Raw genomic sequence first — 57,671 nt, forward strand, 5'->3', positions numbered from 1 at the left:
GCTCGAGCGGCTCAGTCGAGATGATGAGAGTGCTGGGAGATGCGCTGGCATCACGTGCTCTCCACCTCCACCGCTCATCACACGGAGTGTGATGGCTACTTTGCCTATTTGCGAAATCTTGATAGCTGGGAAGCTGGATCAGGTTGAAGGTGATGTCGCCATCGCCTACGACGATGCTTCTCACCATCAGTTCGGCGACCCGGCGCTTTTCTTCGAGGGTCATCTCAGGCCACCTCGAATGGAGGTTGAGGGCTTCCGCCGCGATCTGTTCACTTGATAGGCTGTCAATTGTGAGAACGTCGATTTCGCCCTGCACCCGTTCGAGCTCCGCGTCGAGCTGGCGGCGCCGCTCGACTATCGGATCGTTGAAGGCTTTGAAGTCCTCCCCGCCGATATTGCCGTCGAGATAGAGCCGGAGCATCCTATGTTTGTCCTCCTCCAGCTTGGTAGTCTCGCTGCGCCGCTGCTCGAGCAGCGCCTGCTTTTCGGAAAGGGCGGCTCCTGCCTTGTTGAGGTATGCCTGGACGTTCTCGTCCTTCACCAGGTAGCCCTTCAGCTCCTCCATGAAGATCTCATCAAGATCCTGGCAGCCGATCTTGTTCCGGCACTTCTGGCAGATGTATTTGGCCGTCTTCATGGGCACATACATCTTGCCCCCGCAGTGGCATGTGACGAAGCCGCTGTAAATGTGGGCGGGCGTCTTTCCCGGGCGGCGGTCGCGCTTCACGTAGCGTCCGTCCAGGTGGGCGTTGCACCGCTCCCATAGCTCGGCGGGAACGATGGCCTCAACTCCGTTGAAAATGTGCTCGCTCTCGGGCTTGATGACCATGCGCTTGCCGACGCTGGCGCTGTAGTTCTGGCGGTGGAGGCCCTTGGCCGTCGGGTCGCGAACCATGTAGCGCACGGTCGTATCCGACCACATCTTGCCGCTCCTCGTGCGATAGCCCCGCTCGTTGAGCATCCGGGCAACGGTCTTGAGCCGTTTGACCTCATCGAAAAGCTCATAGACCAGGAGACGGATCGGAGCCTCGTCCCGCTGGACGACCAGCTTCTTGTCCTTCCAGGTATAGCCATACGGCGCGCTGCCGCTGAGGGGCTTGCCCTGCTTGGCGCGGACGAGGACGGAACTCCTGATGCGGTCGGTGATCTCTTCGCGTTCCCACTGAGCCATGCAGCCAACGAGATTGAAAAACAGGCGGCCTGCAGGCGTGCTGGTGTCGATCTGTTCGCCAAGCGACACGAGGTCGGCGTGGTGCGTCTGGAAGAAATCGCTGAATTCCATGAGCTCCCTGGCGTTGCGCGTCAGTCGGGCGAGCTTGGTGAAGACGAGCGCCTGGATGTGGCCTCTCTTGATGTCCGCCATCATGCGTTTGGTTTCGGGATGATCGGCCACGCTCTTCCCGCTGACTCCCGCGAGGTCGTAAACCTCCAAGATCTTCCAGCCTCGCGAGATCGCGTATCCCTCGGCCCGGCTCCGATGATTCTGCGGGCTGTCCCCGTTAGCCTGCTCTTCCGTAGAGACGCGGATCCAGATTCCGACGCGCTTGGTAGACTGATCGCAAATGGGCAAAGTCTTTTGCATACATAGCCTTTATCGTCAAACGAACACCATTTCAAGAAACGAGTGATCATTTCTTCTTCCGCTTCTTGGTCGCTCTGCGCCGGAGGTTTTCAGCCATCGTCGCCGCCAGTTGTTTTTCGACGTCCGTCACCTCGGCATCAGTGGTAGGTATGGTGTTGGTTCTCACCTTCCAGCCCTTGACCATCTTGGCCTTCTCGGGCGCAGGATGGCTGGTGGCGGTCGCGCCAATCGCCTCTGGTATGGAATCCAGGAAGGCCGCGAAATCGTCCTTCATAAGGCAGAGAACAAGCTTTTGCTGATCCGGCGGGAGCTGCGACGCTATCGCGCCGCTGAGGCGTTGGTGCTTGTCGACATCGACAGCCAGAACCAGCACCTGTGTCACGCCCGCCCGCAGGCATTTCGTGATGTTCCGCATCTCATATTCGAGGGTGTTGGTGACGGAAACCTCGCAGGCGATAGTGATCCCGTCTCTTTCGAGATACAGATCTACTTTATCGAGGGAGTCGGGGAGCTGCCGCTCGATGGTGGCCCGGAAACCCCGTGTCTCTGCCAATCTCTTGCACTCGGCTTGCGCGGCCTTGTGAGTCTCCCCCCCACGCCCGAGTTCCTCCAGATCGTCCTTAAGGGATGTCGACTCATACCGGGGCGCGGCTGCCTCGGTCACCAGGACAGGTGTCTGCGGGACGTTCTCAGCCTCCTTCGGCAGGTCTCCGGATACCGCTGCCTGCGAGGCTGGGGGTGCAGCTTCCACAGCAGGCATGGGAGCTTCCTCCTTCTTGGCCTCAGCCCTTTTCGGGGAAGGTGCTGAGACTTGTTCGGACAGTCGCTTCCGTTCAGCAGCCTCGATCTCGGCTCGGGCGGTTGCATATCGACAGTTGGAGCGGGCGATGACTTCATCGCGTCGGACTTCGTCAGGCAACTCTTCTGGCGGAGGTGGGACACGCAGGTTGAAGTCCTGGTCGCTTCTCTCAACCCGGGCAATTGCGTCGCCAATGCTTAATGCTTGGAGGGCCTCGGATTCAAAATGTGCGAAGCCTTTGGCGAGTTCGCGTGAGTCCGAGTCTCCCACGCCAAATACGACACGGGTTCCGGCATTCGCCAGCACGGCGCTCCCTACGGTGTCATTGCGGCCAAGCTGCTCCAACCCCTGATGCGCCAAGACGAGGGACAGCCTGTATTTGCGCCCGCCCGAAAGGATCTCAGCCATAGAAGGGGTGATGAAGTTTTGGAACTCATCGACATAGAGGGTGAACAATCGCCGCTGGCTCTCCGGCATTCTTTGACGCCCCATGGCCGTCTGCTGGATCTTCGACACGAGCAAAGAGCCGAGCAGGTAGCTGTTGTCCGCGCCCATGAGGCCCTGGGGGAGCTTAGCGAGCAGGATCTTCCCGGAGTCCATGATCTCCTGCATATCCAGCTTGGCCTGCCTTTGGGCGACCATGTAGCGGATGGGCTTGGGAGAGAGGAAGGTCTGGAGGCGGGTAAGAACCGGCCCAATCGACTTGCTCCCGCCGAGGAGCGGGAACCCCTTCCGCCAGTAGTAAACGACATCCGCATCGCTTACCCCTTCGAGAACTTTGCCGCGGAAGTCGGGCTCCAGCAGAAAGCGCTGCACGTCTCCCAGCGTCCCGCCTTCGGGATGCTCCAGGAAAGCGAGGATGGCGTTGCGCAGCACCACGGCCATCTGGTCTCCCCAGCTCGTGGAGAGGCGCTGAAAGATGCTCACCAGGTCAGATGCCAGCAAGGCCTTCTCATAGTCCGCCTTGGCACTGAGGATATTGAAGCCGACGCTGTGCGCCTCATCGCCAGCATCGATCAGGACGACGTCATCCATGCGGCTTTCTGGCACCATGCACAGCAATTTCTCGACGAGGTCGCCATGGGGATCGAGGAGGGCAAAGCCCTGTCCGCTCTCGATGTCCTGGCGGATCAGGTTCGTCAGGAAGGTCGTCTTCCCCGTGCCGGTGCCGCCGATCACGTGCATGTGCCTGACCCTCTGCTCGGGCGTGAGAAACACCTCGCTGCGAGCGCCGGCATGATCGTTCCATCCGAGGAACAGCCCGCTGCCCGCAGCGCCTGCAAAGGCCCTGGTGCGCCCGGTATCCTGCCGCAATTTCCGGCAGGCGATGCTGTCGGTGGGGAGGGTGACAAGGGTCAGTAACTCCTCCTGGGAAAGCAGCATTCCCCAGCGATGAGACTGCCTGAAAAGGATGTCCTCTTCCTGCGCTTCTTCGGGGTAATCCTTCAGCGCCAAAGGAACAAGGTGGTTGCCTCCGGGACGCGCGAGAATGTTCAGCGACACTGTCATGCCGGCCAGCAGTGCCCATGCTCGCTCTGAGGTTTCGGCGCATGCCACGAGGCGGATGACCACCGCATAGAGTGGGGTGCGCGTCTTATTCGCGGCCTCGCGCGGAAGTTCTGGGCGATTCCGGAAGACTGAAGATCCATCTGCCTGGGTCGAGACGTCCGCCATGCCTTCCTCCCACGGAGCTGATACAGGCTCAAAAATCACCTGGAACAACGCCATCTCGCCTTGTTCGCAGACAGACATCGCGGCGAGGAGGCCAGGAAGCAGGTCAACCTTACCGGTTTCAATCGACAGCAGGCAGTCGCGTGCGAGGCCGATCTCGGCCACGGCATACATCCGCCCGGATTGATCCCATGTCTTCCGAAGGTGGGCATCTCCATCGCGCGTGACGCAATCTGGGAAGAGAGCGGTGGAACAGGCCTTGAGATGGCTGGCATCGTCGACACCGCAGACCCATTGAAAGCCGATCTCGCGGTCATCGGCGAGGATCTCAAAGGAGATTGGCTCCCGGCATGTCCGTGACATGCGCAAAAAAGACTCCATCTGGTCTCGCCGGTAACGGAGGGATTTGGGAAACGTGAGCGCTATCTCGTGGCAGGAGTCGCGGCTCCAGCCAATGACTTCGCTCTCGGAATCCGTGTCCTCAGGCTCAGCCTGCACATCAGGCGCTGAGTTCAGCCACTGTCCCGCCTTCTTCAGCAGACGTTCCGCAAAGGAGGAACGGCGAGCATCATCTGCGTTTCCGTCGCCGCGCAGCTGATAGCCCTTGAAGGCCTGGAACGGCGGCTCAATGGCAACCGGCTCTGGATGCACAAACCAGCCTCGTCCCCGCAGCTCCCACTGCAAATACTGCGCCGAGAGCTGTTCATGAATCGACATTATGAGCCAGTTCGGGAAGGCACCTGCACCAGCCTTGCTAAGAGGGGATGGATGTCGGGCCTGGCCTCCATGAATTCCACTTTCTCGATTCCCTCAGCCGCCGTCACTTCCTTGATCTTCGCCTGAATTACCTTCTCAATTGTATCGGCATACATGATGCGCGTGTCGGTTCGGAAAAAAGTCTCTTTCCGAAAGATCTCATAGACGCCTCCGAAGACGGGAACGGTGAGGAGCCAGGCGTCAAAATCTTGAAACCCGAGGGTCAACGTATTGCGAAGCAGCAGGAAAAAGCCCAGGACGGTCATGCCAATGATGGCACCTCCCCAGAGCATTCCGAAGAGAGCCACATAGCCCATGGTGAGCGCTGCGGTCAGGATCACAACGATCAGCAACTGGAGGAGCGGGAATGGGGCCGGTATCTCGCAGAACCGATAGGAGAAGAACCACGAGGTTCCGAAGGGCGCTGAGCATAGATCGAAGGTCAGCCGCTCCCGGCGCATGCGAAGGTAATCCCTTCTGGCTGACAGAGGGCCGCCTTCGCGGTAATCTAACCGTGAGAAGTCCAAGCCTGGAACTTTTCTGGCCTCCAACTCGTCCTCAATGCTCTTGTAAAAGGCATCGGTGGACGTTTCAAACCCATCAATCAGTGCATAAGTCGGTGGCTTGAGTGGCTCAGGCTTCCGCTTTTTCCAAAGACCAAACATAGTGGGAGTGTGGTTATGGTTTTCGCTTACCGGGAGGAGATTGGTTTCTGCTGGAGCGGGCTGCGGGTCGCGGCTGTTCCAATTTGAGGTGCTGTTCGGCCCTGGCCCACGCCTGCGAGGGCAATATCCCCAAGGCAAGAGTCAGCTTCGCTATCGTGTCCGTCGTGGGCTTGCGGTCGCCCCGCTCGATGAAGGTGATTGCCTGACGGTTGAGCCCGGAAATTTTAGCCACCTCGCCCAGAGAGAGGGAGGCTTCCTCACGGGCCTCTCTCAGCACGACGCAGAGCGCCGCGCATAGTTTAGCGCTCACTGTGAGGATTTCAGACACGCTACGATTGTAGAAAAGCGCGTTGACTGAACCACGCTACACTTGTAGCGTGGAAGCGGACTCAAACTCAACTTTACTCACTTATGAACTTCGTCCGACGCATCGGCCCTGATCCGCACGCCAACGGCCAGAGCACTCCGGCCTTGGAGAACTGCCCAGACATCTGGGAACTGGATGATGGCGACTTCGCCATCATCGGCATCGACATGACTGACGACGCCAAGTCTCTTCTCCCCGCCACCGCAGGCTGTGGCCCAGATGAGCGAATTGTCCGTGTCCCTCGCCGCATTTTGGTGGACGCTAAGGCTGACATTCCTGCCAAGGCCTGAACAACTGGCCGCCACAGCTTTTAAAGCTGTGCCATCTCAGTCACTGGAGTAAGCCATCTCGTGGCGAGCGTTTTCACGGCGGTCTTCGGTGCCGCATTCACACGATGAACCGCTGAAAATCGAATCACGGCAGTGGCTTCAGCATCACGCGACCGGAGTTCTTTGGAGCCGTCCCAGTGCTCGACTCTGGAATCAGGAAGTATCCCAAGCCTGCTATTCCAGCGGGCCGCTTCACGATCACTCCTTGGAAAATGGCCGTGCGATTTTGCGCTGTCGTAACTCCAGGCAGAGTGAAATCGCCAGCGAATGCGCCGGTGGTTAGATTGAGGGTTGAGACATTGACCTTGTTTACCGTGGCAGGCACCACCGCCTTGTTCACCAGCGCGGTTCCTGGATTGTATAAGCGGAGGTCAAGCATGAGGTCTACCTCCGGCGCACGATCAAGAATCAATTCTGCATTGTTAGAGGAGCCGTTCGCTAGTTCCAGCACCACATGCCCCGCAGAAACTGGTCTGTAGGCAGAGCCTTCCACGGTCAAATCCAGCGGCCCAAACCCCTCTTTGTAAACCAAGTCTTTTGACGGTGGGCTGACTGGCGGGACGGGCTTAAACCAGCTGGCAGCACCCGTCAGGGTGTTCGCAGCTGGAGTCAGCCCTGCCGTGATGTTCAGCACACCCGAGAGGGAGCCCTTTCCGCCAAACAATGATTGATACAATAAAACTTGCCCCTGCGGGCCAACGAAGGCCGACGTAGTGAAGTTGCTTCCGTCGGCAGTCCGACCGCTAACCGCCACCGCTCCAGTGGTTTCATTCGCGGCAAGAATGGAACCGTAGCCGCACCCCTGCGGCAGTGTAGGATCGGAGTCCGGCTGCTCCAGGACAAAATTATGCAGTGTCTTGTAGGCAGTGGCCTTCGTCGTCTTGCTCCATCCATTGCGCCAGCCCGTTACTCCCGCCAAAACCGGTGACTCGGAAGAAGTCCGCAGTTCCCCGCCTAGTGTGTTAGATTCGCCATTTAGCTCCACCCTCAGGCTTAGCGACGGGCCGCCTTTGGGCGGCAGCACCAGATTCAGTTGTGGATGCAAGGCATTCTCCGGGTCAATGTCCAGCATACCTTTCAGCGTCACACTGGCAGTGCCCGTGATAATCTTGCCGCTGAAGGCTCCAAGCGGCGTGGTGGTAAGTTCCAGGCGACTGCCTCGCTGGCCGTTGATCGCGGTATTCCCGGAGATCAAGCCCTGATAGCTTCCAACGACCTCCTGCGGCAATTCGGTCACCCTGATATCAAAGGCTAGCGTCTCCGCCGCCTTGCCTGCGGCGTTGCTCGCGTTCAGCGTTATACCGAACTTGCCATCCTTTGTAGGTCGTCCACTGAGTTTGCCTGTGCCCCCGTTGAGCGTCAACCCTGGTGGCAGATTCTTCGCCGCGTATGTGACCGGAAGATTTACGGTTGGAATGTCCAGACTGTAGTACCCGCCCACGATTGCTGGCGGCACCACAGGTGGCAATGTTAGGGATGGCTGCTGCACGCCTGCTTGGGTGATAGAGTGGTTCTGTCCGCCGATCTGTATAGCTGTGGAACGCGGTGATTTGCCAGCATTCGGTAGCACCGTGACGAGCACGGTGCCCCCGCCATAGCCCGAGGTCGGGCTCGCGCTTATCCACGTGGTCGACTTACCAACTGACCATGCACCGCTAGCGGTTACCGTCACCGGGTATACCCAGCCTGCGGAATTGAGTGCGCGCGTTGAAGGATCGATGGAACAAGTAGAAGGAGTCAGCGTTACCGTCACCGGCAGGGAGGTGCCGTTAAAGGCATCCTTGACACTATAGCTAAAGCTTGCCTGGCCGCTGAACGTTGGGGCTGCGGCAAAGGTCAACAGGTTGCCAGCCTTGGTCAGCTTGCCTGCGGTCACGGGGGAAAGGACGCCGGTGACAGCCAGGCTCAATTGGTCACCATCCGGATCTATATCATTGTCCATCAGAGGCAGCGATACCGTGCAGCCTGGCACCACGGCCAGCGCATCGACCGTGGCGACTGGGGCGCGGTTTAGCGTGGTGAAAGCCAGGTTGGTGCCGCTGGCCGCTCCCAGAGCGCCAGTGGCCCGGACACGGAAATTGTATTTCGTGTGCGGCTGCAGACCGGTCAGGATAACGCTGACAGCCGCATCATCATTGCCTGCAAGGGTGGCGGGGCTGGCTGCTGCGCTAAGGCCATAGCTGGTGGTCATGCCATAATCAAAGAACACCTCCCTCTGGCTGTTCTTCGCATTTACGAACCCGTGCAAAGTAGCGGCATCATGGCTGACGCCCGAGGGCGCCGCCGTCTTCACCGTCGGCGGGGTCATCATCACGGCCTCACCAGTCAGATTGAGTTGAAACTCCGATTCATCGCTATCATTCGTGCGGATCTTGAGAAACGCCGTCTTTGTGCCGACAGTCGTCGGCGTAAACCCAAGCACAAGAGTCGCGCTGCCTCCGGACCAGATGGGGAAACCAGGTTGAGTCCTGATGTAAAAGGAGCTGTCCGAAGATCCTTCAATGTATAAGTTCTCCCCATAGAGCACATCGGCACCGCTATTTTTCAGCGTGAAAGTGGCCGAGACTGACCCCTTGGTAAACACTGTGCCAAAATTCCAAGTATCGCCTGAAATCACTTCTGTCTGAGTGGTGGATTTCAGCTCAATTTCCGGCTCGCCAACTCCTACCGAATAAATGCCTAAATTGTGCGAAAGTTTGCCGCCCAGATCGGTAAAGGCCCCACCAACATAGAGATCCGAACCGTTGCTGCCAACGGTCAACGCATCAACTGATCCATGGGTGGTGTCTGGCAATAACTCCACCCACTGGTCTCCGTCCAACCTAGCCAGCGCGGCTCTACTGTAGAGGTAGTTTCCCTCAACGTATTGATCTTGACCGTCAAAGTCTGCTCCTCCTGCATAGAGGTGACCATTGACCACGGCCAAAGACACTTTGCTAAACGGACTGTAATTTCCGATAGACAGTCCAAACCTCCAAGGCGGGGAGTGAAGCGATGTGCCGTCCCATTCTAAAATCCCCGAACGATTGACACAGATAAGCAGCTTACCACCGAAGGTGGACAAACCGGAGCATGCACCGGAAGGAGGATCTGGGACGTCAAGGTTCACCCATTGAGAGCCTGTGTATTTTAGCACTCCAAAAGCCCCATTTCCCTGAAGACCGGAGACCGAGGCATGAAGCGCTCCGCCATACATGCATAGAGCGTTAACTTCAGCGCCGGCGAAAGTGCCCTTCAATCCGATGTCCACCCATGCGCTGCCGTTCCAACGAGCCACTTTGTTACGCTCAAAGTTGGCAAATGCCCCCCCTACATAAAGGTCGGAACCGCTAACAAGCATGGTGTTAACGGTCTCAAAGAGGCCGTCACTCATGGCTGACCACGCTGTGCCATTCCACCGCGCAATGTTCCAGCAGAGCACGCCTCCTGCACGAATGAAGTTTCCACCTGCATAGAGATTGTTTCCCACCATCGCCAAAGCCCTGACAGTCGAAGGGGCAGTCAGGCCCAGTGGACTTCCTCTCATACCAGTGCCCAGCGCTGACCATGTTCGCGTAGCTTTGCTCCAGCAGGCAATTCGATTCGCCACGACGCCACCCGCTACCGTGAAGTCCCCACCGACATAGATTTTGTTCCCCGCATCCAGCACAGCTCGCACCCTTCCACCGACGCCACCACCGGAGCCAGCACTGACGACAGGAGACCACTGCGTTCCATTCCAGCGAGCGATCCGAACCGCCGGAACGCCTCCAGCTTGCATGAACTCGCCAGCCGCATAGATCTGTCCACCACTAGCCAGGAGCGAATGCACGGTGCCTTGAACACCCGCTCCTGGCTCTGCCCAGGAAGTGCCATTAAATTTTGCTAGCGACACCAAATGCACTGGTGCGGGTTCCGTGTAATCCGGTCGGTTCGTAGCATCTCCACCAGTATATACATCATTACCTGATACCAGAATGCAGCGAATGCCAGGCCGGCGTGTTGTGCCCACATCGCTGAAGGCGGTTCCGTTCCACCGCTTTAACCCACCAGTGGCGTGGCCAATCAGCAATTCCGTGCCCTGAACAGCCAGGGCGCTCACCTCTTGCAGGTACAAAGTAATTGTCACCTCCGTCCATGCATTCCCAGTCCACTTTGCCAAGCTGACCTGTTCGGTGCCATTTGGGAGGTAGAAACTGCCTCCGAGATAAACGCCTGACGGCGTCGAAGCAAATGAGTTCACCCGGCTCGGCAGAATCCCTGAAGGAAGCCCAGTGCCCACCGCAGACCACTCAGAACCGTTCCACACAGCGGCACCGTTTGTGCCAGCCAGATTAGCAATCCTGGAGAACTCCCCACCGACATATAATTTTCCGTCCGCCACGAACAGGGATTTCACCCTGCCAGCCGGGATGTCTGCAACTACGCTCTTCCAACTTGTCCCATCCCATCGCGCCAGATTCAGAGTTCTCGGAACCTCGCCAGCGCTTAGGAACCTTCCGCCGACCCACAATTCGCCGTTGTAGATCGCGAGACAATACACGGATTGCCAGAAGATGTCGTCCTTGTTCAGATTGAAGCCAAGCTGAACGCCTTCACCTAACGACGTGACCTGGCCCGTGGTCTTGTCAATCCGCGCTACGTGGTTGGCCAGCACCTCACCAACTGCGGTAAAGTCTCCGCCGATGTAGATCGCGTTCACATCCTCCACCATCGCCCGTATGGTTCCGTTTGCCCCCGGAAGGACAAAGTTGGCTGACCAGTCTGCCGCGCTTGCCTGATGAGCTAGATTTCCTGAAAGAAGGAAGAGAGCCAGGAAACAAAACAGCCTCTCGAGCCTATGTCTGTTCGTCATACGAAGATGTCAAAGTTTCCGGGGTTTGAAAAAAAAACAGTTTGTCACTACACGACGAAGAATATTAAAACTGAGACGGTGAGTGACGAGTCTAAATTCAACAGGATTGTCATCTCCCACAACCTACAACTTTTGCCTGAAGCTGAAAAAGCTGTCGTCTGCCGCGAAACCCTTCTCAAACATTCTTGAGGATAGCCGCATTCTATGGATAAAGGCTGACATCCAGGCCTAGGCGTGACCATTGGCCCTGATCGCTGAGAGTGTGATATGATGGGTACAACATGCTCAGCGTCATATCATGGATAGGGAATCACTTTTTTGATCTGCTATCGGCGGTAGGTATTGTCTCGGGGCTGGTTTTCACGGCTGTAAGCTATCGCGAAGACACTAAATCAAGGCGGCTCTCGAATCTGGTCACCTTGACAAAGCAGCATCGTGAAATCTGGGAGGAAACCCAAACAAACCAGAAGCTGGACAGAGTTCGAGACCCGCTGGCAGACCTCTATACAAAGCCTGTCACTTCTGAGGAGAGCCAGTTCGTCATGCTCCTTATGTTTCATCTCCACTGCTGGTATCGAGCGATACAGGAGGGAGAAGTCAAAGTTCTGGAAGGACTGGAAATGGACATTCGGAGCTTCCTGGGAAAGCCGATCCCAAAATTTGTTTGGGAACAACGAAAGGCCTACTTTGACCCAGACTTCCGCACATTTGTGGATCGAGTGATCTCCTCGTAAAGATACAGTTACGAATCAGCCTTGGCAGAGGTATGCCATCAAAAAATGGCCAGTGAGCGCGCCGTACAAGCAGGCGAGAAAGAGGGGCGCTGATTGAGTTCCTGGGGCCGGCATAGTGTCTCAAAAGGTATGCATGATTTCATGCGGAAGACGAATCAGAACCCTCAATTCTAACCACTATGAAAAGGCTCTTTACCCTCCTGGCTATCCTGGCCAGCTTCGCGGTCTCCGCTCCTGTCTCGTTGCAGGCGCGTGATCACCACCATTCCTTCCGGCACGGTCACAGTTCCGGCCATGTTTACCGCCACGGCGGGCATCATGGTTCACATCATAGACCGAGTTATCGCAGTGTGAGCCGACATGGGCATCACCGTTACTATGCCCCTGTTCGTCGCCACAGCCATCACCGCCACCACGGGCATCATCACAACAACCGCGGTTACATCAATCTCCCTGGATTGCTTTACAATTTCGTTCGTTAATGAAATGGCTGGAGAAGATGCGTGAGGGCAAGGCTGACAAGACTCAATGCCCGCCCTCACTCTTCTCCATCACTTCGATAAACCTGGCTCCGTCTTCGGGAGACATGATGTCACCAATTTCTTGATGATGGCGATGTATTTCGTCTTTGGTGCGGGTTGGGGTAGAAGACAAGAGGCTACCACTGCTGTGAAAGTCGAGTTCAAGTTTTTTGATGCGCTCAACTTGCTCGGCGTTGAGATGATAGATAGTCCTCCACTCTTCGACTGTCTTGGAAATGGCCCGAGCGTGTTGACGGATGGACGAGAAGTGTAAGATGATAGCCGGGACTGCCAGGAGCAGGATAGGCACTCCAATTACCATGCACTTGTCCCGGAAGGACAGTTTGGCAGGGGCAGCAACGGCTCTCCTCTTGCGAGTCAGCTTACTCATCAAGCACTCGGATTGAGGTTTGTCTTGCCGCCGAGGAGCCGCAGCGCATTCATGATGACAAGGAGCGTGGCTCCAGTGTCCGCAAGGATGGCGAGCCACAGGCTGGTATGTCCGGTGAAGGCGAGGACGAGGAAGATGGTCTTCACAACGAGGGCGAAGCCGACATTAAACTGAATGATTTTCAGTGTGCGTCGGCCTAACGAGATGGCCTCAGCGACCCTCGTGAGATCATCCTTCATCAGAGCCATGTCGGCGGTCTCAATGGCAGTGTCACTACCGATAGCTCCCATCGCGATGCCAACGCTGGCGAGAGCGAGCGCGGGCGCGTCATTCACGCCGTCGCCGATCATGCCGACGTAATGATGCTCGGCCATGAGACGTTTGATGTGCTCGATCTTTTGCTCTGGCATGAGGTCGCCGTAGGCTTCATCGATTCCCGCTTGTCTGGCGATGGCGTCGGCGGTGCGTTGATTGTCGCCGCTCAACATGACGACTTTTTCAATGCCGGCATCGTGAAGGAGAGTGAGCGCATTGGATACCTCGGGTCTCATGGTGTCGCCGATGCTCAGAATGCCGAGAATCTTGCCTGCGCAGTTTCCATGCGAGGTATGTCCGAGAATTGCCAGGGACTGGCCTTTGCCCTCAATCTCGGAAAGCTTTGCTTCGATCTCTGGCCTGCACAGCCCCAGTTCGTGTGCCATCTTATGATTGCCAATGAAGTGCGGATGACCATCAATCACCGCAGTTGCGCCGCGGCCGGTGACGGACTGATACTGCGAAGACTCACTCCAGGAAATCTTCTTGGCTTGGGCGGCAGCCACGACGGCCTTGGCGAGCGGATGTTCAGAATGTGCGTCGATGGCGGCAGCCAGGCGCATGATTTCTTCCTCACTGATGTCGCCGACTGGAATGACGCCGGTCACCTGGGGTTTGCCTTGGGTGATGGTGCCGGTCTTGTCTACAGCAAGGGCACGAAGTTTGCCAACAGCCTCCAAATGCACGCCGCCTTTGATGAGCACGCCTCGCCGTGCCAGAGCTGTGAGGCCTGAGACTATTGAGACGGGAGTTGCGATGACGAGCGCGCAAGGACAGGCAATGACAAGCAGGACGAGAGCACGATAGGCCCATTCCGGCCACGCTCCTCCCATGAGCAGAGGTGGCACCAGGGCGACCAAGAGCGCGACAACAAAGACGGCGGGAGTGTAGATGGCTGCAAACTTATCCACGAACCGTTGCGTAGGTGCCTTTTGCTCTTCTGCTTCCTCGACCAGCTTTATGATGCGGGCGAGAGTGGAGTCGCTTGCCCGCTTCGTCACTCGAACGGTCAGCGAACCTTCGCCATTGATGGTGCCGGCGAACACTGTGTCACCAGACTTTTTTTCCACCGGGACTGACTCACCAGTGATCGGGGCTTGGTTGACGGCAGACTCACCCGTGACGACCACGCCATCCAGCGGGACACTGCTGCCACTGCGCACAATGATCTCTGCGTCCACAGCGACTTCGGCAACTGGCACCTCTTTGGAGGCACCATCGGCCCCGCGTAGCAAGGCCGTTTGTGGCGCGAGCTTCAGCAATGCGGCTATAGCACGTCTCGCCCTGCCCACGCTCCAGGATTCCAACAACTCCGACAGTGCAAAGAGAAAGACTACGGCAGCAGCTTCATTGCCTTCGCCAACAATCCATGCTCCGGTAACGGCCACAGTCATGAGCACGTTCATGTCGAGCCTCTTTGACTTGGCCGCGCTCCAGGCAGCTGGAAACACCAATAGCCCGCCCGCGAGAGTCGAGAGAGCAAAACAGACATTCCTGGAGATCTCATTGCCAAGAAGCATTCCAAGTCCCAGCAACACTCCGGATGCGACAACCAAGGCGTTGCGTGGAAATGGAGTATTATCATGGCCGTGCTCGCAGGAGCCGGACTCCTTGTTGTGATCGTGTTCTTTATCGTTCATGCTATTTGTTGTGTTTGTTGTTGGTAGTAATTGAAGTCTCTGGGGGGCAGGATCTCTCCCGATGTTAATGCGGGCGCTACTTGCGACGGAGAGTGCTCCGATTTTCCCTGCACAGCATAAGTTGAGCGGTGGTCGATGACTTTCCCTGATCTGAGGTTGAGAAGAGGAGGGAGCAAGCCCATGGCCTCGAGATAGACTCAGCCTTGCCAAGGGCGCCGCGCCTTATAAGAGCCGCCAGAGGCAAGGCCAGCGAAACGGGCGTCACTACCACAAGAGCGCTTGAGCAGGCGATAACGAGCATCACTATAGCTTGGTAGGCCGAACGCGACCACTCAACCTCTGTTAGCAGCGGCGGTAAAACTGCTGCCACAATCGCAATGAAAACCGTGACGGGTGTGTAGATGCTAGCGAAGTGGCGTCCAAAAGTTGATGCGAGGCTTTGTTATCACTATTCTGTCCGACAAGCCGGATAACCCGAGCCAGCGCCGAGTCAGAAGCCGAGTTCGTGACCTTCACTAACATCAAGCCATTGCCATTGATCGAACCCGCAAAGACGGCATCACCAATCTGCTTCCTAATTGGAATGGGGTCACCGGTAATCGGTGCCAGATTGACCTCTGAAGATCCTTTCACCACCACGCCGTCCATCGAGATGCACGTGCCGGAGCAGATCCTGATCTCGTTGCCGATGGCAACTTCGGTGACTGTAGTCTCCTTGAACTGATTTACACACGTGCGGAGAAACTCCGTGTCTGGTGCCAGCTTCGCAAGAGAGACTATCGCACGTCTAATTCCATCTGTGCTGAATGACTCCAAAGAAGTCGATAGTGAAAAAGCTGAGCCAATCATGGCGGCCCAATGTCCTTCGCCAATGATCCACGCGCCGGGCACGGTCACTGTCACGAGCACATTCATATCGAAATTCTGTGATGCAGCTGCTCTCCACGCAGTTGGCAGAATTAGCAATGCAGTCACTAAAGTTGACTGAATGAGCCACAGACACCTTAGAGACTCATTTCCGGGCAGCATCCCGAGCCCCAGCATTATAGCAGAAACAATCACTAGCCCGTTTTGCTGAGATGAAATGTTGGCATGTCTGTCCTCGCACTTCGGGGGCATCTGAGAATGCGAGGACAGTTTCATGGGACTAGTGCTTGGATGGGCGCCAGGCGTAGATTCCGAGGGCAATTGCCAACAGGGACGCCGTAATCACTGAGAAGGTGTTGAGCGTCGGCGTGGTTGTGATTCCCAGAACAGTTAACTGAGTGCCTGACACAAGCAGGTAGGCGTGAGTCACGGCGTGGAATGCTTCTCCACCGCAAAGAAACTTCGCGATTTCTTTCTTCCAGTTTGTGATAGGCGTTGGCAATGGGGGTTTGGGTTGTCTTCGCTTGGCCTGGTGCCTTTAGGGGATCACTGCTCGAGAGAGTTCTGACTGGCGTTAGCCGGATGTCCCAGCCATTCGCTTCTGGATGTCAGGCGAACTGTAGGCTTCGCCAGCGAGCTTATCGTTTACGAATGCCCGCACGCCCCAGCCATGGTAACGCATGCCGGTTGCTTCAACTACCTTGGCGCGAGCACGCCTTCCAGTTCCGGTGGACACGGAATGTCTTGGGGCGAAACTGAAGATAAGAGGCTTGGTTTTTACATTAGCCTTCTTGCCCTGGACTAACTCAACAATCTCAGTGCCGCCGCCATGTTTGGTCACTTGCTCGGAATCCAGATTGTCGCCATAGAAGGCCCACTCAAGACGCACGGCGGTGGGATTGTCGATACGAGAGGCGGTGGCGGCAATTTCAAGCCACCGCTTCTGCACCTCCTGTGGATTTCTTGGGCCTTTGGGGTCGTCATGCTCACTTTTGTCACTGACTTGTAATCTGATCACATCATTGGCGAGGACAGATCCTACGGTGATGAGCAGCAGGCCAATGATGTGGGTGAAAGCCTGGCGTATTCTAATTGTCCGGTGCAGGTATGTGGTTGTGATTTTCATGGCGTTTTGAATTTTGGGGTGACTACTGAAGAGCGCGCCATCCCTGGGTCGCCATGTAGGCGGCGAGCACCAGCAGGACAGCGCAAGAGACGAGAGAAATGATCAGGCGGATCAATGATGGGTTCTTGAGGTGCGGAGAGGCCTTGGTCACAGCCCATGCTGTTGCGACGCCGAAGCCGGTCATGGCCAGCGCAAGGCCTGCGCCCAAACCGGTAATGACGGTTGAGCCAAGCCCGAGGCTTCCAGCTTGGGACGATCCTAGCAAGACCCCGACAGTCAGAGGACACGGGGTTATTCCACTCATGATCCCGACCAGCGCCATCTGCATGAGCGAGCGCATAGTTCGAGCTTCATCACTCCATGACGGGGAGTCGCCGTCAGACTCGGCAGCCACCTGATTGTCAACCGGGCGAAGCGTTTGAATGAGGAGCCAGATAGCGACACCGGTTGTAAGGATCGCTGACAAGAACTGACACCATGGAAGCAGTCTGGCTGGCGGCCAATGACTGGCTGCATGCGATCCAATGGTGACAAAGATCCACAACATGAGCAGGTGTGAGAGCGCGGCGCACACGCCCAGCACTGCCACACCAGCTTTCCAGTCCCGCATGTGGCTGGCTTCAGTGCTCAATGCAGTTCGCGCATGTAAAGGTTCCAAACCATGAGCGATACCCAGCACAAATGATGGCACCAAGAACAGCAGCCGGTTCAAATCCGTGAAATGGTCGGTGATGAAGCGCATGGTGTTAGTGAAAAGCAGCCGTTCCCTTGGAAGCGCTGTAAAACAGCATTATGAGGAAGATCAAAATCAGCAGCATGACCACGACTGCCTTCCACGCTTGAAAAGGCGAACGCTGTAAAACAGCTGCGAATCCAGCTGCCCATGCTCCGAATGCCAGCAGCTGGCTGACGACGCGGCAAAGGATAAAGGCCAGTGTGTCACGAGCCCCTTCGTCAGGACGGTGGGTATTGAGGCTGCCAACGAAAAAGCCAGCAACGAAGAACACGACTGAACCCGCTGCCAGGACAACGGAGAAGGCAGCCATGCCGGATCTATTCTTGGGCTCTGGTGGGGGCATAAATTATCAGAGCGAAGTCCGTTCTGCGATTGGCTCTTGCGAGATCAGGACGACCTGAGTGACGTAGTCCGCGCCGACGAGCGGATTATGAACGCGAACCTGGACACGCATCCCAGCTTTCAGATGGTCTGGGAGTGACTCGGACTCTCCATGCCAGAATCGGGCGCGAGTCGCATAGGTGAGGCGACGAACGGGCCCGCCTTCTGGAGCAAAGCTTATCGTCCGGGTTTGATGATCCACAGACTTAACCACTCCTGTGATGACGACACCTCGCGGAGGTCTTGCCTGTGCTACGCTGGCGCAGCAGAATAGCAGGAAGGAAGCAAATATGGCGGTGTAGAGCTTGTTACGACTGTTCATGAATGTTCAAAGGTTAAGCGTTCGGAACATGTGCCATGGTCAAGGGGCTGTGACGCTTTCTGCGCGGCTTGATCGCTCGTTCTCACGTTCCGAGCTCATCAGCGTGTGAATGGCGATATCCAGGGCGATCACGAGGGTGTAGCAGACAATCTTTTTTGAGCGCCGTGAGGTCAGAATCGCGAGGGAGGCAAAGCAGATGAAGGCATACATCCACCAACGTGAGACCGGCCAAACGAAGGATGCCGTGCAAAGCAGAATGGCCAGTGCGAGCGCAATGCGATGCGCCGTAGTAAAGCCGATGAAGCGCCGTGCGATCAGGAAGGCCGACCAGGCCAACCCATAGGCTTCGAAGAGCACAATGATTCGTGAGCTTGAAGACTCCATGAAGCCGAACAACATCAGGCTCATCAACAAGATGAACTCGAGGGGCAGAAGCCATGGCCAGAGACGAATGACATCGCGGCGCGGCCATCTGTTGTGCTCGGCAAATTTCACGGATGCAGCGGAAGTGGAAATGTCCACGAAGCGGGAGAATCCGGCCAGCAGCGCCGCCCACCTTGAGGGCGGCGCTGTGGCAGGGCACTCGGGGATAACTATTTTTTCTCCTCACCGTGTGCGCAGATGCAGGCGTATTCCTTGTTCTTGCAGGTGGGGCAATCGTTGAGGTTCAGGTTGAACTTCTCGGTGACAGATTTCTCTCCGGCCTTGGCTTTGATCTGCACCACGGTGGGGAGGTCGCTGCCTTCGGGAACGGCCTTGTCAGAGATCAGCTTGTCACCATCCTTGGTGAAGCTCAGCTTTGTGGGAGCGGAGCGGTCGCCGAGGGTGACGTTGATGACTTGCTCGCCTGGGGCGACGACTTTCATCTCGTCGTTGATGAAGCGAATCTCGACCTTCTTGTCCTTGTTTACGAAGAACTCGACGTGTGGTTCAACCTCGGTGATGAGCTTGCCGCCGGTGGGGCCGGCTTTGCCTGCGTGCTCCTCGTGATCGTGCTTGTCTTTATCCGCCGCGTTGACCGTGAAGGCTAGGGCGAGGGCAAACAGGGTGATGATAAGTTTGGATTTCATGGGCTTGTGGTTGTGGGTTTTGCTTGGGTTTGGTTTGGTTTTGCCTTGGCGGCGGAGGCATGCGCCTCAGCCGATTCGGAAAGGTTTGGGTTCAATGGGAAGCGGGTGCATCGTTCTCGATGGCGCTAGCGGCAGCCTTGCGGCCAAAAGTGTAAAACACGGTGGGTGTGACACCGAGGCCCAGCAGCGTGCTGGTAACGAGACCTCCAACAATGACGACGGCCACGGGATGGAGGATCTCTTTCCCCGGCTGATCGGCGGCGAGCACGAGCGGGATCAAGCCGATGCCTGCTGCAAGCGCCGTCATGAGCACCGGCACGAGACGTTCTTTCGTGCCGCGGATGACCATCTTGCGCGTGAAGCCCTCGCCCTCGTGCTGCATGAGGTGCAGGTAATGGCTAATAAGCATGATGCTGTTTCGCGCCGCGACACCAGCAACTGCAATGAAGCCGACGAGCGTGGCGATGCTGATATTGTTCAGCTTGAAGTAAGTGAAGACCAGGCCGCCGACGAGGGCGAGCGGGATGTCGCAGAGCACTTGGATGGCGAAGAATGGCGTGCGGAAGTAGCCGTAGAGAAGAAAGGCGATCACGGCGAGCACCACGAGGGTGAAGATAGCGATGCGCTGTGTAGCTTCCTTCTGCGCCTGGAATTCACCCTCGAAGGTGACGAAGTAACCCTCCGGCAACTTGACCTTTTCGGTGACTTCATTCCGCAATTTCACTACCAGGTTCGACACGTCCTGCACCGAGGGCTTGATGGCGAGCGCAAAACGACGTTGAGAGTTTTCGCGGAAGATGACGTTTGGCCCCTTGGCTTCGCGCACATCGGCGACGAGGGAAAGCGGGATGCGCTGTCCCTCACCAGCCTCCATGGGCAGCTCGGCGATTTTGTCCGGCGAATCCCGCCACTCAATCGGCAAACGTGTGACGAGATTCACACGCCGCTGTCCATCACGGAGTTCAGCCACATCCTTGCCGCCGATGAGGGCGGAAAGCTGGTCGTTCAACTTGCCTGGGGCGATGCCATAGGCTTTGGCACGGTCACGGTCGGCCTCGATGCGGAGCTGTGGGATGCTGGAGGTCTGGTCGAGTTTGCAGTCTTCAAAGCCTGGGATGCCCTTGGCGATGGTTTGAATCTCGATGCCGATCTGGCGGAGTTTCTCCAGGTCTGGGCCGAAGACCTTAATGGCGACTGGCGCAGAAACTCCGCTCATCATGTGGCCGATGCGGTCGGCAAGCGGCCCGCCGACAACGGCAAAGACACCGGGAACCGATTTGAGCTTCTTGGTGATGTCTGCGATGATCTCTTTGCGGCCACGGCCTCCGCTGGAATGTCCTTCGCCCTCACCACCTTCTTTGCGGAAATCCACGTCGAACTCAGCAGTGGAGACAGGGACGACGTGATCGCCACGCTCGGCACGGCCAAGGCGGCGGCCGACTTTTGACACGCCTTCAACAGAGAGAATCTGCTGCTCCAGCACATCGGAGATTTTGTTCATCTCCTCCAGCGAGGTGCCGGGAGCCGCCGTGGCAGCCACGAGGGCCGTTTCCTCCTGGAACTTGGGCAGGAAATCTTTGTTCATTTTCGGGTAGAGCGAAAATGCGGCGATGACGATCATCAGCACGATACCCAGCATGATAAGCGGCTGGCTGAGCCCGAAGCGCAACAGTGTGTGCTCCAAGAGCCATTTCATGCCACGCGTAAGGAATCCGTCTTTATGCTCGTGTCCGTGCTTTGGATTCAACAGAAGCGAGCACAGCACAGGGATGGCAGTGAGCGACACGACGAAGGACGCAATCATCGAAATGATGGTGGCGACAGCGATGGGCGCGAAGAGTTTGCCCTCCACACCGGTCAGGCCCAGCAGAGGCAGGAACACCAGAATGATGAGCGCCGTGGCGTAGAGGATGGAGTTTCGCACCTCTCCGGAAGCCCGTGCAATGACTTGCAGCTTCGGATGAGGATGAGGTAGGGCGGCGTTCTCCCGCAGCCGTCGAAAGACGTTCTCCACATCGACAATCGCGTCATCGACGACCATGCCGATGGCGACGGCGAGGCCGCCGAGCGTCATACTATTCACACTGATGCCAAGCCAAAGGAAAACCAGCATGGTGATCCCGAAGGAGAGCGGCATCGCCATCAAGGTGATGAAGGTGGTGCGGAAGTTCAGCAGGAACAGGAACAACACGATGGTGACCATGATGGCCCCGTCGCGAATAGCCTCGGTGAGATTTCCGATAGCGTTGTCGATGAAGTCTTTTTGCTGGAAAAGCAGCGTGGTTTCGACCCCTGGTGGAAAGGTGGCATTGAGTTCTTGCAGAGCTTCCTTGACCTTGTCGGTCAGCGCGCGGGTATCAAAGCCGGGAGACTTGGTGATGGACATGATGACGCCATAAGTGGGGGATTTTTCTGGTGTTTGGCTCACCGTGGCATCACCACGCATCGGCTCTACTCCCCAGACCACATTGGCGACATCGCCGATGGCGATAGGGCGGTCATTAACCTTCTTGATGACGGTGCGGGCAATGTCGTTCAGCTCGACAGTCATGGCGAGATTGCGCACCATGATCTCCGTAGGGCCAGTGTTGATGAAGCCGCCCGTGGTGGTATTGGCGGACTCCGAGGCGGCCAGCTCTAACTCGTCAAAGCTAACACCGTTGGCCTGCATCTTGAAGGGATCAGGTTGGATCTCGATGCGCTTCACGCCACCGCCCATGTTGAGAATTTCCGCAATTCCCGGAACACTTTTTAGCCGGCGCATGATCGTCCAATCAGCAAGCGAACGCACTTCCCGGGGAGGGAGGTATCCTGGCTCGCCTTCTTTGATGGTGGACCGCACACCAACGAGCAGAATCTCGCCCATGAGAGAAGCCACAGGCGTCATGAACGGCTGCACGCCATCAGGAAGTTGCCCACGCGCGGCCTGCAGCCGCTCCTGAACAAACATACGGGCACGGTAAATATCCATGTCCCAGCCGAATTCGGCATAGACAAGAGAAAGGGCCACGTCTGAGTTGGAACGCAGGCGTGTGAGCCCCGCCACGCCCATCAGGGCGGTTTCGATGGGTTGGGTCACGCGTGTCTCCACCTCCTCGGGTGCCAGGCCTGCAGCTTCGGTCAGGATGATGACGGTAGGCTTGGTGAGGTCTGGCAGCACCTCCACAGGCAGTTCGGTGGCCGTCTTCAAGCCCATCACCATCAGGATGAGTGAGGCGCCGATAATGAGCGCGCGGCTGGCCAGCGCCCAATGAATCATTTTGTTCAACATGATTAGTGTGCCTCCTTTTTGACGGGGGTGGCTGCTGGGGTGTCCTTGTCGTCATCAGGCCGACCTTTTTTGGTGAAGATTGAAAGCAGCAGCAGTACAAAGAGAGCGCCTGTGGCATACATCCACATAGGGCTCGCTCCGCCAGATTCCTCATGCCCGTGATTGTCTCCTCCGCCCTTCTTGGCGGCCATTTCGGCTTTCTTCTCGGGCGTTAGTTCACCACCGTCAGCGGCATGCTCGTGGCCGTGGGCTGCGTCCAACGCTTCCTTGAGAGAGACGCTGCTGGCTCCGGCGAAGGAGAGGGAATAAGCGCCGCGAGTGACTACTTCATCCGCAGGCAGAAGCCCGCTGGTGATTTCAACAAAACGGTCATTGATCTCACCCACGGTGACGGACGTCTTCACAAAGGCATTCGCGAGGTCAAAGTCCTTCACGTAAACGAATCGGTTCGACACCTCACCTTGCAAGGCAGCTCGCGGCACGCTGACAATGTTGCTACGTTTGCTCATCACGATGCTAAATTCCGCCCTCATGTCTGCCCGCAAAAGGCCACCGGGATTCGTCAGACGGAAGATGGCATCAATAGTGCCGCTTTCTTTGTCCGCGCTGGTTCCGAAGCGCAGCAACTCGCCATCAAACTTTTCAGTTGGCAATGCGGCCACTTTAATGTGAGCCACCGTTCCCGGCTTCATGCGTCCGGCCTGATGCTCCGGAACACGAGCGACTGCATAGACTTCGCTCAGATCCGTGATCTCAATCATGGCTTTCTCGGGGTCGATTGGATCACCGAGTCGTGAGTCCACACGCGTGACCAGGCCTGCCAGCGGAGTTTTGAGCGCGATCACAGGGGGCGGGTCACCTGGCTGACGGCTCTCAATTTTTGCCACTTCGTCACCGAGTTTTACAGTATCTCCAGGTGACACTTTGAGTTCAATGATACGGCCTGGAATGCGGCTGCTGACTGCGGCAATCTTGCTGGGAATCGCCTCGATGCGGCCAAGCGAAAAGATGGTGGCCTCGAAGTCGGTTTCCTCGACTTCGACAGTTTCGATGCGGAGGTTCTTCACTCCCGTCTCGTCGAGCACGACGGTGTTGGCGGCTCGTTTGGCATCACCTTCGGCGTAGATGGAGCCGGTGTGAGCAAGGAGCAGAAAGAGGGGGACAAGGGATCGTTTCATATTCAATCGGGGGAATCAGTTAGGGGCGCGGGGACGAGCGGATGGCAGGTTTTGCCGGCGCAGTAGCAGCAGGCGGGATGGCAGGCGCGTGCTTGCCGGTGGCGGTCTCGTAGCGGATGCGGGCTAGGTGAAAATCGCGCACGGCATCCAGCGCCGCGGCTTCAAGCTGCAAGCGCTGCTCACGGGCGCGGAGAACGGTGAGGAGGTCGGCCTGACCATTCTCATAGGCTTTCTCCAGCTTGCCCGTTTGCTCGATGACCAGCGGCAGCAGCTTGTCTCGGGTCTCGTGCGCGAGATCATAGCTAGTCTGCATGTCTTTCCGAGCATTCTCCACGTCGCTGCGGATCTGCTTGCCAAGAGCTGCCTGCTCAAGACGCACACGCTCTGCGGCGGCAGTCTTCTCGGCTACTTGCCCCTGGTTTTTGTTCCAGAACGGCAGCGGGATCGAGAAGCGAAAGCCAATCACGCCATTAGTTCGCCGATCAAAGCCTGTTGCATTCTGATACTCCGGCCCGGCAAAGATGCCAGCTCTTACGTCCTCCCACTTGTTGGCTTTGGCGAGGCCGATGTCGGTTTGAGAGGCAATGAGTTTGGCCTCTGCGAGCTGATAGTCTGCGCGAATCATCCAGTTCGCCCCTTTGCCTGGCACGCCCATGTCAGGGAGTGTGCCGGAGATCGAAAGGGTATCGTCGGGATCAAGGTTCAGCATGGGCTTGAGCGCGCCCAACAGGCTGCGGCTTTCGCCCTCTAACTTGCGTGCCTCCACAATGAGGCGCTGCGCGTCCACCTGGGCCTGGGCAGCATCTAGTGCGGAAAGTTCACCCGCCTTCGCGCGTCCGGCAACGAACTCGGAGAGCTTTGCCGCAAGCGCCGTTTGTTGCTGACGCAGACTGCGCTGCTGCTCGATGGCGAGGATCTGCACCGCCAAGGTCTGAGCCTCAGAGATCAGACGACGCTCGGCGTCCTTCACCTCCAGCTCTGCCGCAGTAACGAGTTGCCCGGTGAACTGCTTCTCCAGCCGCAAGCGCTTTGTGAGGGGGAATGACTGGTCGAGCGATAGGATGACTTGGCCCGGGGAAAGGTAGGTTTCATTTCGCGTGTCTAAACCCACTGAGGGATTTGAGAGCCGTCCGGCGCCGAGCTGGCGGGCGCGGGCTTCCTCCACGACCATGCGGGCGGCTTTGAGGGATGGGTGCGAGGTGCGAAGGCGTGGCCCGATCTCGGCAAGGTTGAGGGTCAGGGCAGATGCCGACGAGGCGGCCGCAAGCAGTAGAGGTATGAGTAAAAAGGTGTGACGAAGCATGAGAGGGGTGGATTTTGGGTTAGCGGGCGTGGACATGCCTAGCCCATGGCAGCGAATGCGTTAAAAGTGCGCCCTGGCCGTCAATCGTGGACGGCGGCGCGTCGTTTGCCTCAAACCAAAATCACCATGCAACGAACCACCTGCACGGCGGCAGATGGCAGACTATCACCACCGGTATCAAAAGGAGGTGTAGTGAAATGAGAAACCGTCAAAACCTGCGGGACGATCCAGTCGTAAACTGAAAAGTCCTCGACCTGAACGGCCACATAGGACGGTGCCGCTAAAGACGCCAAACTCGCAGGAGAAGCCTGCAAATCCACGCTCACCGGGGCATGAGGAGCTTTCTCTCCCTGATCCTCACAATCCTTGGACGAACCTCCGCTACAAGGCACCTCATCCTCATGATTGTCGGTCACGACGCGATGGCAATGCTCTGCATCGGTCTCGACCACTGCATCCCCATGGTCACAGCTATAGCCCCGCTGGACACCGAATACCTGCGCACACACGATGGCCAGAATGGCCAGGGTGCGGAGGATACGGCTCATGAGCGGGAACATGACGGAAGCTAAGATGCTGGCAGACAGACTTTGTTCAAACTTTATTTTGTAGGGGTCTGCCCCTATTCCGCCCCGATATCGCGTTCATTGGTTAATACTATCTGGTTGCGTTAGCCACATAGATTAACCCCGCCTGGATAAGACCAGGCGGGGTCAAGGGTGCCCGGGTAAGGGACGCCAAGATCAGTATTCCGAGGGGAGAAGCACCGTTGTCACAGAGCGATCCCATTCGGTGATGATCCAGAATTTAACGCGACTTGAGGAATGATAGGCGGAAAGGAGTCTGCTTCCTTCCTTCAGGGCACGATTGTTTTCGTCGATGTCTTCCTGGTCAAGATCGCCCCAGTCAGCCATTGCATGACGAGCAAGGGCTAGGGAAATCTCAACCTCTGTTACTTCGACAAGAACACCAGGTGTGGCGAACAATTGACCGAGCGGGAAGAGCGCGGCCTGCGGATAGAGGATAAACATGGTGCGTGGTGTCAGTCATGAATTCTCAATCCAGCAGAGCATGGAGTTCGCTTTCGGTCAGATGATCGGGTTGCGCTCCCTCTTGGGGGAGGGGAGCAATCCGAACAAAAAGGCGACGAGCGAGACGCACGAGAGCTTTCTCTCGACCCACACGGCCAGCTTCGTCCTCATCAAACATCAAAATGATGCCTGAGCGTCCTTGTGAGGCTTCCACGAGAGCAGCTTCCTGTTGAGAGGAAAGCGAACACCCCATGATCGAGACGACACGTCGGAATCCGAGCTGCCAAAGTTTGATAACATCGAAGAATCCTTCGACGACAATGAGGGGAAGCCCCTTTTCCTCCGTTGAAGCTCGGTCAAGGTTGAACACCTCCGCGCTTTTTCGGAATCCAGCAGGCAACTTGTATTTCGGACGTTCCTCAGGCGGTTGACCTGGCCAACGCCCTGCATATCCGACCAGTTCACCATCCTTGTTGTTAATCGGGATGACAATGCGACCGGACATTGTTCCTCTGGCGCAAAAGCCGAGTCCAAACTCTGCCACCGTCTCCGGTGTGAGCCCTCGCTCGGCGAGATAGCCGTGATCCGTTTTCAGATTCTCCAGCTTAAAGCTGAGAGGGGTGTTGTCGGCAGGTTCCTCAGAGTCCACTGGAAGTTCTGACGATTGAGCAGAGTGGGCGCTATCGCCATGTGCAGGCGGTGAACTCCATCTTTGATTCTGCGTTGGCGATTGCTGCTGGCGCGGCTGAGATGAATCAGACTTGCCAGCGAGCCCGAGGTTGAACCACTGATCCAGTTTCAATGCTGCTTCATGCGCATCGCAGCCTTCCATCTTTGACACGAAGTCGAGATGGTTGCCGCCGCATTTGCAGGCAGAGTTGTGACAGAACCAGCAGTTTTTGGACAATGTTACTTTGAAGATGTCCTTCCCGGTGCCGGGATGAATAGGGCAAGATCCTTCGAGACCGTCACCGTTTCGAGTGCTCTTCATCTGGTTGGTGAAGCCATAATGAGCGAGCACCTGCTGAAACGAAACCGCCGCTTTGACTGCCCCAAAATCTATAAAGGGTCTGGGCATGTGATAATGAGCTGTGTTTGGTGTTTGCGAGAAGTTTGCGGGATGCAAACACCTCCACGGCTCATGGTATCAAGCTGTCCGGGTTTACGGCACTTGACGCAGATCAGCATTTGTGGGCTCTACACGACTATCTCGGCAAGGGTGGCTAACAGGGCAGAGTGACTTTTTCGCAATGCCGTGATAGGATCGTCGTCATGATCGCCTTCGACCTTTACTGGCTACCGACACTGGCCTTTTTGGCTCATGTATTTGAGGAGTTTGGTCTATTTCCAGCGTGGGCCTCGCGGCACTTTGGCCGGACAAGTCGCCCTTGGTATATCTACTCGCACATTGTTTTGGTGGGGCTTTTCGTTATAGTTTCATGGCAAGCATCAGACGCTGTAGCACCCTCACTCTGGATACTCGCCGCCTTTACATTCCAATGGGTAATTGGCTCGAATGCTCTGTTTCATATCGCAGCCACATTTTGGTTCAGAGAGTATTCGCCAGGCATACTATCCGGAGTGTGCGTGGTGTTGCCTGCCACGGGCTGGATGATGCATCATGCCATAACGCTTGCGGGAATTACATCCACGCAAATATGGGGGACAGTTATTTTAGGATTAATAATTAGTTCATTAGTTATTGCCAGTTTGTGGTTGGACTTGGGTATTAATTGGCGTGGAAAACGTGACAAAAGAGCACGATAACAAACTTAAAATCTAAGTGACATGTTTGTGATCATAGGTTATTGGCTTATAATTGCATGTCATTCAGTCGGAATCATAGTTCTAGTGACGAGCGTATTATCCCTCTCGATGCTGAGGGCAGCCTCCACGGCGGCATAGTCGGCGGAAAAGCTTTCAACTTGTTCAAGTTAAGGCGAATCGGCGTCGAAATTCCGCGCGGCTTTGTTCTCTCCACTGTGTGCTACCGGGAGTTCCTGATTGAAAACGGCCTGGAATTTAAGATTGGCAGTATTCTCGGCGAACTTTCATCGTTGGGGGCTTCCGTGTTGGCGAGAGGATCGGATCAAATTCGTGCCCTTTTTACTCAAGGTCGGATCTCGCCCTCACTTGAAGAAAGGATCGGCGCAGGACTTTCTGAGATCAACGGCCCTGTAGTCGCACGATCATCAGCAAACTCGGAAGATCTAGCCGAGGCTTCGTTTGCAGGGCTGCATGATAGCTTTCTGAACATCTGCACAATTACCGATCTTACGCATGCGGTTGTGCAATGCTGGTCATCGTTATGGACGCCTCGTGCGATTGCATATCGCGCTAAGAACAGCACGCCGAATCTTCAAGTGGCGATGGCCGTTCTAATCCATGAATATCTTCCTTCGACCAGCGCGGGCGTCATATTTACCCAGAATCCCGTAAATGGAGATAGCCGAGAGCTAGTCATCAATTCAACTTACGGTATCGGTGAATCATTGGTGGGGGGACTGATCACGCCGGACGAGATCATTGTATCGAAGAAGTCGCGGAAGATAACGCAGCAGTGCATAGCGACGACGGGCCAACAATCTGAGGTTTCCGGCAAAGAAGCAGTAGGAGAGCGTGATGCCGAGAGAACTCGGGCTACGGGTCGCAGCATCAGTGATGAAGAGATCAGCGAGATCGCAAAGCTGGGTATGCTTATAGAGGCCAAATTTGGCAGGCCAATGGATGTGGAATGGGTGAGTAATCAGGGAAGAGTTCGCGTCGTCCAAGCTCGGCCGATTACCGTCAATGCCAAGCGAGCCAGATGGATGAATCGGAATGGCCTCGCTCACTCCCTGCGGGATAAGCTGCTTTCATTGCTGCTAGAGTATTTTCCGGCTCCGATGTATCCATTTGATCGAGGTTCTCTTGTGAGTCTCGTGGATGCCACTTTGGGCAAGCTTGAAGAGAGCGGACTACAACTGCCGGACGGGGACGCATGTTTTTCGCGAGCTGAGAGCGGCGCAATTCATCCACGGGTGGCGCTGCCGAAATTAGCATTAGCGAGCATTCCCAAATTTTTTAAATTCTTGCGCAAACTGGCTGGCGAGATCGAAGTGTCTCCTGCCCTCTTCGAAAGGTGTTATCTTCCAAGGTTGGCTCATCAATTGCGGACGATGCCTTCCAATTTACAAGCTTTTGACTCTGAGCAACTGAAGGAAGTTTTCGCGCAAGCAGAGAAAGTTAGGGATGGGGTATTCACCGCCCGTGATAAATACTTTTGGTCTGGGTGGATAGCCATTGCGGCACTCCAAACAATTCTAAAGCTCATCAAAGGCGATAAGTGGGGAGAAACATACTCTGGTTTGATCGCGAATGCAGATCTTCCGACAATGAAAATGAGGCGAGAGCTAGACCTCTTGAGGGAGATGCTGGTATCTAGTGCGCCGCAAGATTTGGTGAAAAATCTTCATGAGCATGAAAATGATACAATAAGCTTTCCAAACGAATCTATCCGGGTGCATTTTGAGGAATTTCTATCAAAATACGGCAGTCGAACTTTCGACATGATACCAATGCCAACGAGTAAGGCTTGGTATGACCATCCTGTTCATGTAGCCAAAGCGATTCATGCCCCTGTCGACAACGGTAGAGAGAAGCCCGCCCGCAACAGTCCGCAACAGCTTCCACGGAATGCCCTGACACGCCTTGTGTGGTTGCTCGTTCCAAAAGTGAAAGAGATGGTCGTAGAAAGAGACACCGTTATCAGAGCCTACGAAGATGCGACAGTGCCACTGCGGGCTGTCATGAATGAAGTCGGACGAAGATTGAAAGAGCGCGGAGCCCTTTCTGTGGCCTCGGATGTAAAATTCCTTGAACCGTCAGAAGCTTTCGCTGCCCTGATGGCGAACACTCAGGGTAGCCTCTCAGAACTCCAGGCCGCCATAATGAAGCGCCAATTTGCGAGACCCGCGACAATCCATAATTGGCGACTACCAGTCAAACTTCAAACGCAAGCCAAAGGCAAGGGTTTTGCAATCTTGACAGGGCTTCCTGCCAGTCCCGGGATGGCTTCGGGTAAGGCGGTGATCGTTATGGATGACAGTGACTTCGAAAAGGTAAAGGAAGGTGATGTTCTGGTTTGCGTGGCCAGCAACCCGTCTTGGACTACACTCTTTGGTAGAGCTTCGGCTGTTGTGGCAGATCTCGGCGGACCTCTTTCACATGCCTCGATCGTCGCTCGTGAGTTTGGGATTCCTGCCGTGCTAAACACAAAGTGCGGCACTTCGACACTCGTGGAAGGGGAAGTGTATGTTGTGGACGGAACTCGGGGAATCATCATGAACACGCACTCTCAGTCATGAACGATCGCGTGCTAATAATAGGAGGAGGAGTTGTAGGATTGGCAACAGCTCTTGCTCTTGCGTGCCGGGGAATACCCTCACGAGTGTTAGAGAAGTCTGGTCAACCGGGGACAATTGACCGTGGGGATGTAATTCATGAAGGCGCTTTAAGACTTCTACAAAAATGGCGCGTCCTACCTCACGAGAAAAGCGAAGTGCTGAATGTTCCAGACTTCCATATCCTGGGGCCTCGTGGCCAAAGGTTATTTTCTTTCGATTTTGCCAAGGATCTCGGGTGTGAGGCCGGCCTAACAATAATGAGACATCCTGAGATTGAGATGGCTCTGGAAAGAGCAGCCACGAACACAGGACTTGTGGATATCCAAAGAGGGGTAACTGCACAGAGCTGGCTTGCACGCAATGGCCGGGTGCATGGTGTCGTCGACAGCCACGGAGCGGAATATCACGCGACCTTCTCTGTCCTCGCCACTGGAGCGGGAGGTGCATTTGGAAAAAATTTGTTTGAGGTCAAACGGCTGCACACATACAAGCGGCATTTCTACAATCTTTTGATTGATGGCGTGCCAGGAGTTCCAAGCTCTGGATGCTATTGCCTGTCCAGGGAGGGTTTTATGATTATGGTGCCACTGCCCGCTGGAAAGCTGCGGATCGGCTTTCAGGTTGCGAACAGCACCGAACTGTCTGCATATAGAGATCCCGCGAAGCTAGGTAACGAGATAAGAAAGAGGTTTCCAGGCTTTCCCCGAACTGACCTTACGATTCACGAAGGCCACTACTATAAATTGGCGCGACAGTTGGCGCACAAGTTTGTCACCCCAGGGGCGGCCGTAGTGGGGGACGCCGCTCATACCGTACATCCAACTGGCGGGCAAGGAATGAACATGGGGTTTGTTGATGCTGAACACTTGGCGGCAGCGCTGGAGAAGGCAAGAGCCGACCCGGCTGCGGCCGAACGCCACCTCGCCGCCTACCATTATGAGCGTCGCAAGCAGGTGCTTAGCATACAGAGAAGAACACACTTGCTAGGCGTGATTGGGGAGTGGGCGCCCAACTGGATCACGATCACGACGATGGCGCTTTCGGCTTTCAATAAGGCAGGCCCAATGAAGAGACGATTTGGAGAGCTCTTTATGAATGTTGAATAGGAAACAATAAACACTTAATCATTCTATGAAGTCATCTCTCTCGATCCGCGGATTTGGACATCGGATTGGTAGCAGGCTAGTTAGCAATGACGAGACATCACGATCATTAGGACTGCCTTCATCTTGGCTATTTGAGAGGACGGGAATCCGGGAGCGGCGATTGTGTAGCGCCGACGAAGATGTGTTGACGATGGCACAAGGCGCAGTCCGCAATGCCCTCGATCAGGCCGGTATATCTATCGGAGAATTGGGCGCGGAGACAGTGCTTCTTCACATTCAGAACGGCATTACACATCTGACTCCGCCCGCATCGATCGTGCTTGCAGGCTCCCTTGGCCTGAAGCGCGTTCGTTGCTTGAGCATCGATGGTGTTTGCGCCGAGCCGATCAATGCGCTGGAAATCGCAGCGCTGATGTTCAACGCTGGCCTATGTTCACGTGCCATTATCTCAGCCTCAGTTGATTTCACTGCGTTGATAGATCCGGCCGATAACCAAACCTCTGGTCTGTTCGGCTGCGGAGCGGGCGCACTCATTGCAGAACCAGCAAAGGCAAATAGCCCGTATGGATTGCACGGACTAACTTGGGAGACACATTCTGAACATTGGAAGCTTGGGGTGTCGCCAATGCTCTCAAGTCGCGCCGAGAAAAACGGCGTTAGCGTCACCTTTGGCCACTATCAAATGAAGGGACAAGAACTTGCTCGAGTTGCGCTACGTGTGCTGAATGGAGTCCTTGGACGAACCTTGGATGAAGCTACGTGTTCGATCAATGACTGTGACCTTGTTGTGAGTCACCAGCCGAACGTGAAGATGTTAGATATCGGATTGCCTCGACTTGGAATCCCTCTCGACAAAGTTCCTCGTCCAGGTGCGTGGATGGGCAATCTCGGGCCTGCGAGTCTCTTGGTGGGGCTAAGCACGGCGAAAGAGTCGGGATTGATCGCCGACGGAAAGAAGGTCTTACTACTCAGCTTTGGCCTAGGCTTCTCTGCTGGAGCGGCGGTTATACAATTCTAAATGAGTGAACATGACTCAACGCTTTTCCGATTTAAAGAAATTCTGTGACTCTGCCGATGCTGACACGTCATTTCTTGCCGAGCATGAAGTGACTGTTATTGGCCAAGGCGGCGTCTCTCATCGTATTACAAAGATTGGGAATGGGGAGCCAGTCATCTTCATTCCTATGCTCCATGAATTAAACTTTTTGTATACGCCAGTGATGAAGAGTCTGTCTGAGAGGTATTCAGCTTACACTTATTCGCCTGCCCTAAAGTCTGTTGGAATGACCACGCCCGAACACCGGGCTAATGATTTGGCATCAATCCTTGAGGCAGTCAGTAGTCATCCGGTTCATTTAGTAGCCTGGAGCGATAGCTCCGCGGTGATATGTAGCCTTCTTGAGTCGCGTCCAGCTATTGTGAAATCCGCGGCATTCATTGCCGTGCCCGATCGCTACATCTTCAAGTTTCCGATCAATTTAGGCTTAGATCTGCTCTACAGATTTCCATTTGAACGACTGCCCATACGCCGAGTGTTGCTTCGGTGCCTGGGATCACTCATGGGAGGTGTTGCCATACCTCCACGTTTTGTAGAGGCACGCGCAGCTACAATTCCAGATCTCGTGCGCATTTTCAAAGATGCTTGCTTACCGTGCATAAAGAAGCATTCGCCGCTAAAGCATAAAGCACCGTGCTCGACCTTGGTCATCGGAGGGGATTCCGATAAGGTCTCATCTATAGAGCAGAGTCGCAGATTTGCAGAAGCGATGGGCGCTCATCTCGTAGTGCTTCGTGGAGGAGATCACTTTCCGACATACACACAGCCCGACCAGGTCAGCGCGGCGCTGATGGACTTTATTACCCCCAAATGAAAATGGAACGCCCCGTCTTTTCATACGCGACCGAGGACTATCTCGTTCTAAGAGAGGCTTTTGGTGATGGGCATCTTGGGCGTGTCTTGTGCATCTGCTCAGGAGGCGAAACGGCTCTAAATCTTTTAAGCTTTGGCGCACGAAATGTCGTGGCTGTGGATTCTCACCCTGGTCAGTTGGCCCTAGCGCGCCTGAAATATGAAGGCATGAGGCGCTTGCCGGCTGCGCATTTTGCTGATCTTCTCGGCATTGGTGAGGGCTCTCCTTTGGCGTCATTTAACGAAATTAGGAGTCATATTCCAGAGAGTGAACGTGACTTTTGGCACACATCGTCAAACCTTGGGAAGGGGGCTCTTTGGTGTGGCTCTTTGGCGCGTTATTTCCTGATTGTCGGAAGGTGTCTTCGGCTTGCGCTGGGCAGAGTTAGGTTTGAGCGCTTGTTAGCACTTTGTGGTAACAAGGACATCGATAATTTTGTGAGTGACTGCTTCAAGCTTTGGCGATTCAAAGTTGTGCTAGCCCTCCTGCTTAATCCGAAGGTCTTGGCCTGGTTCTATCCAGATCATGGATGGCGCACTCTTTCTCATTCAGAAAGTCCACGTCAGTTTTGTCTTCGTAAGTTGGTTGAGATCGCTGGACACCAGCCAATTGGAAGCAATCCTGTGTTAGGCCCAATGCTAACTGGGAGCTTTATAGCTGCTTTGAGACCCCCATACCTCGCGGTGAATCATGCGGATCTCTCTGGTTCGGTCGAGTTTCTTCAATATGACCTTCGAGAGATTGGTCGGTTAAATGCAGAAGGTAGATTTAGTGCTTTCTCGCTCTGTAATGTTATTGACTGGTTAACTGAGGATGAGTTGCATCTTGTGCTCTGCCAGGTTGGTAACATCGCTCTTCCGCACGCAAAAGTGTTAATCTATTCGAGGTATGAAAGAGCCACCTCCTCGCTAGTCCAGCTTTTTGAGTCAGCCGGGTGGTTTCTGGAGAAAGATGAATCTGCTCAGTTGCTTGCGCTAGATCGCACTGGCTATCATAAAACAATCTTCCTTCTCACTTTGAAGAATGGAGAATAGCCCGCTTCATAAGCCTGTTGGTCGAGTACCTAGCGCCAAGATTGCGTATGTATGCGCAACACCGTTGCTACCCCCCATCGGGGCTTCGTTGCTGACGCCCCTAGTATTGATGAGTCATGACCGTTTGCTGAATGCAGGGTTCTGGGAAATCTGGCTCCTAGGTGCTACGATCGTTCTAATTATGGCCGCCGGTCTACTCCCGACAGCATGGGTTTCAGTTGTCTTGGGGTATGCATTCGGTTGGCCTGGCTTCGGCTATGCGATGGCTGCAAACTTGTCAGCTGCACTTTTGGCAAAGGCCCTGCTGTCGTCTCTTTTGAAGGAAGATGGTCGGCTATTTTTGTCCAGATGGCATCTGACACAAAAACTTGCGGCGCGCGCCCGGAGGGGCGCTGGTATGTTCGTCTTTTTGTGTCGACTTTCACCTGTCTTGCCGTTTGCCACCACAAACGTTGTTCTTACCTTGGTTCCCGTAGGTTATCTCAAATACGGTTGGTGGAGCTTTGCGGGAATGCTGCCCAGGACAGTTGCTGCTGCCTCCATTGGCGTCGCGAGCAAAGTTCTGGTGTTCCAGGCATCTCCTAAAGTGAATATCCTGTTAGTTGCGACCCTTCTCATTGTGTCTTGCTATGGACTGTGGCGGCTGTTTAGATTGGACTCGGATGGGCCGAGGAGTGAGCTTGGCAAAAGCAATCCCAACCAGTCAGATGACGACTCCCGCGCATCATGATCAGTGACGAGCAAACGGGTTCTGAATTTTGAGCCGAGAGAACTTGCGATATGCCGTGCGCGCATCTTTCCATTCGTCACTATCACAATAGCTGGTCTGTCGTGGCTACCGAAATACGTAGCAAATTGATTATTTGTCAGTGTGCCATATGCAGTCGCCTTTCGCAGAATGGAGCTTTGAGCCATGCCATTCCGATTGATTGGCATAGTTCCCATATCCGCCTCAAGAAGATAGTGCAGCTTCTTTAATTTTCCGTCGGGCATTTGGATCTCGATCGAGAAAATTTTATCCGGCACAACACTGACTCTTCTTCTTCCTGGAAGGTCTACACACCATTGAGGTGCTCGCGGCCTGCCTTGGCCGCCTTCGGCGGAGAAGGAATGGCTTCCGTAGATCAGTCGCACATTGCTGCGTTTGGAGCACTCGACTTCCAAAGCAGACATAAATGAGCTTATCATGACGGCATGTTTTAAATAGACGCGTCCGACCTGTGACTTGCTGGACACCCAGCTCATGCGGTTGAAGGGCATGTCCAAGTCTCGCCGAAGTCGGCCGGCTCCTCGTGACGCCAGAGCGTAGACAAGGCGTCGGGAACCTCCTTCATGATAATAGTCAAGCTGCGAGCGGGGGCGGTCTAGATATCCGTGGTGATAGAGCAAGTTGAGGCGCCGAAGTATTTGCTGGCTACTGCCGCCCGCGAGCTTCACTAGCCAGTCCGAAGTAATAAAGCGATGCTCGGCAGCATGGCAGAGGAGATCGATGTCCCTCTTGGTAAGCTGGAGTGCGCCGGCACTCTCCGGATCTCGTCTAAAGCGTGGAAGTCGGTGCTGCGACCTTTGCATTAGCCCATTATACACAAGATAGACTCAATCAGGCAGGCTGTTGGGCGCATCAGTGCATAGATCGTCAACTTCCTTTGATAGCTGGGTTAGCTCGGCTGAAGAATGTTTTCGCGAAAGAGCCAGCAGAGGCTTTTGCTCGTCAAATTTTGTTCGTATGACGTGCCTTGCATCTGGAGACAGTTCGCCGCCGTTGAGGCGGAAATTCCGAGCTGCCAGGATGAGCAATGCTGGATCATCAATCGCCGAAAGACTGGCTTCAACGTTATGAGAATATGTGCTGCGGACGGCAGCGGTGCTTGCCCAGACATAGGTCACCGGGGTGGTGATTTTTGCTGGCTGCAATTCATCTGGCGCAGAATTCAGGAGACTGTCCAAAGCTGCCCACGCGGTCTGCATTAAACTTTGAGTCCTTGAAGATGGCCCGCCATTTTGGTGAACGCACGCTGCAGCGAGCGCGATTACCATGATTCCATGTGTTAAGGCCGGGAGGGAAGCGAGCCAGCTCCCCAGGTCAAACTTCCAGCCCTGTGCGGCGACCTTTAGAGAGTTGAGCAACTCGTGTGCTATCACCTCTGCGTTGCCTAGCTGTGCGAGAACTTGGCTCAGAGCCTCAACCAGAGCCTTGTCTTGCCCTAGAAGCTGTTCGTGCCAGATATAGTTGGAGTTATGAAGCCACTCACTGTAGGCGGAGAATGCCGATTCCAAGTCCTGCTGGGAGGATAATCGAATGGCGAATCTAGCTCTGGCAAGGAGGCTGGTGTGTGTTTCGGGACCTGGGGCTTCCTGAGAGGCTGGGTCGATTTTGCGGACAACAAATTGATTCAACAACCCTTCATGGAATAGAGAACGGGAGCTGTCCTCGCGGCCTTGCGGCCCAACGTATACGCTGTGATTTCTGAGGAAGAGAACCGCGATTGGCAATCCGGCCTCCGACGAGAATAGGTGGTCAATAATCACATTAACTCGCCTTGGAAGCTCTGTTCCGAGCCATTGCTCCAGCTGCAATTTATAATATTGAGATTCGTCTACGCTAAGACCATATTCCGCGACCGACATTTTCGATAGGCTGTCTGTGATCTCCTCCCAAAGCCACAGAGCTTGCATCACTGCGAAAGCCAAAACTAAGTGGCGCATTTTCGGGTCTTCGAGCATGAGGCTCTGACAAACTATTGATTCTAAGAAATCAAGATCATAAATTCGGAGTAGCGCTGTTGCTGTGACAGCTTCATGCGGCAGATGGGTCGCCCATTCCAGCCATTGTTGAGTAGACAGTCTGCTAAGCCACTCAGACCTCAATGAGAGCTCCTGTCGCAAGGTGTTTTGGTCAGCAAATCGCCATATCTCGAGGAGCTGGTTCCATTCGTCCGCCTGGGATGAAGAGGCTTCCAGATGCTGTAGCAAGGATCCCCTGTGTGCTCTTAGGTATTCAAGCTCGAAACAGTCCCCCGGCTCCATATCGGAACGAGCTAGCTCGCCCTGCATATCCTGTATGCACGTGAGCGGTATGCTCTGAACAAATGTATTAAAATTCGAGGAGCGCCGAAATTCCTCAGCAAGCTTGAACCAGACGTCAATTCGCTTGGGCAGCATGGCAGCCGTGCGCCCGGCCAGTCTTTTATTCAACACCCTGTGGGATGACGCATTGATATCTTCATCGGCTGCTTCGTCTGTAGTAGCTTCCCAGCTGGTAACAAACGCAGGCTGGAAAGGCCGGCCTGCGCTGGGAAACTGGCAAGTGTCCTCCATATGATAAGCAAGCAGTCCCGAAATCAGTGGATCGAGAAGATTCGCCCATTCCTCTTCGCTGAGGACTTCATCTAAAGTCTGATCAATGCTGGATGCTTTTTCCATATGCCGGTGACGTCCCGGAAAAAGGAAGAGTCGACTGTCTCTGTTCATGGGGAATCAAGGTTTGATGTGAATGGCAGCTTCAAAATCTGTGACAAGGTCTTGAGTGCCGACCCACCATATCTGCTGAGCCGGGACGTCAGGAGCCTTAATGTCCTGCCAGAAGAATCTGGACTCAGGGCCGGGGATTGATCCCACCAGGAATTGATCTCTTGGTGGAGCTTCTCAGGCCTCTGGATCCTAAACAAGACTGTTGGACGATGGCCGAAATGGTTGAAAGAGCTTCCGACTACATATACCTCATCGTCAATCTGCAAGAATCTGTCATGAGATACCGTGCCTAACATCTTGCGCGCATTGATCTGGAATGGCAGATGTTTCTGTAGGTTGCGGAGTGTCGACATGAACCGGGATTCTGATGTGATGTCATTCTCGTCACGGCGACCCAGTTGCTCGTTTGAAGACAGCAAGCGAAGTTCGCAGGTTGCATAGCCAATGAATGCCACTAGCGTTGCAACATCATCGCTCTCGAGATAAGGATCCACGACCGTGCATTTTGTGCGTGCACGTCCCACAACTTCACGCAACGCTTGAAGTGCATCCGCCCGAGAAGATGTCCCGCCTGGAAAATATCGAAAGATCTTTGCTTGAGCCAAGCTGGCGATCTCTCGCTGCCACACTGCAGTCATCATGTATTCCAAAGGGGTGGCGACTTTAATTGTATCTGAGGGAGGTTCTAGAGGAGTTGCGGTTTCGATCTCGAGGACTTTTGAAGCACCGGTTGCAAGGCGATGGGGCACTTTGGTTCGTGTCAAAACCGAAGATGTCATATGGAACTCTGTGAAGAAGTATCCGCCCGGCTCATTCTCCAAACACCTCCCCATTGAGTCAAAGAATCGCATTCGGAACTCATATGGCGCTGCTGGCAGCGCAACCGTGCTGTAGGCAGACTGAAGATTGTGACGAACGCAATATCCTTGTCCAAAAGGGGGCCATTGGTTGGTAAACTCAACTGAACATCCACTGATTGACTTGCCTGGACGCAAATGGCAACGCAGGAGCAGCGTGCGTCCATCAGTAGCGATACTCTTCTGGATGTGCTTTACGATAGGATTGCCGAAACAAAGATGCACTGCCCCCAAATGCTCGGGGAAGCGCTTAAAGTCGACGCCAAGCACTTCTTGGAGCGCATCGGCAATGCGATCAGAAACGCTTTTCGGCAGATAAGAGCGCAGTCTCGATGTGTTGTCATACTTTGAGAGGAGCGATAATGATGTAGCACGCCTTGGAAGAACCGCACCCAATCCCGCGTTTTCGCACAAGTTCGAAGGGATGAGAATAGGTTCTTCTTGAGGTATGAAAGGCATCAGCGATCCCATTGTATGAATCGGGGGGCGTGGGGGAAAAGGCAGTTGTCCACTCTTACATCCTCTGAAGAGTGAGATTCCATCTGCGACTGAAATGCACTCTCGTCTGGCATATAGAGTGAAGTCATCATGCAGCGATTCCCGCCACTGCGGGTGGCCTTCAGTAGATAGCGACGGTGACAATTCTTGGTCTTGCGGACAAAGCTCAATGACGCAATAAACCAGAATATGACGCTTAGCTGGGCGGTCGTGCAGCCAAGTTGTTGTAATCTCAGCGCGGCTATAGCTCGGAGCGATGGAATCGAGAGACATCACTCAAATGCTGCTAGATTAGGCGGCAGATGACAAATATTATTCCTATCTTTGCCACATATAGAGCCGAGTCCGTTTTGATGGATGCCGAGGAAAAGCCTCTCCAGCTAGTGGAGAGGCTTCGCAGTTCAAGTGTCCGTCTTTGCGTGATCGTCCTCATCGGAACGTGTTGCCCGGTTAAGAATGAACGCTGTGGCTTTGCCGGCGTGGGAAGCTGCCTGAATGATCCAACGCTTGTGATCCGTGACGCGTAGGACATCCAGCCAGCTTTGCAGGTAGGCTGCGGACTTCTCGTGTGAATCATTGACGATATGGCATTCCATACACAGGAAGGCCGCACCCATCTCCGCCACCAGTTCCTCTTGGGAATACACTTTTCCTCCGAAGCCGTCATGCTTGATGAGGCTCTCGCGATTCAGGCGATCGGCGTGGCCACTCGCGTGAATCAATTCGTGAAAGAGAGTATTGTAGAAGGTTTCTGCACTCTCGAATGCCGCCAGGGCTGGAATGTGGACGGTGTCTGTTGTCATTCGGTAACAGGCTGCTGTCGTCATTCCTTCCTTGATGGTGGGCGGGAGTTGCATCTCGGACACGATCTGTTCCGCAGCTTGAATCCGTTCATGGGGACATAGCTGTGGGATGTTAGGTAATGGCGGAAACTCAATGCCTTCAATTTGTGTGGCGTTGAAGACAGTGTATCCCCTGAGGTAGTTGGACTTCCGCCGCTGTTGCGTCGGTTGGTCTGAGTTCTCGTCGTCGGGAGACTTCGGGTTTCCCACTTTGATGATGCGTGCGCCGTGTTCGCCTCTGCGCACATGACCTCCTCTTTCCTGGGCTTGACGAAATGTCAGCCAGTAAGGCGAAGCCATGTGTCGAAGACCTAACAAGAGCACGTTCACGCCATTGTAAGTCTTGCCCGTGTGAAAGTTGCGCGGGATACCGACTTCGCGCTGCCAGGGACAGCGCCAGGGAACGACACCTCGCTCCAAATGTTCGATGATGAGATTGGTGACTGCTTGGTAAGGATCAATGCGAGACTCTGCGGTGCTCATGAAGGCTTCTGGGTTGAGATTGTCAGGAGAAGCCGGCCTCATTAGTGAGGTGGACTTCAGGCTGACAACCACAGGCCAAGTGAGCCGCGGAACGTTCCGCTTATGAGCATATCAAAAGGCAAGCACTTCACGCAACGGAGGTGCTGTCACGGATTGTGCTTTAGCCATCGCGTGAGCTTTTCTTCCACCTCTGGCCGTGGCGTGGCGAACCGTTCGCGACACCGCTTGATCAGTCGCTCACGACGCCCCTCATGAGTTTCTATGGGAGGAGAGAGTTGAGTGCGTTGGAAGTGCATTCCGCCATCGGCCGATTGGTTTCGGATGAGAGTTTGGTAGCGGGGCAAATCTACAAACTGGTTTGGCTGGAACTCGTGACCAAACTCTCCATGCAAATGTTCCGCATCGGCGTAGCCGACACGGAAAGCCACGAGAGTGCCCACGTTGCCAAAGACGGCATCCCTCACAGTGGGGGAGAGCTGGGCGATGTATTGGTGACTCAGGGTCAGGTTGAGCCGATACTTCCTGGCCTCAGCGAGAATTGAGGTAAAAGACTCAGTCGCGAAGTTTTGGAATTCATCCACGAACAGGTAAAAGTCGCGGCGCTCATGTTCAAGCTGGCGATTGCGGGCCATGGCGGCGAGCTGAAACTGGGTGATGAGCAGGGAGCCGAGCAGATTTGATTTGTCGTGGCCGATTTCCCCCTTGGAGAGATTGGCGATAAAGATGCGGCCTTCGTTCATGACAAAGGGGATGCTCACCTTGTTGCTCACCTGGCCGATGATGTTTCGGATGACAGGGGAGAGGAGCAACTGGCCGACCTTGTTCTGGATCGGGGCGATAGCTTCACGCATAAAGCGAGTGTCCCAGCTCTCATACTCGTTCTCCCAGAAGTCACAGAGAAAGGGATCGGTCACCTGATTCACAACCCACCGGCGATAAGCCGGGTCGGTGAGCAAGCGATTGATTCCCAGAAGAGTCGTGTTGGGACAGTGGGCCAACGCAGCGACGGCGTTATGGAGGATATATTCGAGGCGTGGCCCCCAGGACTCATGCCAGAGACCTTTGAAAGCACTAACAATCCCAGATGCCACGAGATGGCGATCCTCGGGCGTCGTCTGGGACAGCAAATTGAGACCGATGGGATGATCGAGATCACCGGGGCGGAAGTAAGCTGTCTGCTCTGCCCGCGCGGGCGGAATGTGAAGCAGTAGATCTTCTGCGAGGTCGCCATGGGGATCGATGAGACCGACGCCGTGCCCCTGTTGGACAAGCTGGAGGATGAGATTGCGTAGAAGCGTCGTCTTCCCGGAGCCCGTCTTGCCGATGATGTACGTGTGATACCGAGCATCTGCCACATCCAAACCAAACGGCACCTCGCCGCCCCACGCCTGCCTCATTCCAATGTGAAGGTGATCTTCCATATTTGAGCTGACGCCGCCAAGGCCAGGTGCTGCTCCAAAACTGAACATGAATGAAATCGACCGGATGGCATCCCTCTTCGATAAGTGCCCCCGGTAGTCACTTGGCAAACGTCGTGTAGATCGAGCCAAGAGGGTAACCGCACCTGGCCCTGGTGGCTTAACCCGAGAAGCCCATTGTATCAGAGAAATGATGTTTCAATGCATTTTTCCCGTGCATAGTGAGGAGGATCAATCTGTATTTACCATAATGCCAATACAACCAACTTCATACCGCTACTCCGGACACGAGACGTTTGTCTGCCGATATGCTTGGTTGCCGAAAGCCGTCAGCCGTCTGAAGCGGAATCCAAAGCTCTTCAGTAATGAGGACGAGGCCATGGTGTCGCTGGGCGTTGGCAAGAACATGGTGCGATCCATTCGCTTCTGGGCGGAGACTGCGGGTATCATTGAGCCTCTTAGCGATCAGAAAGGATATACCGTGAACCGGTTTGGAGAGGAGCTTTTGGGACATGACGGACATGACCAATTTCTCGAGCATCCGGCTACGCTTTGGCTTTTGCATTGGAAGATTGCCACCAACCCTACCGCTCCCATTTACCAGTGGGTGCAGATGCTCAATCGCTGGCATCGAGCGGAATTTACAGAGGGCGAGGCCATGGCCTTTTTAACAAAGAATCTACCCGGGATGTCGCGCACGCTTTCGGCTCGCACGAATGAAGATGGTCTCCGGGTGTTCATTAACACGTATATCCCCACGCGTGGACGAAAAGGCGAGGTTGCAGAAGACAATCTCGACAGCCCATTCGTCGAACTAGGGCTGCTGCGACGATGCGGTGAACGTTCTGACGTTAAGACAGGTCAGCGAGAGCCCATCTATTCATTCGCTGTAGAAGACAAGCCGACTATCTCGACTGAGCTGTTTGCTTATTGTCTCAATGATTTTTGGCTCAATGAGCATGCTAAAGAAGGAACCATATCTTTTGGCGCAGTCGCAGTTGGTGAAGGCAGCCCCGGCCAAGTTTTCAAACTTCCAGAAGCTTCAGTTAGGCACTATCTCGATCAGATCAAAGGTGTGACGCAAGGAGCAATGACGTTCGAAGAATCTGCATCTCTACAACAAGTGACTCGGTCTGAGGATGCAGAATCCTTCGACTTCCTTGAAAAGATCTACCTTCCCGCTTGATGATAACTAAACCAATTTCCAATCTTCTCCGCATAAGTCATCGGTTCCTCCGATCGACTCAATTGGAAAGGGACTTTCACGATCCGGAAGCTCTCAGTGGCTATGTGATAACTCCCACCGCGCATGTGAATTTGTCGCGTTTGTTGAAAGGAATGCGATCCCAGTCTGGCAATCGCTGTTGGCGCATCACGGGAGACTTTGGCTCAGGTAAGTCGAGCTTCGCCCTCTTGCTGGCCAATTTGCTTTCTCCGAATCACGCCCATTTGCCGAAGCACCTTCGCGGCCTGCAGGGAGATCTCGGACTGGCTCGATCGCGCCGAGGGTTTTTGCCGATTTTGGTTACAGGTTCAAGACAGCAAATGTCGTTGGCTTTGCTAAACGGCCTCTCCCTGTCTATTAGCCAAAATGTGGACGGTCGGAAAAAGCTCAAAGTTAGATCTGCAGTGAATGAAGCTCTTGCTGGCTCGAAAGATAATATCGACCAACGCGCCATTTCATTGCTGACGCAGGCCGCAGCGGAACTGCGTCAGCAAGAGCTATTTGACGGGGTTTTGGTTATCATAGATGAACTGGGAAAGTTTCTCGAATACTCCGCCCTTCATCCCGAAAAGCAGGATGTGTACTTTCTTCAACAGTTGGGCGAGGCCTCCGCGCGAAGCGGTGAAAACTGTCTTTTTACTATAGGCCTTTTGCATCAAGGATTTAGCACCTATGCAGACAAACTGTCTGAACAGGCTCAACGAGAGTGGGAGAAAGTTGCGGAGCGTTTCGAGGAAATCGTCTTTTCTCAGCCTCTCGGCCAGATCGCCGCCTTGTTAAGCGCAGCGATGAATGTGAAGGAAGAAGAGTGTCCTCGACGTTGGAAAACTGACGCTTGCGCAGATATGCGTAAGGCGGTCGATCTCGGCCTCTTTGGTGCCAATGCCGGACGGAAGGCGCTCATCGATCTTTCCTCAAGCCTATATCCTCTGCATCCCACAGTTGTGCCGGTGCTTGCGAAGTTCTTTCGCCGGTTTGGCCAGAATGAACGTTCATTGTTCAGCTTCCTGCTTTCCTCTGAGCCGCATGCACTGCAAGACTTCGCTCAAAAGGAATGCAGCTTAGATTCGATCTATCGATTGCCGGAGTTTTATGATTTCATTGCTCATAATTTTGGAAACCGCCTGGGTGTTCAGAGCTTCCGTAGCCATTGGAGTCATATCGATGCCGTCATTCGGAGCTATCCACCGGAGCATGATTTAGAACTTCGCATACTCAAGACGGTAGGAGTTCTCAATACTATCGATTCGATCACGGATCTGCTCCCCAGCGATGAATTGCTTGGCTTGGCACTAGGTGAGCCGCCTGGTCTTTCAGCGTCGATAAAAAAGCTAAAAAAGGAGAATTTGCTCTTTTTCAGAGGAGCTCGTCGTGGCTACGCGCTTTGGTCTCATACCAGTGTCAATCTTGAGCATGAGTTTGCCAAGGCTTCAGAATCAATACAACAAGTCACGAATATCGCGGAAGTGCTGCGCAGCCGCTTAGATACGCGGCCCATCGTGGCTCGTGCCCACTACATTCAAACAGGCAACTTGCGCCATTTTAATGTCCGCTTCTGCTCACTCAGTGAGCTTCCGGCAGATGTGTCCAGCTTTCAGGCCGAGCACCCCGCGGATGGACTTATCGTAATTGTCCTGAGTGAGACAGCTGAGCAGAGGAAGCGTGCGCTAAGCCTTTTCGCTGGCATGGCTGCCAACGATCAGGTGATTTTTGGTGTGACCGACGCTTTGGAGGTTTTGAATGGACTTGTTCTGGCTGTTGAACGCTGGAGCTATGTCGAAGGGCATACACCCGAATTGAAGGACGATCGTTTCGCAACCGAGGAGGTTTCTCGGCAGATAGCGCACGCGAATCAAGCCTTGGAGAATGCGCTGCAACGCTATCTTGGATTCCGGGGACTTAGCTTGAGCGGTGAATCCAGTATTCAGTGGATATACAATGGAGAATCGGTAAAGGAGCTGGCCAACGATGGATCACTGCAGGCCTACCTGTCTAAGCTCTGTGACCATCTCTTTCGTTTTGCTCCGTGTGTGCAAAACGAGTTGGTCAATCGCAATGCTCTTAGCTCCGCAGCAACGGCAGCACGCCAGCGTCTCTTTGAGCTGATGCTAAATCACGGGGATCATCCGTCCTTAGGGCTTCCAGATGATAAGGCGCCACCTGAAAGGTCACTTTATCTTTCGGTGCTTAAAGCTTCTGGCATTCATGCCAAGCGAGCTCACGGCTGGAGTATTGAGTTTCCAGAAAAGGATTCTCTCCGCCTACGTCCCGCATTGGAGCATGTGATTAGCCTTCTGGAAATTGTTCCGGAGGCTCGAGTGAGAGTGGATCGAATTATTGATGAATTGCGAGCTTCACCATTTGGCGTCAGAGATGGATTGATTCCGATCTTGCTCGTGGCCGTGTATGTGCAACACGAGGCCGAGCTAGCAATCTACGAGGATGGGCGCTTTGTGAGTGATGTGGAGGAGTTCCTCAAGATGCGGCTGGTCAAGGCTCCGGATACCTTTGAGTTCCAGCTTTGTAGAATCAATGGAATGCGAAGGGAGCTTTTAGTTCACCTAGCGGAAGTGATGAAGCTTGCAAAAGCAGAGCGAACAGAACTTCTTTCCATTGTGCGCCCACTCTGTTTGATGGTCGCCGAGTTGCCGGACTATGCCAAACATACAGAACATCTGAGTGACTCCACGCTCTCTTTGAGAAGGCACATATTGGCTGCTGAAGAACCCGCCAAATTGGTGTTTCAATCGATCCCTCAAGCGCTAGGCATGAAAGGTGACGTCAGCAAGATAGATCCAAACAAGCTCGCGTCCAAGCTTGCGCAGGGTATCTCTGAACTCCGTCGGGCATTGCCTGAATGCCGAAAGCGTATGACGCAGACAATTCTGGCCGCATTCGGAGAAGAAGAAGCCGAGTTCGTCGATTGGCGGGAGCTTGTAGCGGTGCGCGCTGAAGCCGTCATCGTAGGTGTCACCAATTCGAATTTGAGGGCCTTCGCATTGAAGCTAATCGACAATGTGACCGAAGAATCTGTCTGGCTGGAATCATTGGGAAGCTTGGTGAGTCGAATTCCTCCATCTCGGTGGCGCGACAAAGACGAGGTGGCATTTCGAGAAGGTATAGCGGCTCTTGCTCAGCAATTCCTGCGCGTAGAGTCACTGCATTTCGGTGTGGGTGGCCCAATGCCTGAGAATGCCGTCCGGATCGCGTTAACACGGCGCAGCGGCGAGGAGCGAGACCAGGTATTTAACCTCACATCCTCGAAGGCAAAGGAGATGACAGCACTAAGAAAACATTTGCAGAATGAAATGCCAAAAGATAAAAAACTAGCTGTTGCAGTGTTGTCACAACTACTCTGGGAAATGATGGATACACCTCATGAAGCCACCTGACCAAAACTTTGGAAGCGACGCGTCCGCCCGGCACGTGCTAAACGTCTCGGGCGGAAAGGATAGCTCTGCAATGGCTTTGCTGATGGCTGGGCGGGTTCGTGGTCAGGAACACTTTAAGCGGGATGATATGGAGTATCTCTTTTGTGATACTCAAAAGGAATTGCCTGAAACCTATGAATATTTGGCTCGCCTTGAAGCTGAATTGGGCAGCAAAATTACCTACCTTAACGCAAAAGCCGGCTTTGATCACTGGCACAAAGTATTCGGTGGGTATCTGCCATCACCGCAAAATCGTTGGTGCACTAAGATGCTTAAACTCAAGCCGTTTGAAGCACATGTAGGTGAAGAACCTGTAGTTAGCTACGTTGGACTTCGAGCGGATGAAGACCGGGTAGGATACATCAGCACTAAGCCAAATATTAAAACACGCTACCCCTTGAGGGAAGCGGGTATCGACTACAAAGGAGTCATTCAAATCCTTGAAGATAGCGGATTGGGCTTGCCAACCTTCATGAAATGGGGACGCACCAATTCGGGGTGCACTTTCTGCTTCTTCCAAACGCCGTATGAGTGGATTCGTCTCCATGAAACATATCCAGACCGGTTTGAGGAGGCAATGAAATACGAGACCATCGATCCGAGCGATCCAAATAAGCAATTCACATGGATGTCTGAAGGGCCGCTTACTGATCTGCTAAACCCAGTTCGCCGGGACGAGATCCTGTTGAGTGGAATTCGATCTAAGGTGAGGACTATAGACAAAAGTCTTGTCTCCGTATTTTCTGGCGAAAGCACTTCATCAGTAGAGGCCTGCCTTCTTTGCCAAAAGTGAGCAGTTAGTGCACATATAACAAAATTTAATTTGAATGTTCAAGGTATCTGCCCGCACAATTCTTGAATTGGGATCGGAACTGATTAGCTCCGATATTATTGCGTTCTATGAGTTGATCAAAAATGGATTCGATGCAGGTTCGAAGACTGGGGTGGAAGTTGATTTTCACGTCATCATGCGGCGGAATTTATTTTTGCGACTCCGGCAGGGTGTTGAACAGGGATTATTACTTTCAACCTTGAAGGAGCGTGCTCTAGATTGTGTAAATTTGGATGCCGACGACACTCTCATTTCAGAAGCGAAAAGCTTAATATCGGGAGCGGCCACGCGGGGAAAATTTATCGCTGCCCTTGAGCACGTGCAGTCTTTAAACCGAATCGTGATCTCTGATGCCGGCGTCGGGATGTCTGCCAAACAGCTAAAGGAATGCTTTTTGGTTATCGGAACTCCGTCACGCAAGCGAGAGGTAACAAAGGCTCTGAGAGGTGGGAACTTAAAAACTCCCTTTCTCGGGGAAAAGGGAATTGGAAGGTTGTCTGCAATGCGATTGGGGCATCGCTTGAGAGTCGAGTCTTGTCTTTCAACCGAAACACATTTGAATGTCCTGGATATCAACTGGAGATTATTTGAAGACGTGGAGTTAATGCTCGATGAAATAGTGGTAACTCCAAAAGTCGGGAGCCGGAAGCCATCTCCAGGATGGTCGGGAACTCGGATCATTGTCGAAGACTTAGCTGAGGACTGGACGGCTGAGCGGGTTATGAAATTTGCTTCCGAAGAATTTGCCAAACTCACTGATCCATTTTGCGATGTGAAATCTCGTCCCAGGATTGCTCTTTCCTGGAATGGAACGCGCCAAAACATACCCTGGATGGACAGCAATCTACTGAAGCATTCGCACGCTAAGGTATCAGGTAAATATAGCCTAAAGGATGGCAAGCCAACGTTCAGCTGTACGCTGCAAGCTTTTAACTTGGGGTTTGATCACCCACAAGAAACTAAGGTAATAGACATTGCTGGAGCTGATTTGCTCAGCGTAGCTTCCGGGACTTCCCAGGGAGTTCCTGATGGAGCAATAACCACTCTTGGCCCGTTTTCCTTCGAGGCATATTGGTATAACCGCCAAAGGCTAGCAGGCATAGACTCTATTGGAGACAGGCAGGCAGTGAAGCAACTTCAGGAGAAGTGGTCTGGCATTCTTCTTTATAGAGATGGCTTCAGAGTCTTTCCATATGGGGAAGAAAATGACGATTGGCTGGAGCTGGATCGTAAGGCGCTGGGACGTCAGGGATATACTCTCAACAAATCCCAATTTGTGGGACGAGTCGAAATCTCACGAATGGGAAACCCGCACCTAGTGGACCAGACAAATCGCGAAGGCCTCCGAGAAGCCCCTGAGCAGCAGGTTTTTTTCGACCTCGTCATGCATGCCATCCGGGAGCTGTTATATTCATTTTTGCAGGAGGTCACTTACCAATATAAAGAGCATCCCTCGCCGTTAAAGGATCTTCCTGCACGAATACAGACATTGGAAGATCGCACGAATGCAGCGCTGAAAAAGCTTCGCAAAGTTGCTTCTGGAGAGCAAAAAGCGACTGTAGAGGAACTTCAGCAGTCATTTTTTGAGTTTAATGAACTAGCGAGAAAGGCACAGGAAAGAGCGGAGCACGTCGAGAAAGAGAGTCATCAAATGATCGAGATGGCAGGCGTCGGGCTTATGGTCGAAGTTGTTGCTCATGAGTTGGCTCGGACGTCTGAAAATGCATTGGAACAGATCGAGAAGCTAAGAAAGAGTTCCAATCCAGCCGACATCCGCGCTGGACTTGATACTCTGCGCGCGCAGATGAAAAGCCTATCCAAACGCATACGTGTTTTGGATCCGCTGAGTGTGTCTGGACGGCAAAGGGCGGAAGTCTTCGATCTTAACCAATTGATTCGAGATACTGTTGAAGCACATCAGTCACAATTTGCTCGTCACAAGATCCATGCTGACCTCCGACTTTCTGAAAAGGTCATTAAAGTGAAAGCTGTGAAAGGTATGATAGTCCAAGTATTGGAGAATCTTATCTCAAACTCTAAGTACTGGATGCAGGTGCGTTCGCTGCGCGAGATGGAGTTCAAGCCCAAGATCGTCATCAAAACTTCGGCGCATGTCGCTGGTTTTGAATTCAGCGACAATGGGCCAGGAATAGCACCCGAAAATCATGAGCGTGTGTTTAGTCTATTTTTCTCTCTCAAAGAGAAGGGGAAGCGTCGAGGAATGGGGTTATACATTGCACGCGAATGCGCCAGTTACCATGGCGGTTCACTGACCTTGGGTGAGGGGATTAACCCTCAAACCAAGCGGTTGCACCGCTTCATCTTTGAAATGCCAAATTCCGCCCTTGTCCCATGAGCTCACTGAACGATCTCCTAGCATCAAAGAATATTCGTTCGGCACTTGTTGTTGACGATGCCTTTGACAAAGTTCCACTCGCATCGGATTTGGCATGGATTGACAGGCAAGAGTGGGCTCAGTTTTTCGATGACCTTACGCCAGAGGATAAGCAAAAGATTGCAGATGAGTATCCCGCTTTTCACGCCCAGTCCGGTGATGAACTGGTTGGGGATGATCTATTCGTAAGCATCCTTTGGAAAATTCGAGATCAACTCTCCTTCGGCACTGCCAGTGTCCTGTTTGAGAGATATATCGCCGACAGCAACGGGGCTAACCAACAGCTCAATCAACTGATGACCCTCTTGGGGAGCTTTAGTCTCAAAGCGGACTTTAGTGGCAGAAACTTCGAGCAGGCGGCGGCATCAGTAGATCTCATTATAATCGACCTTTATCTCGGAAGCGGGCAACAAGAGAGTGATATGAGAACGTCTATCGATGGCCTCGCGAGGCTCTCTAAGAAGAGAAAGATTGCGCCTCCGCTGGTAGTGTTGATGTCCAGCAGCACTCGTCTTGAGGACAATTACGCTAAGTTTCGTGATGAGACTGGTCTGTTTGCGTCGGGCTTCCGATTCATTCGAAAGAGCGACTTGGCTGAACCTAACTCGTTAGAGAGGATATTGCATCGTCTGGCAACCTATAGAGACGAATCTCTGAAGTTATCTGCCTTTGTAGATACATGGCAGCATGCACTCAAGCGTGCTTCAGTCCGCACAACAGATCTTCTGCGCACTTTGGATCTCTCAGAGTTTGGGCAGGTTTATGATCTTTTACTCGCGGAAGAAAAAGCCTCTATAGGAAGTTTTTTTGTCGATGTTGTGGATAGAGTTCTTCAGCATGAAGTAGAAGCTGAAGATACCATTATTGATGCAGCCCAACGGTTGAATGGTGTCGACTTCACAAGTTTCCCGCCACGGTATATCGGTGCTTCTCCAGACCTTCAAAAGTTTGTGTTTGCCTCAACCTTCCAGCACCGCGCAAGATTGCGATTGAACGGCAATTCGCGTAGTAAGGTGGTGTTTGGAGATTTGTTGCTGTCGAGAGGAAAGGCAGACAAGGCGGCGGCTTTAGTCGCTCATCGACTCGAGATCCATGAGGGAAGTGTCTTCGCCGTGATGACTCCTGCGTGTTCTCTCCAGAGAGGAGAAGCGAAGCGTGTATTACTATTGGCAGGAACAATCCAGAGCCTGACCATGAAGGATTGGTATATAAAGGATAGCCCGGTTAGAACGCCAGTCATGGAATTGGCCGACGGGTCTCAGAATTGGATCAAGTGGGATCTTGAGCACGTTGAGACGATCTCACATTCTCACCTTGAAGAACTCCTTGACGATAAGGGCGTGCTATATGTAGCAGGTCGTCTTCGTGATTTATATGCGGTCGAGTTGCAGCAGAAGCTGCTAGCTCACCTCGGCCGAGTTGGGGTGTCCGCCCCGATGCCGGCAGCTTTTGAGGTAAACATCACTTTAGCATTTCCGGGAACTGACGAAAAAGTAATTTACTATTCTGCTGACGGCGCGGACAGCTTAAGGGGAATTGTTTATGTTGGTAGAAAAGGTGACGAACGTCAAAATCATCTGTCACTGACTGAGACAACTTGCCATTCCATCTGCAAGGCTCTGAGGAAGCTCATCGACGATTCTCGGCTACACCCTGAAGGACGTTCTGCTCTGGTCAAAATTTTGGAAAAGGAATACGACTTGCTTGCGATGTTTGAAAGGGGCATGCCGCTGAAAGCTGGAATGAGCCAAGAGCTGCTTCCTGTCACGTTTCCAAAGACAGATACCACTGGGTCTGGCAAAGCTATGCCTGCCTTCTACATGACTCGAGTGTCTCAAGACGGCCTAATGATGCACAAGGCCAAGTATAAAATTTCGCCGGTCATTCTAATTGTATCCGACGCGAAAGACCCTGGAACCTTAGTTGATGTTGGCGCTGAAGAGAATGAAATCGATTCTCAGCCCGCCCCTCAACAAGCTGAGGATGTCATGGCTGAGTCTGGAAGTCCGGAAGAATTGCCGCAAGACTTGAGGAACAGTGAATTAACCAAGTAAGACCGACAGTTGGCTTAGCATCTCCAGAGTTCGGCTCACCTCACATTCGGTATTGGATATCGATAAGCTGAATCTTACACTTTCGCTGGCACGATCATGTGATTTAGACATCGCCGCAATGACGTGAGACGGACTCAAGGCGCTCGCCATGCAGGCCGATCCTGATGATGCGCAAATTTCGTGGCCATCTAAGAAGGTGAGCACAATATCACTATCCAAGCCTCTGATAGCAATATTGGCTGTATTAGCGAGCCTTTGAGTTTTGTGGCCATTTATCCGTGAAAAGGGAAATTGTTTCAGCATGCCCTCCTCTAAAGTGTCACGAAGTGCTCCGACAAAAGCGGCGTATGATGGTAGGTTTGATCTAGATATAGCTGCAGCTACTCCAAAACCAACGATATGAGAAATGCTCTCTGTGCCGCCCCGTCGAGACTGCTCCTGATGTCCACCGTGAAGGAAGGGAATATACGGGGTGCTCTTTTTAATGTATAGAGCTCCTACGCCTTTGGGCGCGCCAATTTTATGTCCGGAGATTGAAATGAAATCGATGGCCATGTTGCGAATATCCATGGTGATCTTGCCCAAAGCCTGGACTCCATCGCAGTGATAAAGGACGCCCCTACTGTGACAGAGGTTGGCAATCTCCCCGACAGGAAAGAGAACTCCTGTTTCGTTATTTGCCCACATAAGAGAGACAAGTGCGGTATCAGGTCTAATCGCTGTGTCGAGATCTGTAAGTGAGATTAAACCGAATTCATCCACTGGCAGGTAGGTCACTCGAAAGCCCTGATGCTCTTCGAGAAAGCGGCAATAGCTTAAAACAGAAGAATGCTCCACCTGCGAGGTGATGATGTGCCTCTTTTTGGGCGAAGACAGGCTAGCAGAATGGATAGCCGCATTGTTGCTCTCCGTCCCACCACTGGTGAATATGATCTGCTGTGAGGACTCCGCCCCGATTAGGTCTGCGACCTCGCTTCTTGCGTTTTCAATCTTAGCTTTCAGCCGTGCGCCGAAACGATAGATGCTCGATGGGTTGCCCCATTCCTCATTCAGGTAGGGAACCATGGCCTCGCGGACCTCTGATAGAACAGGTGTAGTGGCGTTGTGGTCGAAATAGATCACATGGCAAGGTGGCGGGGGTGAGAACGCGCGCAACTAGTGGAAATTAGCTTCCCGAGGGCGCCCGTCGTCCGCGCCAGCAGGCCCTCGTAGTGAGTTCGGGACTATCCTCTCGATGCATTGGCAGGCGTAGCCGCGTGGTAGCCCCCACGTGTTTGGCGAGGGCAGTCCGGCGTTTCGCCGGCTGGCCGCGACGGCCGACTTCACGCGTTTGGTCATTGTCCGAGGGCGGTTAGCCCGGTTCCGGCATGACCTTTATCCGCAGGTCGATCAATTCCTTGTCGCTGGAGGAAAACGCGTGAAGTCGGGCGTTGAGCCCGAACACGTGGGGGCACCCGTGACAAGGCCTGGCAGCGATTCGCGGCTCAGTGAAGCCTTGAAACAGTAGTCAGTGCGGTAGCACTCGCCGCGACTTTTCGGGTGCCCCTACATACCATGTAAATAGGGGTGGAGAGAGGGGTTTTGGCACGTCGGACAATATTTTTTTTCCGACTCAAGGACACTTTTACGGCCAGAAATAAGGGTTATTGATTGTGTCCTTGAGGCGACTTCGGGCGACCGAAGTTTGTGTGTGTCTTTGAGCTGTAGGACTGTTTGTGAGAAGAAACAGGCTGCTTTGCAGCAGCCCTGGTAAAGGTCGTGGTCTTGACGACTCGATTTGTATGTGGTGTCAGAGGGAAGTGGTCACGGTTTCTGTTTTGGACGGTAGTCGCGTGGGTCAATGCAAGCGTCGTAAGTGGCACGATCAAGCTTGATCCAGTCAGTGCTGTTGATCCCACGTTTGTTCCGGCTGGCAGGGCTGAAGGGAAAGGCTGAGGCGATGTGAAGCCATTTGTGGGTTAGGCGCGAGATGTCGCGGATCTCATCGGCCACTTCCGACAAGTCCTGATCCTGGCTGACGACGCAGGCCACATCATAGCGGTCTTGCCATGCAAAGGAGATCACATCGAGGGCGAGCCGCACATCAATGCCTTTCTCCTGGCCTACCAGTATGTTTTGTGTGGCGCCATCCGGCAGCATCACACTCTGATTTCGATAGCGTAGCGGGCGATTGAATACGTGGATACCTTCCCGGCCCATCTGGGCAAGCTTGGCCGTCCAGAAATGATTCCAGAAGGGATTGTCCGCCGCGTCAGGATATCCGGTGTAGAAGCGCACCTGATGAAGCTGCCATCCCCGGCGTAGGCATACTTCTTCGGCTAGTTTCTTCACGTCGTAGTTTGGAAAGGAATACCCAAAAGCCTCTTTCGCGCCGTGGAAAAGATTCTGTCCGTCAATGAAGATGATAGCTCGCTTTGGAGCTGGCTCTGATGACATCTGGGCAAAAATAACCCCGCCCGAGTCCTTGCGGCGTGTCGGGCGGGGGGCAGATAAATGGGTGCCTCTTAGGCTGAGTCTATTATGGGGGAAGCGTCAAAAAATGTCAAGCCTTGAGGGTAGGATCAGCCTAACGAAGTGAATCGTCATCACTCACCTGTTGAGTAAGACGCCGAAGTGCCTCAAGCATGTCTCCCCTCGCCCCAGGCTCACGCTTAGCTCGAACACTGACGATGCAGCTCCCTTCACGATGACTAAGCTGGAATGAGGTGCCAGCGCGTAAACTGGTATCCCGACTGCCCTTCCCTCCTCCATGCAAAGCTCGGTGAGTATCAATGCGGGATCGGATGCTGCGGGTGCTCTCCCCTGCTGCGGCTGCGGCCACCAGCTCTTCCTGGAGCACGGTGCTGTCAACACCAGCAATTCGCTGCGCCATTTCGTAGTTGATCCCTGGCGTATTTCTCAACTCTTCCTGCATTCGTGCAGGCAATTCGAGAATACGAAGCATCGAACTCATCCACTGCTCGCTCTTCCCTATCTGCGTGGCAAGTTCGCGCTGAGTGGTGACAGCGCCCGTGTCCAAAAGGCCGCGAAGTGTTTCGGCAAGCTCAACGGCAGCGATATTTTCTCGCTGGATATTGGAGATGAGGCTTTTGAATCGGCGTGTGACTTGGTCATCCGGTTCGCGAACGAGGACTTCAAGTTCGGTGAGGCCAACGGCCTTGGCGGCACGGAAGCGGCGGTGGCCGGTCAGGATTCGATAGTGGTCTCCGTCCTGGGTGACGGTGATGGACTCGATGATGCCGTGGCGGCGCACTGACTCAATCATGTCATCCATGTTGTGGAAAGCTTTTCGTTCGTTGTCCGGGTCTTCTTGAATGCGTTCGATGCTGACAATGAAGCGGCCTCGTTTTGGCAGTCCGCCAGTGAGGCCGGACTTCACAAGATCGAGTCGGCTGACTCCTTCGGGTAGTTTGGTCATACGGTTGGGACGGTGACTGCATCATGATTTGAGGTGACGGGTGTCACTTCTGGTGATGCTGCCTCCGGTTGGGCCTGTGGCCCGTGAGTGAATAATTCCCGCACCTCTTCGACGAGGGCGGCCATGTCCTGCGCTCCTTTTGAGAATGGACGGTAGTGGAAGATGCTGCCCCCGTTCTCGTCCACCTGCGCCATCCATCCACATGAGCGTATCTCGCTGCGTGCTGATGGAATGTGGTCGTCCGCAAGCAAGGTGAGCACGCGCTTTCTTAGACCCGGCAAGCGCGTGAGGTTGCTCAGGACATGCAGCATATGGAAGTCTGCGTTTGAGCGCAACTTGACGAGCAGCTTGTAAATGCTGGCGTAACTTTTCACTGCCTTCGTGCTCTCGAACGGAACGATAAAGACATCCGCAGGAAAGATGGCGTTCTCCATGATCGGCGAGATCTGGTTCGGTGAGTCGATGACAATGAAGTCGAAACGATCCGCGATGTGCTCCTCCGCAATCAACTGTGTGAGCATGGATGGGTAGCCATCAGTTTGACTGATCTCGCGCCCAAGGTCTTCGAGACCATCGGCACTAGCGAGAAAAGACAAGTTCTCGAATCCCGTCGGCTGAATGACCTCACTGAGAGACTGCTGCCGCGTGAGCGCGGAAACGAGCGTGCCCTCGGATGTGAGACCATCCCCTGCGGCAAGCCATTGGGTGACTTGTGCCTGGGGGTCGAGATCCATCAGCAGGACTCGATGTCCGTGACGTGCGAGGCCGCTCGCGAGGTTCATGGCAATGGTGCTTTTGCCACAACCTCCCTTGGCATTGATGACTGTGATTATGTTCATGATGTTGGGTTGAATGATTGGCTGTTAAATTCCGCGTCCCACCGCCAGAACCCTGGGAGTCCGGAGAACTCGCGGAAGGCGTTGAGGCGGGCGCTGTCGGTATCAAAATGCTCCAGCACTCGACGAGACCAGGGCTTCGGATCGGCCTTGAGTTCTGCGCGATCTTCCTCCCGCTTGGCGGTGAACCGCGCATACTCTCCGGGGCTGGTTAGCCGTGTCTCCGCCTCCTGCTCCGCGAGCCAGTGGAGCCAGGCTTCGCGGTGCATTTCCTCGTGCTGTTGCCGACGCTCAGTGATGCTTGAGAGCTGCTCGTGGAGACGTTGCTTTTCTATCTGCATCAGGTAGGCATCTCCAAGCTGGCGGATAGCAAGCGTGAGTGATGGAAACGGGTTTCTTTGCTCACGTGCGAGCTGACCGAGGAAGCGGCCCCACTCCCCTGGGGTGCTTTCACCAGGGCGGGCTTTCGAGAGCCGCTGCACGAATACCTCTGCGATTTGCGCCTCTCGTGGTGAAGGGTCATTCACGGGTTCACCGTGATTCCCGCCGTAGGCTGCGTAAAAGCAGCGGGCGAACTCCCAGCCAGCGGTTCCCGAAACTTCGGGCGCCCGAAGTTTTATGGGCGCGGGCCATCTCTGTTCGATGGCTCGTAGCAGCAGCCCTGCTGGACTCCTCGCTGGTGAGCGACCCGGCAGCCAGGCCATCTGTTCTTCGATGTCCTGCCGGCTGTGCTCACGCATGAGCTTGGTGGCTGTCTTGCCACTGAATCCGGTGGCAACGAGTTTTAGATGAAGGTCGGAGTCAGCCGCTGCATGGCTGTTTCCAGTTTCATTTCCTAGTTTCGTTTTAATGTTGGTTCGCTTTTCTGACTGATCAACTGGTTCGGAAATCTGACTGATGCTGGTTTGTTTTTCTGACCGTTCAGGGGCTAGTTCGTTTTTCTGACTGATCAGATTATCGAACCAGCGAATGGCATACACTGCACGGCGTCTCTCGCTGGCTTCGTAGCTGAACACGCCCGTCTCCATCCTCAAAATGTAGTTCTTCTCGATGGCTGTGCGCACGGCCTTCGCGAGATCGGCGCGGCTTCCAAACCGTGCATAGTTTTCGATCTGGTGGTAGGAGAGCGCCACCTGTTGCCGCCGTCTTCCGTGTTTGGTTTGAAAGCCGATGCTGTGCCGGATTACCGAGCCTACCACCTTGATGACTGAGAGGGGCTCCTGAGGGACGATGACATCAAAGAACTCGTTCGGAATGTCCGTGCGGTTGCCTTCGCCTTCAAAGAAGCCACGGAACTCTTCGCTGCGCGTCGTGTAGGGAAGCGACGACCAGCAAAGTTGATAGCAGGATGACTGTCCGGCATCGTGGGCAAGCTTGGGACGGCCGACGGCCACGCATTCGATCAGATGGGATGAGAGGGCTGCGTCCAACGCTGGCCGAATCATGTCCCGGCTGACGCCAGCCTTCTTTTCCAGCTCGGAATATGTCACCTCGATCTGAGTTTCCTGGGGATTCCCGTTGGCATCACACCAGCCTAGAGTTTTGCGAATCAGATAGGCCACGATGCGCACCACTCCCCGCGAGAAG

44 protein-coding genes (1 of these 44 running past the window's edge) are annotated in these 57,671 nt (G+C 54.2%); 15 read left to right on the forward strand and 29 right to left on the reverse strand.

From position 1 onward, the window contains the following. The 4 genes from BGE01nite_RS18455 to BGE01nite_RS29915 all read right to left on the reverse strand — a co-directional run. Positions 1–1,582: recombinase family protein (locus BGE01nite_RS18455; protein WP_146852352.1), on the reverse strand; the 1,582-nt coding region annotated here is incomplete at its 3' end. Positions 1,583–1,628: 46 nt separating this feature from the next. Beyond that, positions 1,629–4,226, reverse strand: coding sequence for a type IV secretory system conjugative DNA transfer family protein (locus tag BGE01nite_RS18460; RefSeq protein WP_170266875.1), 2,598 nt, complete (start codon positions 4,224–4,226; stop codon positions 1,629–1,631). Between the two features lie 542 nt (positions 4,227–4,768). Continuing rightward, the gene (locus BGE01nite_RS18465) at positions 4,769–5,473 is read right to left on the reverse strand and encodes a hypothetical protein (RefSeq protein ID WP_146852356.1); all 705 of its coding nucleotides are present in this window, start codon (positions 5,471–5,473) and stop codon (positions 4,769–4,771) included. 13 nt (positions 5,474–5,486) lie between these two features. Then, positions 5,487–5,801 carry a helix-turn-helix domain-containing protein gene (locus BGE01nite_RS29915; RefSeq protein WP_146852358.1) on the reverse strand — a complete coding sequence of 105 codons (315 nt, stop codon included), beginning with the start codon at positions 5,799–5,801 and terminating at the stop codon, positions 5,487–5,489. A gap of 83 nt (positions 5,802–5,884) precedes the next feature. On the opposite strand from BGE01nite_RS29915, the gene BGE01nite_RS18475 reads away from it, so the two are divergent. Then, positions 5,885–6,130: a hypothetical protein gene (locus BGE01nite_RS18475; RefSeq protein WP_218033033.1), complete on the forward strand. Its 246-nt coding sequence runs from the start codon at positions 5,885–5,887 to the stop codon at positions 6,128–6,130. A gap of 124 nt (positions 6,131–6,254) precedes the next feature. On the opposite strand, the gene BGE01nite_RS18480 is transcribed toward BGE01nite_RS18475, so the two are convergent. Further along, positions 6,255–10,850, reverse strand: coding sequence for an Ig-like domain-containing protein (locus tag BGE01nite_RS18480; RefSeq protein ID WP_170266876.1), 4,596 nt, complete (start codon positions 10,848–10,850; stop codon positions 6,255–6,257). Between the two features lie 434 nt (positions 10,851–11,284). Here BGE01nite_RS18480 and BGE01nite_RS18485 point away from each other — a divergent pair, with 434 nt between their 5' ends. Both BGE01nite_RS18485 and BGE01nite_RS29060 read left to right on the forward strand, forming a co-directional pair. Next, complete coding sequence (locus BGE01nite_RS18485; protein ID WP_146852362.1) at positions 11,285–11,737, forward strand: hypothetical protein; 453 nt, start codon at positions 11,285–11,287, stop codon at positions 11,735–11,737. Between the two features lie 360 nt (positions 11,738–12,097). Further along, a complete protein-coding gene (locus tag BGE01nite_RS29060; protein WP_170266877.1) occupies positions 12,098–12,244 on the forward strand; it encodes a hypothetical protein in 147 nt (48 codons plus the stop codon). Positions 12,245–12,262: 18 nt separating this feature from the next. Here the strand turns inward: BGE01nite_RS29060 and BGE01nite_RS18490 are convergent, their stop codons facing one another. The 14 genes from BGE01nite_RS18490 to BGE01nite_RS18560 all read right to left on the reverse strand — a co-directional run bounded on the left by BGE01nite_RS18490 (position 12,263) and on the right by BGE01nite_RS18560 (position 26,967). After that, on the reverse strand, positions 12,263–12,649 hold the full coding sequence (locus BGE01nite_RS18490) for a hypothetical protein (protein ID WP_170266878.1): 387 nt from the start codon (positions 12,647–12,649) through the stop codon (positions 12,263–12,265). Continuing rightward, the gene (locus BGE01nite_RS18495; RefSeq protein WP_218033034.1) at positions 12,649–14,814 is read right to left on the reverse strand and encodes a heavy metal translocating P-type ATPase; all 2,166 of its coding nucleotides are present in this window, start codon (positions 14,812–14,814) and stop codon (positions 12,649–12,651) included. Before BGE01nite_RS18495 ends, BGE01nite_RS18490 begins: the two co-directional genes overlap by 1 nt. Before the next feature lie 132 nt (positions 14,815–14,946). Further along, positions 14,947–15,747, reverse strand: a complete 801-nt coding sequence (locus BGE01nite_RS18505; RefSeq protein WP_146852366.1) for a P-type ATPase actuator domain-containing protein — start codon at positions 15,745–15,747, stop codon at positions 14,947–14,949. 298 nt (positions 15,748–16,045) lie between these two features. Beyond that, complete coding sequence (locus BGE01nite_RS18510) at positions 16,046–16,597, reverse strand: hypothetical protein (RefSeq protein WP_146852368.1); 552 nt, start codon at positions 16,595–16,597, stop codon at positions 16,046–16,048. Between the two features lie 22 nt (positions 16,598–16,619). After that, positions 16,620–17,339 carry an urease accessory protein UreH domain-containing protein gene (locus tag BGE01nite_RS18515; protein ID WP_146852370.1) on the reverse strand — a complete coding sequence of 240 codons (720 nt, stop codon included), beginning with the start codon at positions 17,337–17,339 and terminating at the stop codon, positions 16,620–16,622. Between the two features lie 4 nt (positions 17,340–17,343). Next, positions 17,344–17,643: a hypothetical protein gene (locus BGE01nite_RS18520; protein ID WP_146852372.1), complete on the reverse strand. Its 300-nt coding sequence runs from the start codon at positions 17,641–17,643 to the stop codon at positions 17,344–17,346. 432 nt (positions 17,644–18,075) lie between these two features. Continuing rightward, positions 18,076–18,531 (reverse strand): hypothetical protein, encoded by a 456-nt coding sequence (locus BGE01nite_RS18525; RefSeq protein WP_146852374.1) that lies wholly within the window; start codon positions 18,529–18,531, stop codon positions 18,076–18,078. A gap of 98 nt (positions 18,532–18,629) precedes the next feature. Further along, positions 18,630–19,106, reverse strand: a complete 477-nt coding sequence (locus BGE01nite_RS18530) for a hypothetical protein (RefSeq protein WP_146852376.1) — start codon at positions 19,104–19,106, stop codon at positions 18,630–18,632. Positions 19,107–19,197: 91 nt separating this feature from the next. Further along, a complete protein-coding gene (locus BGE01nite_RS18535) occupies positions 19,198–22,377 on the reverse strand; it encodes an efflux RND transporter permease subunit (RefSeq protein ID WP_146852378.1) in 3,180 nt (1,059 codons plus the stop codon). 2 nt (positions 22,378–22,379) lie between these two features. After that, positions 22,380–23,555 (reverse strand): efflux RND transporter periplasmic adaptor subunit, encoded by a 1,176-nt coding sequence (locus tag BGE01nite_RS18540; protein WP_146852380.1) that lies wholly within the window; start codon positions 23,553–23,555, stop codon positions 22,380–22,382. 19 nt (positions 23,556–23,574) lie between these two features. Next, on the reverse strand, positions 23,575–24,858 hold the full coding sequence (locus BGE01nite_RS18545; RefSeq protein WP_170266879.1) for a TolC family protein: 1,284 nt from the start codon (positions 24,856–24,858) through the stop codon (positions 23,575–23,577). Positions 24,859–24,968: 110 nt separating this feature from the next. Next, positions 24,969–25,406 carry a hypothetical protein gene (locus BGE01nite_RS18550; RefSeq protein ID WP_146852384.1) on the reverse strand — a complete coding sequence of 146 codons (438 nt, stop codon included), beginning with the start codon at positions 25,404–25,406 and terminating at the stop codon, positions 24,969–24,971. Between the two features lie 195 nt (positions 25,407–25,601). Then, positions 25,602–25,889 (reverse strand): hypothetical protein, encoded by a 288-nt coding sequence (locus BGE01nite_RS18555; protein ID WP_146852386.1) that lies wholly within the window; start codon positions 25,887–25,889, stop codon positions 25,602–25,604. 25 nt (positions 25,890–25,914) lie between these two features. Next, positions 25,915–26,967, reverse strand: coding sequence for a toprim domain-containing protein (locus BGE01nite_RS18560; RefSeq protein WP_146852388.1), 1,053 nt, complete (start codon positions 26,965–26,967; stop codon positions 25,915–25,917). A 194-nt stretch (positions 26,968–27,161) separates the two neighbouring features. On the opposite strand from BGE01nite_RS18560, the gene BGE01nite_RS18565 reads away from it, so the two are divergent. The 7 genes from BGE01nite_RS18565 to BGE01nite_RS29920 all read left to right on the forward strand — a co-directional run bounded on the left by BGE01nite_RS18565 (position 27,162) and on the right by BGE01nite_RS29920 (position 35,054). Continuing rightward, entirely contained in the window at positions 27,162–27,656 is a 495-nt protein-coding gene (locus BGE01nite_RS18565; RefSeq protein ID WP_146852390.1) for an HXXEE domain-containing protein, read from the forward strand. A 56-nt stretch (positions 27,657–27,712) separates the two neighbouring features. Continuing rightward, positions 27,713–30,235, forward strand: a complete 2,523-nt coding sequence (locus BGE01nite_RS18570; RefSeq protein ID WP_146852392.1) for a PEP/pyruvate-binding domain-containing protein — start codon at positions 27,713–27,715, stop codon at positions 30,233–30,235. Then, positions 30,232–31,380: an FAD-dependent oxidoreductase gene (locus BGE01nite_RS18575; protein ID WP_146852394.1), complete on the forward strand. Its 1,149-nt coding sequence runs from the start codon at positions 30,232–30,234 to the stop codon at positions 31,378–31,380. The genes BGE01nite_RS18570 and BGE01nite_RS18575 overlap by 4 nt, the downstream gene beginning before the upstream one ends. 25 nt (positions 31,381–31,405) lie before the next feature. Beyond that, positions 31,406–32,398 (forward strand): 3-oxoacyl-ACP synthase III family protein, encoded by a 993-nt coding sequence (locus BGE01nite_RS18580; RefSeq protein ID WP_146852396.1) that lies wholly within the window; start codon positions 31,406–31,408, stop codon positions 32,396–32,398. A gap of 10 nt (positions 32,399–32,408) precedes the next feature. Continuing rightward, positions 32,409–33,251: an alpha/beta fold hydrolase gene (locus tag BGE01nite_RS18585; protein WP_146852398.1), complete on the forward strand. Its 843-nt coding sequence runs from the start codon at positions 32,409–32,411 to the stop codon at positions 33,249–33,251. 2 nt (positions 33,252–33,253) lie between these two features. Beyond that, the gene (locus BGE01nite_RS18590) at positions 33,254–34,324 is read left to right on the forward strand and encodes a DUF3419 family protein (protein ID WP_170266880.1); all 1,071 of its coding nucleotides are present in this window, start codon (positions 33,254–33,256) and stop codon (positions 34,322–34,324) included. A gap of 181 nt (positions 34,325–34,505) precedes the next feature. After that, the gene (locus tag BGE01nite_RS29920) at positions 34,506–35,054 is read left to right on the forward strand and encodes a VTT domain-containing protein (RefSeq protein WP_425485705.1); all 549 of its coding nucleotides are present in this window, start codon (positions 34,506–34,508) and stop codon (positions 35,052–35,054) included. On the opposite strand, the gene BGE01nite_RS18600 is transcribed toward BGE01nite_RS29920, so the two are convergent. From BGE01nite_RS18600 to BGE01nite_RS18620, 5 genes are all read right to left on the reverse strand, one after another. Next, on the reverse strand, positions 34,952–35,896 hold the full coding sequence (locus BGE01nite_RS18600) for a replication-relaxation family protein (RefSeq protein ID WP_146852404.1): 945 nt from the start codon (positions 35,894–35,896) through the stop codon (positions 34,952–34,954). The genes BGE01nite_RS29920 and BGE01nite_RS18600 overlap by 103 nt on opposite strands. A 24-nt stretch (positions 35,897–35,920) precedes the next feature. Then, positions 35,921–37,747: a hypothetical protein gene (locus BGE01nite_RS18605; RefSeq protein ID WP_146852406.1), complete on the reverse strand. Its 1,827-nt coding sequence runs from the start codon at positions 37,745–37,747 to the stop codon at positions 35,921–35,923. 44 nt (positions 37,748–37,791) lie between these two features. Continuing rightward, entirely contained in the window at positions 37,792–39,423 is a 1,632-nt protein-coding gene (locus BGE01nite_RS18610; protein WP_146852408.1) for a VPA1262 family N-terminal domain-containing protein, read from the reverse strand. A gap of 128 nt (positions 39,424–39,551) precedes the next feature. Next, the gene (locus BGE01nite_RS18615) at positions 39,552–40,475 is read right to left on the reverse strand and encodes an ArdC family protein (RefSeq protein ID WP_170266883.1); all 924 of its coding nucleotides are present in this window, start codon (positions 40,473–40,475) and stop codon (positions 39,552–39,554) included. Between the two features lie 146 nt (positions 40,476–40,621). After that, positions 40,622–41,944 carry a type IV secretory system conjugative DNA transfer family protein gene (locus BGE01nite_RS18620; protein WP_146852412.1) on the reverse strand — a complete coding sequence of 441 codons (1,323 nt, stop codon included), beginning with the start codon at positions 41,942–41,944 and terminating at the stop codon, positions 40,622–40,624. 199 nt (positions 41,945–42,143) lie between these two features. Between BGE01nite_RS18620 and BGE01nite_RS18625 the strand changes: the two genes are divergently transcribed. The 5 genes from BGE01nite_RS18625 (at position 42,144) to BGE01nite_RS18645 (ending at position 51,830) form a co-directional block, all read left to right on the forward strand. Then, positions 42,144–43,079 carry a DUF4007 family protein gene (locus tag BGE01nite_RS18625; protein WP_281292064.1) on the forward strand — a complete coding sequence of 312 codons (936 nt, stop codon included), beginning with the start codon at positions 42,144–42,146 and terminating at the stop codon, positions 43,077–43,079. A gap of 104 nt (positions 43,080–43,183) precedes the next feature. Then, positions 43,184–46,510 carry a hypothetical protein gene (locus BGE01nite_RS18630; protein WP_146852416.1) on the forward strand — a complete coding sequence of 1,109 codons (3,327 nt, stop codon included), beginning with the start codon at positions 43,184–43,186 and terminating at the stop codon, positions 46,508–46,510. Next, on the forward strand, positions 46,497–47,342 hold the full coding sequence (locus BGE01nite_RS18635) for a phosphoadenosine phosphosulfate reductase domain-containing protein (protein WP_146852418.1): 846 nt from the start codon (positions 46,497–46,499) through the stop codon (positions 47,340–47,342). Before BGE01nite_RS18630 ends, BGE01nite_RS18635 begins: the two co-directional genes overlap by 14 nt. 34 nt (positions 47,343–47,376) lie before the next feature. After that, the gene (locus BGE01nite_RS18640; RefSeq protein WP_146852420.1) at positions 47,377–49,737 is read left to right on the forward strand and encodes a sensor histidine kinase; all 2,361 of its coding nucleotides are present in this window, start codon (positions 47,377–47,379) and stop codon (positions 49,735–49,737) included. After that, a complete protein-coding gene (locus BGE01nite_RS18645; RefSeq protein ID WP_146852422.1) occupies positions 49,734–51,830 on the forward strand; it encodes a hypothetical protein in 2,097 nt (698 codons plus the stop codon). Before BGE01nite_RS18640 ends, BGE01nite_RS18645 begins: the two co-directional genes overlap by 4 nt. On the opposite strand, the gene BGE01nite_RS18650 is transcribed toward BGE01nite_RS18645, so the two are convergent. The 5 genes from BGE01nite_RS18650 to BGE01nite_RS18670 form a co-directional block, all read right to left on the reverse strand. Then, complete coding sequence (locus BGE01nite_RS18650) at positions 51,819–52,952, reverse strand: cysteine desulfurase family protein (protein WP_170266885.1); 1,134 nt, start codon at positions 52,950–52,952, stop codon at positions 51,819–51,821. The two genes, BGE01nite_RS18645 and BGE01nite_RS18650, sit on opposite strands and share 12 nt — an antisense overlap. Before the next feature lie 681 nt (positions 52,953–53,633). Then, positions 53,634–54,266 carry an NYN domain-containing protein gene (locus BGE01nite_RS18655; protein WP_146852426.1) on the reverse strand — a complete coding sequence of 211 codons (633 nt, stop codon included), beginning with the start codon at positions 54,264–54,266 and terminating at the stop codon, positions 53,634–53,636. A 130-nt stretch (positions 54,267–54,396) separates the two neighbouring features. Further along, the gene (locus BGE01nite_RS18660) at positions 54,397–55,248 is read right to left on the reverse strand and encodes a ParB/RepB/Spo0J family partition protein (RefSeq protein WP_146852428.1); all 852 of its coding nucleotides are present in this window, start codon (positions 55,246–55,248) and stop codon (positions 54,397–54,399) included. Then, entirely contained in the window at positions 55,245–56,087 is an 843-nt protein-coding gene (locus BGE01nite_RS18665) for a ParA family protein (protein WP_146852430.1), read from the reverse strand. Before BGE01nite_RS18665 ends, BGE01nite_RS18660 begins: the two co-directional genes overlap by 4 nt. Then, a protein-coding gene (locus tag BGE01nite_RS18670; RefSeq protein ID WP_146852432.1) for a hypothetical protein crosses the window boundary here: on the reverse strand, positions 56,084–57,671 show its 3' portion. Its footprint extends 146 nt past the window's final position; the window shows 1,588 of its 1,734 coding nt (coding positions 147–1,734); its start codon lies off the right edge, out of view — the gene reads right to left on this strand; its stop codon occupies positions 56,084–56,086. Before BGE01nite_RS18670 ends, BGE01nite_RS18665 begins: the two co-directional genes overlap by 4 nt.

This window comes from Prosthecobacter gellanilyticus (assembly GCF_007992435.1).
Lineage (GTDB): Bacteria > Verrucomicrobiota > Verrucomicrobiia > Verrucomicrobiales > Verrucomicrobiaceae > Prosthecobacter > Prosthecobacter gellanilyticus.

Bases quoted from the DNA above. Each gene is read 5' to 3' on its own strand.
- BGE01nite_RS18605 (WP_146852406.1), bottom strand. From the start codon at position 37,747: ATGGAAAAAGCATCCAGCATTGATCAGACTTTAGATGAAGTCCTCAGC.
- BGE01nite_RS18660 (WP_146852428.1), bottom strand. From the start codon at position 55,248: ATGACCAAACTACCCGAAGGAGTCAGCCGACTCGATCTTGTGAAGTCC.
- BGE01nite_RS18460 (WP_170266875.1), bottom strand. From the start codon at position 4,226: ATGTATGCCGTGGCCGAGATCGGCCTCGCACGCGACTGCCTGCTGTCG.
- BGE01nite_RS18575 (WP_146852394.1), top strand. From the start codon at position 30,232: ATGAACGATCGCGTGCTAATAATAGGAGGAGGAGTTGTAGGATTGGCA.
- BGE01nite_RS18475 (WP_218033033.1), top strand. From the start codon at position 5,885: ATGAACTTCGTCCGACGCATCGGCCCTGATCCGCACGCCAACGGCCAG.
- BGE01nite_RS18635 (WP_146852418.1), top strand. From the start codon at position 46,497: ATGAAGCCACCTGACCAAAACTTTGGAAGCGACGCGTCCGCCCGGCAC.
- BGE01nite_RS18640 (WP_146852420.1), top strand. From the start codon at position 47,377: ATGTTCAAGGTATCTGCCCGCACAATTCTTGAATTGGGATCGGAACTG.
- BGE01nite_RS18555 (WP_146852386.1), bottom strand. From the start codon at position 25,889: ATGTTTATCCTCTATCCGCAGGCCGCGCTCTTCCCGCTCGGTCAATTG.
- BGE01nite_RS18620 (WP_146852412.1), bottom strand. From the start codon at position 41,944: ATGTTCAGTTTTGGAGCAGCACCTGGCCTTGGCGGCGTCAGCTCAAAT.
- BGE01nite_RS18645 (WP_146852422.1), top strand. From the start codon at position 49,734: ATGAGCTCACTGAACGATCTCCTAGCATCAAAGAATATTCGTTCGGCA.
- BGE01nite_RS18580 (WP_146852396.1), top strand. From the start codon at position 31,406: ATGAAGTCATCTCTCTCGATCCGCGGATTTGGACATCGGATTGGTAGC.
- BGE01nite_RS18520 (WP_146852372.1), bottom strand. From the start codon at position 17,643: ATGGCTGCCTTCTCCGTTGTCCTGGCAGCGGGTTCAGTCGTGTTCTTC.
- BGE01nite_RS18665 (WP_146852430.1), bottom strand. From the start codon at position 56,087: ATGAACATAATCACAGTCATCAATGCCAAGGGAGGTTGTGGCAAAAGC.
- BGE01nite_RS18610 (WP_146852408.1), bottom strand. From the start codon at position 39,423: ATGTCTCTCGATTCCATCGCTCCGAGCTATAGCCGCGCTGAGATTACA.
- BGE01nite_RS18615 (WP_170266883.1), bottom strand. From the start codon at position 40,475: ATGAGCACCGCAGAGTCTCGCATTGATCCTTACCAAGCAGTCACCAAT.
- BGE01nite_RS18585 (WP_146852398.1), top strand. From the start codon at position 32,409: ATGACTCAACGCTTTTCCGATTTAAAGAAATTCTGTGACTCTGCCGAT.
- BGE01nite_RS18505 (WP_146852366.1), bottom strand. From the start codon at position 15,747: ATGAAACTGTCCTCGCATTCTCAGATGCCCCCGAAGTGCGAGGACAGA.
- BGE01nite_RS18485 (WP_146852362.1), top strand. From the start codon at position 11,285: ATGCTCAGCGTCATATCATGGATAGGGAATCACTTTTTTGATCTGCTA.
- BGE01nite_RS18510 (WP_146852368.1), bottom strand. From the start codon at position 16,597: ATGAAAATCACAACCACATACCTGCACCGGACAATTAGAATACGCCAG.
- BGE01nite_RS18540 (WP_146852380.1), bottom strand. From the start codon at position 23,555: ATGAAACGATCCCTTGTCCCCCTCTTTCTGCTCCTTGCTCACACCGGC.
- BGE01nite_RS18465 (WP_146852356.1), bottom strand. From the start codon at position 5,473: ATGTTTGGTCTTTGGAAAAAGCGGAAGCCTGAGCCACTCAAGCCACCG.
- BGE01nite_RS18590 (WP_170266880.1), top strand. From the start codon at position 33,254: ATGGAACGCCCCGTCTTTTCATACGCGACCGAGGACTATCTCGTTCTA.
- BGE01nite_RS18655 (WP_146852426.1), bottom strand. From the start codon at position 54,266: ATGTCATCAGAGCCAGCTCCAAAGCGAGCTATCATCTTCATTGACGGA.
- BGE01nite_RS18550 (WP_146852384.1), bottom strand. From the start codon at position 25,406: ATGAGCCGTATCCTCCGCACCCTGGCCATTCTGGCCATCGTGTGTGCG.
- BGE01nite_RS18515 (WP_146852370.1), bottom strand. From the start codon at position 17,339: ATGCGCTTCATCACCGACCATTTCACGGATTTGAACCGGCTGCTGTTC.
- BGE01nite_RS18490 (WP_170266878.1), bottom strand. From the start codon at position 12,649: ATGAGTAAGCTGACTCGCAAGAGGAGAGCCGTTGCTGCCCCTGCCAAA.
- BGE01nite_RS18545 (WP_170266879.1), bottom strand. From the start codon at position 24,858: ATGCTTCGTCACACCTTTTTACTCATACCTCTACTGCTTGCGGCCGCC.
- BGE01nite_RS29920 (WP_425485705.1), top strand. From the start codon at position 34,506: ATGGCCGCCGGTCTACTCCCGACAGCATGGGTTTCAGTTGTCTTGGGG.
- BGE01nite_RS18535 (WP_146852378.1), bottom strand. From the start codon at position 22,377: ATGTTGAACAAAATGATTCATTGGGCGCTGGCCAGCCGCGCGCTCATT.
- BGE01nite_RS18570 (WP_146852392.1), top strand. From the start codon at position 27,713: ATGTCATTCAGTCGGAATCATAGTTCTAGTGACGAGCGTATTATCCCT.
- BGE01nite_RS18600 (WP_146852404.1), bottom strand. From the start codon at position 35,896: ATGCAAAGGTCGCAGCACCGACTTCCACGCTTTAGACGAGATCCGGAG.
- BGE01nite_RS29060 (WP_170266877.1), top strand. From the start codon at position 12,098: ATGGGCATCACCGTTACTATGCCCCTGTTCGTCGCCACAGCCATCACC.
- BGE01nite_RS18530 (WP_146852376.1), bottom strand. From the start codon at position 19,106: ATGAAATCCAAACTTATCATCACCCTGTTTGCCCTCGCCCTAGCCTTC.
- BGE01nite_RS18625 (WP_281292064.1), top strand. From the start codon at position 42,144: ATGCCAATACAACCAACTTCATACCGCTACTCCGGACACGAGACGTTT.
- BGE01nite_RS18565 (WP_146852390.1), top strand. From the start codon at position 27,162: ATGATCGCCTTCGACCTTTACTGGCTACCGACACTGGCCTTTTTGGCT.
- BGE01nite_RS18560 (WP_146852388.1), bottom strand. From the start codon at position 26,967: ATGCCCAGACCCTTTATAGATTTTGGGGCAGTCAAAGCGGCGGTTTCG.